58 protein-coding genes, 2 tRNA genes and 1 riboswitch (2 of these 61 running past the window's edge) are annotated in these 56,496 nt (G+C 55.2%); of the genes, 26 read left to right on the top strand and 34 right to left on the bottom strand.

Translation table 11 applies throughout. The annotated features are described in order from the left end of the window. Positions 1-520, top strand: partial view of an MBL fold metallo-hydrolase gene (locus ACXAIA_RS07315; RefSeq protein WP_475348763.1) — the 3' portion only. 305 nt of this gene lie to the left of the window's left edge; only the last 520 of its 825 coding nucleotides appear in the window; its start codon lies off the left edge, out of view; its stop codon occupies positions 518-520. 90 nt (positions 521-610) lie between these two features. Here ACXAIA_RS07315 and ACXAIA_RS07310 read toward each other — a convergent pair whose 3' ends face one another. The 3 genes from ACXAIA_RS07310 to ACXAIA_RS07300 form a co-directional block, all read right to left on the bottom strand. Then, positions 611-1,303, bottom strand: a complete 693-nt coding sequence (locus tag ACXAIA_RS07310) for an OmpA/MotB family protein (protein WP_475348762.1) — start codon at positions 1,301-1,303, stop codon at positions 611-613. 10 nt (positions 1,304-1,313) lie between these two features. Then, complete coding sequence (locus ACXAIA_RS07305) at positions 1,314-2,108, bottom strand: motility protein A (protein WP_475348761.1); 795 nt, start codon at positions 2,106-2,108, stop codon at positions 1,314-1,316. A 295-nt stretch (positions 2,109-2,403) separates the two neighbouring features. Beyond that, positions 2,404-4,116 carry a methyl-accepting chemotaxis protein gene (locus ACXAIA_RS07300; RefSeq protein ID WP_475348760.1) on the bottom strand — a complete coding sequence of 571 codons (1,713 nt, stop codon included), beginning with the start codon at positions 4,114-4,116 and terminating at the stop codon, positions 2,404-2,406. Positions 4,117-4,361: 245 nt separating this feature from the next. Between ACXAIA_RS07300 and ACXAIA_RS07295 the strand changes: the two genes are divergently transcribed. From ACXAIA_RS07295 to ACXAIA_RS07275, 5 genes are all read left to right on the top strand, one after another. Beyond that, positions 4,362-4,628, top strand: a complete 267-nt coding sequence (locus ACXAIA_RS07295; protein ID WP_475347230.1) for a hypothetical protein — start codon at positions 4,362-4,364, stop codon at positions 4,626-4,628. Between the two features lie 330 nt (positions 4,629-4,958). Further along, entirely contained in the window at positions 4,959-5,192 is a 234-nt protein-coding gene (locus tag ACXAIA_RS07290) for a hypothetical protein (RefSeq protein WP_475348759.1), read from the top strand. A 158-nt stretch (positions 5,193-5,350) separates the two neighbouring features. Continuing rightward, entirely contained in the window at positions 5,351-5,878 is a 528-nt protein-coding gene (locus ACXAIA_RS07285; protein WP_062955328.1) for an adenine phosphoribosyltransferase, read from the top strand. A 131-nt stretch (positions 5,879-6,009) separates the two neighbouring features. Then, the gene (locus ACXAIA_RS07280; RefSeq protein WP_475348758.1) at positions 6,010-6,456 is read left to right on the top strand and encodes a hypothetical protein; all 447 of its coding nucleotides are present in this window, start codon (positions 6,010-6,012) and stop codon (positions 6,454-6,456) included. 139 nt (positions 6,457-6,595) lie between these two features. Then, positions 6,596-7,138 carry a Panacea domain-containing protein gene (locus ACXAIA_RS07275; protein WP_475348757.1) on the top strand — a complete coding sequence of 181 codons (543 nt, stop codon included), beginning with the start codon at positions 6,596-6,598 and terminating at the stop codon, positions 7,136-7,138. A gap of 37 nt (positions 7,139-7,175) precedes the next feature. On the opposite strand, the gene ACXAIA_RS07270 is transcribed toward ACXAIA_RS07275, so the two are convergent. Beyond that, positions 7,176-8,255 carry a ChaN family lipoprotein gene (locus ACXAIA_RS07270; RefSeq protein ID WP_475348756.1) on the bottom strand — a complete coding sequence of 360 codons (1,080 nt, stop codon included), beginning with the start codon at positions 8,253-8,255 and terminating at the stop codon, positions 7,176-7,178. 41 nt (positions 8,256-8,296) lie between these two features. Next, the gene (locus ACXAIA_RS07265) at positions 8,297-9,451 is read right to left on the bottom strand and encodes a trans-sulfuration enzyme family protein (RefSeq protein ID WP_475348755.1); all 1,155 of its coding nucleotides are present in this window, start codon (positions 9,449-9,451) and stop codon (positions 8,297-8,299) included. Between the two features lie 102 nt (positions 9,452-9,553). On the opposite strand from ACXAIA_RS07265, the gene ACXAIA_RS07260 reads away from it, so the two are divergent. Then, positions 9,554-10,867, top strand: a complete 1,314-nt coding sequence (locus tag ACXAIA_RS07260; protein ID WP_475348754.1) for an NAD(P)/FAD-dependent oxidoreductase — start codon at positions 9,554-9,556, stop codon at positions 10,865-10,867. Positions 10,868-11,138: 271 nt separating this feature from the next. Here ACXAIA_RS07260 and ACXAIA_RS07255 read toward each other — a convergent pair whose 3' ends face one another. From ACXAIA_RS07255 to ACXAIA_RS07225, 7 genes are all read right to left on the bottom strand, one after another. Then, entirely contained in the window at positions 11,139-11,990 is an 852-nt protein-coding gene (locus tag ACXAIA_RS07255; RefSeq protein ID WP_475348753.1) for an EamA family transporter, read from the bottom strand. Between the two features lie 91 nt (positions 11,991-12,081). After that, complete coding sequence (locus ACXAIA_RS07250; RefSeq protein ID WP_475348752.1) at positions 12,082-13,134, bottom strand: MBL fold metallo-hydrolase; 1,053 nt, start codon at positions 13,132-13,134, stop codon at positions 12,082-12,084. 197 nt (positions 13,135-13,331) lie between these two features. Next, positions 13,332-14,285: an ABC transporter substrate-binding protein gene (locus ACXAIA_RS07245; RefSeq protein ID WP_475348751.1), complete on the bottom strand. Its 954-nt coding sequence runs from the start codon at positions 14,283-14,285 to the stop codon at positions 13,332-13,334. Positions 14,286-14,375: 90 nt separating this feature from the next. Continuing rightward, on the bottom strand, positions 14,376-15,188 hold the full coding sequence (locus tag ACXAIA_RS07240; RefSeq protein WP_475348750.1) for an ABC transporter permease: 813 nt from the start codon (positions 15,186-15,188) through the stop codon (positions 14,376-14,378). Next, positions 15,185-15,967 (bottom strand): ABC transporter ATP-binding protein, encoded by a 783-nt coding sequence (locus ACXAIA_RS07235; RefSeq protein WP_475348749.1) that lies wholly within the window; start codon positions 15,965-15,967, stop codon positions 15,185-15,187. Before ACXAIA_RS07235 ends, ACXAIA_RS07240 begins: the two co-directional genes overlap by 4 nt. Next, positions 15,958-16,069, bottom strand: a riboswitch (TPP riboswitch). It overlaps the preceding gene by 10 nt. Before the next feature lie 83 nt (positions 16,070-16,152). Then, on the bottom strand, positions 16,153-19,119 hold the full coding sequence (locus ACXAIA_RS07230) for a PAS domain S-box protein (RefSeq protein WP_475348748.1): 2,967 nt from the start codon (positions 19,117-19,119) through the stop codon (positions 16,153-16,155). A gap of 47 nt (positions 19,120-19,166) precedes the next feature. After that, positions 19,167-20,336: a GGDEF/EAL domain-containing response regulator gene (locus ACXAIA_RS07225; RefSeq protein ID WP_475348747.1), complete on the bottom strand. Its 1,170-nt coding sequence runs from the start codon at positions 20,334-20,336 to the stop codon at positions 19,167-19,169. Between the two features lie 133 nt (positions 20,337-20,469). Here ACXAIA_RS07225 and ACXAIA_RS07220 point away from each other — a divergent pair, with 133 nt between their 5' ends. The 5 genes from ACXAIA_RS07220 to ACXAIA_RS07200 all read left to right on the top strand — a co-directional run bounded on the left by ACXAIA_RS07220 (position 20,470) and on the right by ACXAIA_RS07200 (position 23,078). After that, on the top strand, positions 20,470-21,726 hold the full coding sequence (locus ACXAIA_RS07220) for an acetoin utilization protein AcuC (RefSeq protein WP_475348746.1): 1,257 nt from the start codon (positions 20,470-20,472) through the stop codon (positions 21,724-21,726). Beyond that, a complete protein-coding gene (locus ACXAIA_RS07215) occupies positions 21,723-22,169 on the top strand; it encodes a DUF192 domain-containing protein (RefSeq protein ID WP_475348745.1) in 447 nt (148 codons plus the stop codon). Before ACXAIA_RS07220 ends, ACXAIA_RS07215 begins: the two co-directional genes overlap by 4 nt. Positions 22,170-22,342: 173 nt before the next feature. After that, positions 22,343-22,419 (top strand) — tRNA-Pro (locus ACXAIA_RS07210). A 144-nt stretch (positions 22,420-22,563) separates the two neighbouring features. Next, positions 22,564-22,857: an ETC complex I subunit gene (locus ACXAIA_RS07205; protein ID WP_475347246.1), complete on the top strand. Its 294-nt coding sequence runs from the start codon at positions 22,564-22,566 to the stop codon at positions 22,855-22,857. 144 nt (positions 22,858-23,001) lie between these two features. Beyond that, a tRNA-Arg gene (locus ACXAIA_RS07200) sits at positions 23,002-23,078 on the top strand. A gap of 84 nt (positions 23,079-23,162) precedes the next feature. On the opposite strand, the gene ACXAIA_RS07195 is transcribed toward ACXAIA_RS07200, so the two are convergent. The 7 genes from ACXAIA_RS07195 to hisI form a co-directional block, all read right to left on the bottom strand. Further along, complete coding sequence (locus ACXAIA_RS07195) at positions 23,163-23,798, bottom strand: hypothetical protein (protein ID WP_475348744.1); 636 nt, start codon at positions 23,796-23,798, stop codon at positions 23,163-23,165. Positions 23,799-24,005: 207 nt separating this feature from the next. Beyond that, positions 24,006-24,329, bottom strand: a complete 324-nt coding sequence (locus ACXAIA_RS07190; RefSeq protein ID WP_475348743.1) for a HigA family addiction module antitoxin — start codon at positions 24,327-24,329, stop codon at positions 24,006-24,008. Beyond that, entirely contained in the window at positions 24,329-24,607 is a 279-nt protein-coding gene (locus tag ACXAIA_RS07185; RefSeq protein WP_475348742.1) for a type II toxin-antitoxin system RelE/ParE family toxin, read from the bottom strand. The genes ACXAIA_RS07190 and ACXAIA_RS07185 overlap by 1 nt, the downstream gene beginning before the upstream one ends. A gap of 99 nt (positions 24,608-24,706) precedes the next feature. Then, positions 24,707-25,360 carry a YitT family protein gene (locus ACXAIA_RS07180; RefSeq protein WP_475348741.1) on the bottom strand — a complete coding sequence of 218 codons (654 nt, stop codon included), beginning with the start codon at positions 25,358-25,360 and terminating at the stop codon, positions 24,707-24,709. 196 nt (positions 25,361-25,556) lie between these two features. Then, the gene (locus ACXAIA_RS07175) at positions 25,557-26,387 is read right to left on the bottom strand and encodes an aldo/keto reductase (RefSeq protein WP_475348740.1); all 831 of its coding nucleotides are present in this window, start codon (positions 26,385-26,387) and stop codon (positions 25,557-25,559) included. Positions 26,388-26,724: 337 nt separating this feature from the next. Further along, complete coding sequence (locus ACXAIA_RS07170) at positions 26,725-27,879, bottom strand: CobW family GTP-binding protein (RefSeq protein WP_475348739.1); 1,155 nt, start codon at positions 27,877-27,879, stop codon at positions 26,725-26,727. 43 nt (positions 27,880-27,922) lie between these two features. Beyond that, positions 27,923-28,321: a phosphoribosyl-AMP cyclohydrolase gene (gene hisI, locus ACXAIA_RS07165; RefSeq protein WP_475348738.1), complete on the bottom strand. Its 399-nt coding sequence runs from the start codon at positions 28,319-28,321 to the stop codon at positions 27,923-27,925. A 151-nt stretch (positions 28,322-28,472) separates the two neighbouring features. Here hisI and ACXAIA_RS07160 point away from each other — a divergent pair, with 151 nt between their 5' ends. The 4 genes from ACXAIA_RS07160 to ACXAIA_RS07145 all read left to right on the top strand — a co-directional run bounded on the left by ACXAIA_RS07160 (position 28,473) and on the right by ACXAIA_RS07145 (position 31,158). Next, the gene (locus tag ACXAIA_RS07160; RefSeq protein WP_008890884.1) at positions 28,473-28,949 is read left to right on the top strand and encodes a Fur family transcriptional regulator; all 477 of its coding nucleotides are present in this window, start codon (positions 28,473-28,475) and stop codon (positions 28,947-28,949) included. Beyond that, a complete protein-coding gene (znuC, locus tag ACXAIA_RS07155) occupies positions 28,930-29,754 on the top strand; it encodes a zinc ABC transporter ATP-binding protein ZnuC (RefSeq protein ID WP_475348737.1) in 825 nt (274 codons plus the stop codon). Before ACXAIA_RS07160 ends, znuC begins: the two co-directional genes overlap by 20 nt. Further along, positions 29,754-30,563, top strand: coding sequence for a metal ABC transporter permease (locus ACXAIA_RS07150; RefSeq protein WP_475348736.1), 810 nt, complete (start codon positions 29,754-29,756; stop codon positions 30,561-30,563). Before znuC ends, ACXAIA_RS07150 begins: the two co-directional genes overlap by 1 nt. A gap of 124 nt (positions 30,564-30,687) precedes the next feature. Then, complete coding sequence (locus ACXAIA_RS07145; protein ID WP_475348735.1) at positions 30,688-31,158, top strand: DUF3429 domain-containing protein; 471 nt, start codon at positions 30,688-30,690, stop codon at positions 31,156-31,158. Positions 31,159-31,236: 78 nt separating this feature from the next. On the opposite strand, the gene metC is transcribed toward ACXAIA_RS07145, so the two are convergent. Further along, positions 31,237-32,421 carry a cystathionine beta-lyase gene (gene metC / locus ACXAIA_RS07140; protein ID WP_475348734.1) on the bottom strand — a complete coding sequence of 395 codons (1,185 nt, stop codon included), beginning with the start codon at positions 32,419-32,421 and terminating at the stop codon, positions 31,237-31,239. A gap of 168 nt (positions 32,422-32,589) precedes the next feature. On the opposite strand from metC, the gene ACXAIA_RS07135 reads away from it, so the two are divergent. Beyond that, entirely contained in the window at positions 32,590-33,546 is a 957-nt protein-coding gene (locus tag ACXAIA_RS07135) for a threonine ammonia-lyase (RefSeq protein ID WP_475348733.1), read from the top strand. A 158-nt stretch (positions 33,547-33,704) separates the two neighbouring features. On the opposite strand, the gene rpmF is transcribed toward ACXAIA_RS07135, so the two are convergent. From rpmF to ACXAIA_RS07110, 5 genes are all read right to left on the bottom strand, one after another. Further along, positions 33,705-33,884, bottom strand: coding sequence for a 50S ribosomal protein L32 (gene rpmF / locus ACXAIA_RS07130; RefSeq protein WP_062951864.1), 180 nt, complete (start codon positions 33,882-33,884; stop codon positions 33,705-33,707). 41 nt (positions 33,885-33,925) lie between these two features. Next, on the bottom strand, positions 33,926-34,612 hold the full coding sequence (locus ACXAIA_RS07125; protein ID WP_475348732.1) for a GNAT family N-acetyltransferase: 687 nt from the start codon (positions 34,610-34,612) through the stop codon (positions 33,926-33,928). After that, positions 34,609-35,127, bottom strand: coding sequence for a GNAT family N-acetyltransferase (locus tag ACXAIA_RS07120; RefSeq protein ID WP_475348731.1), 519 nt, complete (start codon positions 35,125-35,127; stop codon positions 34,609-34,611). Before ACXAIA_RS07120 ends, ACXAIA_RS07125 begins: the two co-directional genes overlap by 4 nt. Before the next feature lie 41 nt (positions 35,128-35,168). Beyond that, positions 35,169-36,026: a 3-mercaptopyruvate sulfurtransferase gene (gene sseA / locus ACXAIA_RS07115; protein ID WP_475348730.1), complete on the bottom strand. Its 858-nt coding sequence runs from the start codon at positions 36,024-36,026 to the stop codon at positions 35,169-35,171. 423 nt (positions 36,027-36,449) lie between these two features. After that, on the bottom strand, positions 36,450-37,160 hold the full coding sequence (locus ACXAIA_RS07110) for an alanyl-tRNA editing protein (protein ID WP_475348729.1): 711 nt from the start codon (positions 37,158-37,160) through the stop codon (positions 36,450-36,452). Positions 37,161-37,418: 258 nt separating this feature from the next. Between ACXAIA_RS07110 and ACXAIA_RS07105 the strand changes: the two genes are divergently transcribed. The 3 genes from ACXAIA_RS07105 (at position 37,419) to ACXAIA_RS07095 (ending at position 39,270) form a co-directional block, all read left to right on the top strand. After that, positions 37,419-38,078 carry a hypothetical protein gene (locus ACXAIA_RS07105; RefSeq protein WP_475348728.1) on the top strand — a complete coding sequence of 220 codons (660 nt, stop codon included), beginning with the start codon at positions 37,419-37,421 and terminating at the stop codon, positions 38,076-38,078. An 87-nt stretch (positions 38,079-38,165) separates the two neighbouring features. Further along, entirely contained in the window at positions 38,166-38,693 is a 528-nt protein-coding gene (locus tag ACXAIA_RS07100) for a hypothetical protein (RefSeq protein WP_475348727.1), read from the top strand. 298 nt (positions 38,694-38,991) lie between these two features. Further along, positions 38,992-39,270: a tyrosyl-tRNA synthetase gene (locus ACXAIA_RS07095; RefSeq protein WP_475347267.1), complete on the top strand. Its 279-nt coding sequence runs from the start codon at positions 38,992-38,994 to the stop codon at positions 39,268-39,270. Positions 39,271-39,318: 48 nt separating this feature from the next. Here the strand turns inward: ACXAIA_RS07095 and ACXAIA_RS07090 are convergent, their stop codons facing one another. Together ACXAIA_RS07090 and ACXAIA_RS07085 are read right to left on the bottom strand one after the other, a co-directional pair. Further along, positions 39,319-40,485, bottom strand: a complete 1,167-nt coding sequence (locus tag ACXAIA_RS07090; RefSeq protein ID WP_475348726.1) for a PA0069 family radical SAM protein — start codon at positions 40,483-40,485, stop codon at positions 39,319-39,321. Positions 40,486-40,556: 71 nt separating this feature from the next. Next, positions 40,557-42,197, bottom strand: a complete 1,641-nt coding sequence (locus ACXAIA_RS07085; protein WP_475348725.1) for an inverse autotransporter beta domain-containing protein — start codon at positions 42,195-42,197, stop codon at positions 40,557-40,559. Positions 42,198-42,552: 355 nt separating this feature from the next. Here ACXAIA_RS07085 and ACXAIA_RS07080 point away from each other — a divergent pair, with 355 nt between their 5' ends. Beyond that, positions 42,553-43,185, top strand: a complete 633-nt coding sequence (locus ACXAIA_RS07080; RefSeq protein ID WP_475348724.1) for a LysE family translocator — start codon at positions 42,553-42,555, stop codon at positions 43,183-43,185. 54 nt (positions 43,186-43,239) lie between these two features. Here ACXAIA_RS07080 and ACXAIA_RS07075 read toward each other — a convergent pair whose 3' ends face one another. The 4 genes from ACXAIA_RS07075 to ACXAIA_RS07060 all read right to left on the bottom strand — a co-directional run bounded on the left by ACXAIA_RS07075 (position 43,240) and on the right by ACXAIA_RS07060 (position 47,195). Further along, positions 43,240-43,398: a hypothetical protein gene (locus tag ACXAIA_RS07075; protein ID WP_167718695.1), complete on the bottom strand. Its 159-nt coding sequence runs from the start codon at positions 43,396-43,398 to the stop codon at positions 43,240-43,242. Position 43,399: 1 nt separating this feature from the next. Continuing rightward, positions 43,400-44,974 carry an L-lactate permease gene (locus ACXAIA_RS07070; protein ID WP_475348723.1) on the bottom strand — a complete coding sequence of 525 codons (1,575 nt, stop codon included), beginning with the start codon at positions 44,972-44,974 and terminating at the stop codon, positions 43,400-43,402. 182 nt (positions 44,975-45,156) lie between these two features. After that, complete coding sequence (locus ACXAIA_RS07065; protein ID WP_475348722.1) at positions 45,157-46,176, bottom strand: LLM class flavin-dependent oxidoreductase; 1,020 nt, start codon at positions 46,174-46,176, stop codon at positions 45,157-45,159. A 128-nt stretch (positions 46,177-46,304) separates the two neighbouring features. Then, entirely contained in the window at positions 46,305-47,195 is an 891-nt protein-coding gene (locus tag ACXAIA_RS07060) for a LysR family transcriptional regulator (RefSeq protein ID WP_475348721.1), read from the bottom strand. A gap of 111 nt (positions 47,196-47,306) precedes the next feature. On the opposite strand from ACXAIA_RS07060, the gene ACXAIA_RS07055 reads away from it, so the two are divergent. Further along, complete coding sequence (locus tag ACXAIA_RS07055; protein ID WP_475348720.1) at positions 47,307-48,686, top strand: MFS transporter; 1,380 nt, start codon at positions 47,307-47,309, stop codon at positions 48,684-48,686. A gap of 64 nt (positions 48,687-48,750) precedes the next feature. On the opposite strand, the gene ACXAIA_RS07050 is transcribed toward ACXAIA_RS07055, so the two are convergent. Then, positions 48,751-49,749 carry a cysteine synthase A gene (locus ACXAIA_RS07050; RefSeq protein WP_475348719.1) on the bottom strand — a complete coding sequence of 333 codons (999 nt, stop codon included), beginning with the start codon at positions 49,747-49,749 and terminating at the stop codon, positions 48,751-48,753. 138 nt (positions 49,750-49,887) lie between these two features. Beyond that, positions 49,888-50,499 carry an NUDIX domain-containing protein gene (locus ACXAIA_RS07045; protein WP_475348718.1) on the bottom strand — a complete coding sequence of 204 codons (612 nt, stop codon included), beginning with the start codon at positions 50,497-50,499 and terminating at the stop codon, positions 49,888-49,890. Between the two features lie 291 nt (positions 50,500-50,790). On the opposite strand from ACXAIA_RS07045, the gene ACXAIA_RS07040 reads away from it, so the two are divergent. The 3 genes from ACXAIA_RS07040 (at position 50,791) to ACXAIA_RS07030 (ending at position 54,669) form a co-directional block, all read left to right on the top strand. Next, positions 50,791-52,428, top strand: coding sequence for a sensor domain-containing diguanylate cyclase (locus ACXAIA_RS07040; protein ID WP_475348717.1), 1,638 nt, complete (start codon positions 50,791-50,793; stop codon positions 52,426-52,428). A gap of 82 nt (positions 52,429-52,510) precedes the next feature. Next, entirely contained in the window at positions 52,511-53,020 is a 510-nt protein-coding gene (locus ACXAIA_RS07035) for an N-acetyltransferase family protein (RefSeq protein ID WP_475348716.1), read from the top strand. A 188-nt stretch (positions 53,021-53,208) separates the two neighbouring features. Beyond that, entirely contained in the window at positions 53,209-54,669 is a 1,461-nt protein-coding gene (locus tag ACXAIA_RS07030) for an aminoacyl-histidine dipeptidase (protein WP_475348715.1), read from the top strand. Between the two features lie 48 nt (positions 54,670-54,717). Here ACXAIA_RS07030 and ACXAIA_RS07025 read toward each other — a convergent pair whose 3' ends face one another. Beyond that, the gene (locus ACXAIA_RS07025) at positions 54,718-56,088 is read right to left on the bottom strand and encodes a DnaJ domain-containing protein (RefSeq protein ID WP_475348714.1); all 1,371 of its coding nucleotides are present in this window, start codon (positions 56,086-56,088) and stop codon (positions 54,718-54,720) included. Between the two features lie 227 nt (positions 56,089-56,315). Here ACXAIA_RS07025 and ACXAIA_RS07020 point away from each other — a divergent pair, with 227 nt between their 5' ends. After that, positions 56,316-56,496, top strand: the start of a protein-coding gene (locus ACXAIA_RS07020) for a methyltransferase domain-containing protein (protein ID WP_475348713.1). It continues 833 nt past the right edge of the window; 181 of the gene's 1,014 nt are visible here — the first part of the coding sequence; it begins with the start codon at positions 56,316-56,318; its stop codon lies off the right edge, out of view.

Below are 56,496 nucleotides of genomic sequence, written 5' to 3'. Positions count from 1 at the left end.
CGGTGTGGAACGTGTGTTTTCCGCCCAGATGGCCGACCCGACCTTCCCCGTGCCGCTTTCGGCCATGCAATCGACGCTGACATTCGAGGATTTCAATGTTGGTGATGAACTCCATCCGGCCGACGGTATCGTGATCAAGACAGCCCCGTTGCGCCACCCCAACGGGGCGACGGCATTTCGGGTCGAGTTCGAAGGAAATGCCGTGTGTTACGTGAGTGACACTGAACATGATCCGGAAAAACCCGATCAGACCATTCTCGATTTCATCGAGAATGCCGATCTGGTGATCTATGACAGCACCTACACCGACGAGGAATTCCCGCAAAAGGTTGGGTGGGGGCATTCAACCTGGCAGGAGGGCATTCGACTGTGCCGCGCTGCCAATGCCAAGCAACTGGCCCTGTTCCATCACGATCCGGACCATGATGACACGGCAATGACCGTCATTGAGCAAAAGGCACGCGCCACCTGGTCAGGCGCCTTTGCCGCCCGGGATGAGATGGTATTGCATATCGAGTGATCAGAGCGACATCTGCACATCAAAAAGGGGCCTTTGGGCCCCTTTGTCATTTTCAGATCATGTTAAACAGATTACGCGTTTACGGCCCCATTAAAAGACCCGGGAATATTTCGGGAAAACGCGGATTTCGATGCGACGGTTGGCTTCGCGGTTTTCAGGAATAGGGTCCCCGAAATCATCGCGGTTGGGCAATTTCGGCTTGGTTTCGCCATACGAAATGGCGCGCATGCGCTTGCTGTCAGGATCGACACCCAACGCGCCGAAGAACCGCACAACCGCAATCGCCCGTCCGGCCGCCAAATCCCAGTTCGTTGGGAAACGCGATGAATTGATCGGGCTGTCATCGGTATGGCCTGCGACTTCCACCTGAAAACCAAGATAGCGCGGTTCCTTAAGCAGATCGCCAACATCCTTGAGAAACAGGACGGCATCGTTGGTCAGATTTGCTGATCCGGGCTGGAAGAAGGCGCCGCTGCCCATTTCCATCAGGATGCCTTCATCATCGGTCGACACATTGACCGCACTGTCCATCGCCATGTTGAACACAACGTCGCGCAGATCGGTTTCCAGCACCTGTGTCGGGCGGACAACTTCACGCTTGCCGATTTGTTCGGCGATACCGGCCTGCACCTTTTCAAACATCGGGATTTCAACTTTGGAAAAGCTGACCAGCATGACGAAAAAGGCCATCAGAAGGGTGATGGCATCGGCATAGGTGGCGAGCCAGTCCTCGTTCAGCGGTTCATCTTCGGTGCGCTGCAAGCGTCTTTTGCGGCGGGCCATGGCGGTTTCCTTATTTCGACGACTTGTCGATATTGAAATGAATGGCCGGATCGAGGAACGAATTCATCCTGTCCTGAATGGCGCGCGGGCCTTTGCGGTCGGCCAGCATGATCAAACCTTCGGCAATCAGGTAGTTGCGAAACCGCATGATTTCTTCGCGCTGCTGAATTTTGCTGGCAGCTGGCAGGAAGAAGAAGCGCGCCGCAACAATCCCGTAAAGCGTGGTGATCAGGGCAATGGCAAGGCCAGCACCAAGCGATGTCGGGTCATCGGCCATTTTATCAAGCATGATGACAAGCCCGACCAGTGTGCCGATCATACCAAAGGCCGGGGCGGCGGCCGCCATGCTTTTGAGGATGGCAACCGGCACCAGATTGCGATTGAACGCATTGTCGATGGCGTTATGGAGCATTTCGGCGGTTTCTTCACCGTCATAGCCGGTAATGATGACTTCCATTGCCCAGCCGAGAAAGGGTTCGTCTTTTCCGACCCGCTCTGCTTCTTGTTCGAGGGCGTTGATGCCCTTTTTTTGCAGCAGATAACCCCATTTCACGACACGCCCGACTTCACCGGTCAGTTGCCCGCGGCCCATTTGCGGGGCGCGAAAAATCTTGAAGATCAGTTTGAGTGCAAGCAACACATAGCGCGCCTCATAGGCAATAAAGGTTGCCGCCAACGTGCCGCCAACCACCATCAGCGCACTCGAAAGGCTTAGGAATACCAGATAGTTATCGGTCGAAATAAAGATCGACCCGATAAACAGGCCAAGGCCGACCATAATGCCTAAAATCGTCGTAAACGACATTGTCCCCACAATCCCCCGGGCCGTCGCGATCGCGCTACGTGCAGCAAAATCACCAGATATTAGAAAAGCGCGTATTATTTTTTACGTAAGAATAGGCACGTAAAACGTTGCTTGGAAGTTAATTTTATCAATTAGGGGTGGATTTTACGTTTGGTTGTTCGGGGTGTCGCGAAGCGCCCAGGGCTTCTGTTTTCAGATGTTTTATCTTTGTCTGAGGGCGGGCAAATACAAGACCGGCGGCAAAACCACTGTCTTGCCGCCGGATGACCGATTGTCTTGGGTAATGTTCTTTTGGTTAGCTGCTGCGAATGTCGGCAAGGAACTGATCGACCTGCGCGCGCAAGTCGTTTGAAAGCGTTCCGAGCTCTTCGGCAACATCAAGCACAAGGTGGGCCGCCTGATCGGTATCACCGACCGTGTTGCTGACCCGTTCAATGTTGCTGCTGACTTCCTGTGTGCCGATGGCGGCCTGTTCAACGTTCTGTGCAATTTCGCCGGTGGCATCGGACTGTTCGCCGACGGCTGCCGAGATGGTGTTGACCATTTCGGTGATGCGGCTGATCACGTCCGAAATATCCCCAATCGAGGTTACGGTCTTGCCGGTTTCTTCCTGAATGGCGGTGATTTGTTCGGCGATTTCGTTGGTGGCACGCGCTGTCTGGTTGGCAAGGTTTTTGACCTCTGCCGCGACAACGGCAAAGCCTTTGCCAGCTTCGCCCGCACGGGCCGCCTCGATGGTGGCGTTAAGCGCTAGAAGGTTGGTCTGACCGGCAATATCGCTGATCAGTTCGACAATCTCGCCAATGCGGTTGGCAACCTCGGACAGGCCCTGAACCGTGTCAGAAGACTGGGCGGCTTCACGGGATGCTTCGGCGGCAATCTGGGTGGATTTCTGCGCCTGTGCGCCAATCTGGGAAATGGATTCAGACAAGTGATCTGCCGCGTCTGCCACAGTCCGGACATTGACGGTGGCTTCCTCGGACGCGGCGGCAACGGTGGTTGCGCTTTTGCTAGCACGGTCCGCAGAATCAACAAGGCCACGTGCCGTGGTCTGCATGCGGTCGGCAGATGTAGACACCGCACCGACGATCTGGGCGATCACACCTTCGAAGCTGCCAATGTGGCGCTCGAGACTTTGCATGCGTTCTTCTCGGCGTTTGGATTCAATTTCCTGTTCGGCTTCCATCTGTTTTTTGGCAATCGCATTGGTGCGGAAGACATCAACAGATTTGGCCATCTCGCCAATTTCATCCTGGCGCGACAGGGCGTTGATTTCAAAGTTGGTGTTACCATCCGCAAGCGCGTTCATGTCATTGCCAAGATCAGACAGCGGGCCGGTGACGATCCGTGACAGCAGCACACGCATGCCAATAATGGTGGCAATGGCAATCGCCAGGCCGCCCAGAACAATGCCGATCAGAATGCGGTTGGTTTTTGCCTGTTCCGGGGCGACCGAAAGGCTGGACGACAGAACCGCGATCACGTCACCGGTATCGGCTTCCATCGCGCCATGGCAGCTAAAGCAGACTTCGCGATCCGCCCCCTTGGTTTCCCCCAGAACAATCGGCATGGACAGACGATAGGTACCGTTATCGGTATAGCGCCCGATCATCTGACCGGTTTCGATCGCCTCAGCATCAATTTCGTCGCGTGGGGTTTTAAGCGGTTTGTCGCCAAATTCTTCCATATAGGCCATGGTTGTCGGCCCCCATGCGGACCACAGCTCGCCCGGATAGTCACCATTGCGGCTGTCAAACCAGTTGTTGAACACCTGGATGCCGATGTCATCGATATCATCAGGGCGGGCTGCCATGACATTGACGATCAGCGCGTGCAACGATGTCAGTTCGTTTTCGCTAAGCTGATGGAGCTTTTCATCCATGGCCTTTTCTTCGACGACCGTCATCATCAAAAGCGCAATGATCACAGTGGCCGAGACGCCAAATGCGGACGCCCACATAAAGCGTTTGCGGATGCTCATGGCGTTGAAAGCAGACAGGATGCGCATGGTTATTCCCCGGTGGCGACGACTTCAAGAAACCCGATGAAACAGACTTTTACGATCCAATTCATGGGCTTTTGCACCATGCATGTTCGCGCAAAAAGTGCTTTGATATGCCTCAAGTTGTGCAAATTGAATTTGTATAGTTCGCAACGCGCGTGGAGGGGGTTTCATCGTGCCGGGGCTTGCCAGTTGTGCGTCAAACAGGCATAAGCAGGCCAGAAAACCCAAGCGATTTACAGGATTGTCTGATGACGCTGTCCTATAGCGACACCCGCAAGAAACTCGATCAGATCACCGCAGAAATGCTGGGGCTGATCCGCAAATATGATCTTGATGCTGCAAGCCCGTTTGACGTGATCGAAGTGGCGCGCGCCAAAATCACGGACCAGAACGACTATATCCGCTTTCTTGAGCTGTCTCTCGAAGGGCGGATTTACGGCGAGTATGGCGATGCGCTGCAAAAGCAGATCGACGAAGAAGCCAAACAGGCCGAGGCCGCGAAGAAACTGAACTAAGGTTTTTCAACGCGCTGTTTGCATATCGATTTGATTTTATGGCGGCCTGTCTTCATCGCGAAGGCGGGTCGTTTTCATATCTGCATCTTGGGTCTGGATTATGGGGCAAACTGGCAAAAATCTTCTAGTGGCGTGGTATCCGGGTTTTGCGGTTTTGCAAGAATAGGGCGCTTTGTCACAAATTCTTCCCGATCTTGTCACCGTGCTGCAGTTGAGAGGCCATGAAGTTCGGACTATATGGCTGCTGTGAACGACGCATCATCAAAAACGATGCGCAGCATTTCGGCGGTAAGACCCGCTGAAACCCCAACGAGCAACAGGATGGCTGACATGAAAAAGAGTTACGTCCAGACTCTGATGGAAGTCGAAAAAGTATTCGGTCAGATCAATGATCATGACTACCGCCTTTACCGGGCAGTCTGGGGTAACCGTCAGGCGGCCCAGACCGGACTGCCGCGCGGGACCCGTGCAGAAATCAGCAAGAAGCTGGCCAATGACTTTGTCGCGGCAAGCAGCCCGTCGACCCACACTCCGCATCGCACCGTTTCATCACACGCTGCCTGATCGCAGTGTGTGAACCAAGTGGCAGGGGACATAGCATCATGTACCTTGCCAATCCGCTCTGATTCAGGCATCAAGTGTCGCCGTATGTGATCTGGCCATGATATTCATGGCTTTTGACCTGCGCCGTAACATTTCCTGATATCTGGCCGGAGTATTCCATGTCGATCAAGTCGTTGATCCGTACCATTCCCGATTACCCGAAAAAGGGTATCATGTTTCGGGATATCACGACGCTGTTTGAAGACCCCTATGGTCTGAGCGAAGTGATCGACAGTTTCGCCGCCGAATTCCAGGACAAGAAGATCGACATGATCGCGGGTATCGAAGCCCGTGGCTTTGTCATCGGCCCGGCGGTTGCCGTTGCCCTTGGCGTGGGTTTTGTCACCATCCGTAAGCAGGGCAAGCTTCCGGCTGAAACAGTCGGTGTGGAATATGAGTTGGAATACGGCTCGGACGTGATCGAAATCCACAAGGATGCCGTCAAACCCGGCAGCCGCGTTCTGATCATGGATGATCTGATTGCAACCGGCGGTACGGCATTGGCTGCGATTGATCTGGTGGAGAAAATCGGGGCAGAGGTCGCTGGCTGCGCCTTTATCATCGATCTGCCCGACCTTGGCGGCGCACAAAAAATCCGTGATCGCGGTGTCGAAGAATTCCATCTTGTTGAATTCGAAGGCGACTAAGCACCCACGTCGTTCGTTGCGCCGCGCGGCAGGAATTGCGATTTTGCTGCCATATGCCTATATATTCATGTAGAATGCATAGGTTGCATTAGCTTTGTTCAACCGCACTTGACTCACCAAGGCAGAGGAAGATGGTCGCACCGGTCCAAAACGCACAGACAGTTTCACAAGCAGGCCACTATGGCCGGCTTGCGTCGGCTGGTGCGCGCGGTGTGTCGACGGTCAACCGTGACAGTCAGGTTGAAGCACCTTCTCAGCACTATACCTATGACCCGGATGACGACGGCATTCTGTTTAATGCCTTTGTCGATGGCAAAGACAAACGCCAGTCCGGGCAGGGTAATTCCGGCGAACAGAAAGACCAGCGCACCGAACAGCGCAACCTGTCCGCCGCACGCCGTGCCAGCGACAAGGAAGGCGCGGTCGAGATGGAAAGTGACGTTGATTTCGCAAGCCTGCTTGATCCGTCGATCCCGTTTGACCTGTCGGCCAATAGCGGCACCTCGTTTTATCAGGTGGTGAATGCCGTGACCCATGGTGTCGGCGTGCGCGGTACGCATCTGGATGCAACTGTCTAGCTTTGCCAGACGGCAGACGATTGCTTCTCTTTCCTTCCCTAAATTCGAAAAACCTGATTGGTGATGCTTGTTGGCGTCTGCCATAGACTTTATGATCCTTGGGAACGCGTAATTGTTTCCCAAGACCAGCGGGCCCAGCATGAAGAACAAGCCGGTTCTCAATACGGTATTTGACGCCGCATTCAGGTTCATTGACCTGGCACTCAATGACAACGAATACCTGCAGCCGCAAAAACTGCATCGTTTGTTGTATCTCGCACAGGCCTATTACGGGGCGAATTATCACGGCAACATGTTGATGCCCGCCATCTTTGTTGCCGAGGAATTCGGGCCGGTGGAACCGAACCTTTATGCCGTCATGGAAGAATCCCGGCCCGATGTGCGACTGAAATCGGTGGATCCGAAAACGGTACATTTCCTTGAAAGCATCTGGTCGCAATTTGGCCATCACACGGTCGAACATCTCAGCATGACCGTGCGCAACCATCCGCCCTACACCAAGGCCTATAAGGAAGGGATCGGGACGATCATCCCGTATGATGAGCTGGTTGAATTCTATGCCTCGGTCCGCAAGACTGCGACCACGCCCGAAGCCAAGGAAGTCGTGCGCCCACGCGTCATGCGCTCGCACAAGGGCAAGCCGGTCGCAACCACCGACTGGTTGCCGCGCAAGATCAAGTAATCAAAATTCTGTTGGTAAAGGCCCGTGATCGGCGGGCTTAGGGCTGGTTTTGCTGATCTTCCTTGCCCATGCCGCCAAGGTTCTGACAGGGATCGCCGCGCGCGATATCGTTGGTAAACCACATGAAATCGATATCGTCGGGGGCGCCAAACCGCATGGCGTAATCTTCGACCAGTGACGCGTCAGGGCCGGGATCATCAGCCTCGATCAGGCTGACGACAGCCATATCACGCATTTCAAGACCCGGCTCAAAACGTTTGATGTGCCAAGGGGCTGCAATGCTGTGGCGGACATGCATGGCACCGGCGATCAGGAACGCACCATCGATGCCGTCAATCTGGGCTGCATCCGTCATCGCACGGGCAAGCGATGCATCACGGGCAAACTGAACAGCAGAAAAACTGCCCAGCATGCTTTCAGGCAACATGTTGCAGTGGCCCTCGGCGATTTCGACATTAAACCGATCCAGCATTTCGGTCGGAATGTCGGGCAGGTCAAGCTTGGCTGCCAGATCATCGGGCAGGGCATCATTGCCCTCGCTGATCATGGGTTTCAGCAGATCATCTGGCAGATTGCCGGCCACCATCATCAGACCGTTGTCGCGTGCGGCCTGCGCGATCGGGGCGTAGTCATGCCAGGACGGCCAGCCTCGATCTTCCCACGCCAAGGCCGGGCCAAGTTCGGAAATCGGGAGTTCCTGCCAATTGTCATCAAGGGCGACCTGCTGATCGCGGGTAAACATTTCCCAAACAATCGCGCGTTCCTGGTCATCGGCCTTGCTCAGCGCATCGACAAGCTGGGCCTGATGATGATGGTGGATCGGGTTGTCATGCTTTTCGCCAATCAGAACATATTTGCGATCCGACAGGCGTTCGACCAGCACATCAAACATGATGTATTCGCCGGCTTTCACATCGAAAATCAAACCCGGTGCGGGGGGCAGGGCATTGACATCCGTGAGATTGCCCTTCGAACCGTTACTATCCTGCGCTGCTGCCGGGGTACTTGGTGTCACAGGCAAAAGAACGGCCGATGCCAGCACAACCGCAGAAACACCACGGGTCAGAGCACGTGCCAATGATCTGTTTGAATTGTGCGATGGAATCGGTGGTTGCATGGGCGATGGCGTTCCGGATCAAAGAAAAATGCAGTATATGCTCACTTGCTTATGTGCAAAGCTGTTTCCAGATCGTTAACAAGATCATCACAATCTTCGATCCCGACAGACAGGCGCAAAAGGTCCCCCGGAACGGGGCTGGTCGGGCCTTCGACAGAGGATCGATGTTCGATCAGGCTTTCAACCCCGCCAAGTGACGTCGCGCGTTTGAAAAGCTTGCACTGGTTGTGGAATTCAACCGCGCGCTTTTCACTGCCCTTGACCCGAAGCGACAGCATGCCGCCAAAGCCACCCTGCATCTGCTTTTTGGCGATGTCATGACCGACATGGCTTTCAAGACCTGGATACTGGACCTGTTCGATTTCCGGGTGGTTTTCGAAATGTTTGGCGATTGCCATGGCGTTCGCACTGGCGCGTTCGACACGAACCGAAAGGGTACGCATGCCGCGCAGTAGAAGCCAGGTTTCAAACACACCCAGAACCGCACCACCGGATGCATGCTGTTTGCAGACACGCTGCCAGAACTCGCTATTTGCTGCGGTGGTCAGCGATCCCGCCAGAACGTCACTGTGACCATTCAGGTACTTGGTGGCCGAATGCATAACGATATCGGCACCAAATTCAATCGGGCAGGTCAGAAGCGGGGTGGCAACGGTATTATCAACGGCGACAACCGCGCCTGCCGCCTTGGCCAGCTTGGCAACGGCGGCGATATCGGTAATCTGCCAATCTGGGTTGGCCGGGGTTTCAAGCCAGACCAGCTTGGTCTTGCCGGCAACAATGTGCTTGTCCCAGTCTGCGATATCGGCGTTATCGACAAAATCAAAGCTGATACCTGCACGTACACCACTATCAAGCATGAAGCTGCGCAGTGCCCAATACATCACCTTGGGGGCGACAACATGATCCCCCGGGTTGAGCGCATGCAATACCGCAACGGCGGCTGCCATGCCAGATGCAAACAGGCGGGTTTCAGAACCACCTTCAAGCTCGTTCAGAACCGCGCACGCCTGATCATATGTCGGGTTGTCGGCACGGGTATAGCAGCGCCCGTCATGGTAGCTGAGATCGGTGTTGCGTTCGAACGTGGTTGACGGATAAAGCGGTGGTGTAACGGATTTGGTCGCTTCATCGACCCAGCCAAGCGCCTGTGCGCTCACGGTGGCGGGGGACTGTTTTTTTGCATTATCAGACATGGTGGCACCTGATTTGGTTGAGATTTGTTGGCGCGCAACATAACGTGGTTCCCGCCACACACCAAACTGAATTGCCACCACATCCAATCTTTAGGTCCCCACATGACAGAATATCCAAAAATCACCCTGCCCAAGGAATGCGACGTTGTTGTTATCGGCGGCGGCATTCACGGGTCATCTTGTGCCTATTACCTGACGAAAGCCGGCATGAAAGTCGTGCTTCTGGAAAAGGACACGATTGCATCACATCAGTCCGGCCGGGCTTGGGGTTTTGTACGCCAGCAGGGGCGCGACCCGATTGAATTGCCGCTGATGATGGAAGGCAACAAGATCTGGCAAGGCCTTGAAAAGGAACTCGATGCCGATCTGGAATGGCGCCAGGGTGGCAATCTGTTCGTTGCCCGTGATGACAAGGAAATGTCGGAGTTTGAAGCCTGGATTGACGACACCAAACATTTTGGCATCGAAACCCAGGTCCTTGACCCCAAGGGTGTCACAAAAATGGTCCCGGGCATCACGACGCCGGGCGTTGGCGGGATCTTTACACCGTCCGATGGGCAGGCCGAACCGAAAAAGGCAGCACCAGCGATTGCCAAACGCGCAAGTGAAATGGGGGCCGTGATTGCCGAGGGCTGCGGCGCATTGTCGATCGAAACCGAAGGCGGTGCGATCAGTTCAGTCGTGTCCGAGCAGGGCGAAATCAAATGCAAATACGTCATTTGTGCTGCCGGGGCGGCGACACATAAATTCGTGGCAAAGTTCGGACGACGCATGCCGCAGCAAACCACACGTGGCACGGTCATTCGCACAACGCCAGTGCCCGACATTTCGGCTGCGGGGACTTTGGCTGCTGGTTTGGCGTTTCGTCAGCGCGCTGATGGCTCGATGAACATTGCCGATGAATTCATGACCGACATTGATGTGACCATGGGGCGCCTTAAGTTCGCGCGTGATTTCATGCCGGGCCTGTTTGATAACTGGGCGACCTTTAAGTTCCACATGAACAAGCGGTTCTTTGACGATCTGGTGGATCGCATGCCGGGATCGGATGCCGCAAAACAGCCAATGATCGGGCGACGCACGAATCAGGCGGAACCCTATGACGTGCGCGTTAAAAACGCGATGCGTAACCTGCAAAAGATCCTGCCGCAAATCAAGAAGGTCGGTATCGCCGATACATGGGCGGGGGATATCGATGTCACCCCGGATGCGGTGCCGGTAATCGATCAGTTCGACAACCCGGAACACTTCTTTGTCGCATCGGGCTTCTCGGGCCACGGCTTTGCCATGGGGCCTGTGGTTGGCAAGGTGCTGGCCGACTGGATCACCACCGGACAGCCATCGATCTCGATCAAGGGCATGGAGCTTGGCCGGTTCGAAGACGGTACCCGCCGTGTGCCGCGCACGCGGGTTTGATCCGGCGGTTTGCGAGAACGTATTTGTTCGCCTTAGCAAGTCCGCAGGTTTCATACTTGCGGACTTGACTTTACCGTGCGCTCACGCGACAAATTGGAATGTTATAACGTAACTTTTGTGTTGTGACGGCTTCATGAGGGTTGCAGTTATGGCATCGGGCCGGCTGATCTGTCGCCCAAACAGATGAACCGGACGGACCGGCAATGCCATCTGGTGTTGCCGGTCTTCTAATATGCTGTGACGGGTGTGGATGTTTTGGTCGTGCAGGGGGTTACAGGCTGCGGGCCAGCCGCAGGATAATCGCCCCGCCCAGTGTCATCATGGTCGAGGACAGCTTCACAAGATTAAGCTTTTCCCCCATGAAGAACACGCCGATCAAAAGGGCAAAGACAATACCGGTTTCGCGAAGCGCAACCACAAGCGGGATTGGCGCCTGCGTAAAGGCCCACATCACGGTGGCATAGGCGGCAAAGGACGCGGTTCCGCCCATCACAAAGACCTTTTTGCCCGATCTTGCAATATCGGCCAACATGCGTGGGCGCATGACGGTCACGATTACGGCAAAGATCACAACGTTTCCAATCGTCTGATAGCTGTAATAGCCAAGTGCCGTTCCGGCCAGTCGTGCACCGGTGCCATCCACCAGTGAATAGCTGCTGATAAAGCACCCGGTGATAATGGCGGCAAGGGCAGCATTGCGGTTGCGCAGGCCATCAGCCTGACGGGTGATGCACATGCTGATGATGCCAACCCCGATCACGACAATCGCCAGCCACTCGCTGACATGCAGGGTAACCCCCATGATCATCACCGAAACCCCGGCGACGATCAGTGGCGAAGACCCACGTGCAATTGGATAAACCTGGCTCAGATCACCAAGCCGGTAAGCCAAAATCAGAAACAGCTGATAACCAATATGAAGCCCGATGGATCCGATCAGATAGGGCCAGCTTTCCGGGGCCGGAAGGTCGACAAACGGCAGCAGAAGCAAAACAATCGGTGTATGGCCCAGCACGATTGCCGTCATGTTCATCAGTTTGTCCGAGCCACCCTTGACCAATGCATTCCACACGGCATGCATCAGAGCAGCACCCATTACGGCAAGAAAGACAGTCAAACTCATGGCGGGGCAATCAATGTTACGGTTTTGTGACGCAATCATTGATGCTTAGCACGCAGTTTGAAAAACCACCAAACCGAACTTGAGTGGGCTGCTATGTCGCAGACGCCGTAGGCTCGACCTTTTCGCGGGTTGTCGATGCGGGTTTGGGTTTACCCGCAAAGAACCGGGTTGCACCAATCGGCGGGGCGATGAAATCATCCTCCGCAATTCCGGCATCCTTGCGTGCGGTGGCCAGTCGAGTGGGTGGTTCATCAACCGGTTCGGCGGTCAGGACAAAGGTCCCCCAATGAATGGCAAGCGCCTGTTTGACTCCCATTTTCTGCATGATCTGAATGGCTTCTTCGGGATTGCAGTGGGCATTGCGCATGAAGTCGCGCGGGTCATAGGCCCCGATAGGGATCAGGCCAAAATCAATCCCACCATGTATGGCACCCATTTCGGTAAACAGCGCCTCGTTCCAGCCGGTATCCCCGACAAAATAGAACCGGTAGCCGTCAGCGAACTCAAGGACATACCCACCCCACAGCATTTCCTTGCGGTCCTTCGTGGTGCGGCTTGACCAATGGTTGGACGGGACATGGGTGATTACGAGGTCCCCGTGATGATGGCTTTCATCCCAGTCGAGCTCGACATAACGATCAGTATTGATGCCCGCCTTTTCCAGAAGCGCACCGTTCTTAAGCGGCAGGGCATAAAGCGGCGTGTTGCCAAGCTGCGTCAGGCTATCAAGATCGAAATGGTCATAGTGATTATGCGACAGCAACACCAGATCAAGCTTGGGCAGCTGATCAATGGCAAGGCCCGGCTGGGTATAGCGTTTCGGACCAAGGCGCTTGAACGGCGATGCGCGCTCGGAAAACACCGGATCGGTCAGGATATTCAGCCCGCCATATTGCACCAGCACCGTGGCATGACCAACCCATGTGACCTGCAGGCGGGTCGGGTCGGGATTGTGTATGGCCGCATGATCGGGGGCTTCGGTCGGGATCTTGCCGATTTGATGTTTGGCCTTGGGCCAGTTGTCATCGCCAAAATAGCGCCGCCGCAAAAAGTGCCAGAAGGACCGTTTGACCGTATCGGGCAGGGGATGGCGGTTTTCAAAACCGGTATCGGTGTGATGGTCGGGTTTGGTTTGTTGCTGCACTTTTATGTCCTGCTCCGATGGTGGCGTAACCGCCCTGATGGGTTTTACGACCCATTATAAGGTAACGGTCAATCTCACCGGCGCAAGGGAAAGGCCGGAATGCGGGGCACACGTTCCGGCCTTTCGGGGTGCTTTCGCGGGTGCTGGGACGCAAACCGCGAAAGCAGGGGGGACTTGTTGGTTATGCGATCAATTGATCATTCGATGACGGCGACATAGCTTTCAAGCGCCGGGGTTTCTTCGATCAGGCCCTGTTTGACCATGTAATCGGCAAAGCGGGCATAGCGGGCCTTATCAAGGGCGGCCGGGCGCAGGGCAAAGCGCGGCAGGGTATCGGCCCAGGCCTCGATGTTGAGTTCGTCATCAAGGTTCGGATAGGCGGAAATAAAGGCCTGCCAGCTGTCATCTGGATGGTTGATCAGGTACTGCACACCTTCTTCAAGGGCGGCGAGCATGCGGGCATAGCGTGGATCATCGGTCTGATCATTACGGACTGTGAGGATCAGCTCGTCATAGGGCGGAACGCCTTCTTCCTCGACAAAGAATGCCTTGCCCGGCTTGCCTTCGATCTCCATCTGGTTGAGCTCGAAATTGCGATAGCCGCCAATGATCGCATCGACCTGACCGGAATAAAGCGAAGGTGAAAGCGAGAAGTTCACATTGATCAACTCGACATCGTCAATCGAGACGCCGTGATTGGCCAGCATGGTGCCAAGAAGTGCATCTTCAAACCCGGCCAGGGAATAACCGATTTTCTTGCCCTTAAGGTCGGCGATCTCCTTGATCGGGCCGTCTTCAAGCACAATCAGGCTGTTAAGCGGGGTGGCCACAAGTGTGCCGATCCGGGTTAGCGGCAGACCTTCGGCGGCCTGAACATGAAGCTGTGGCTGATAGTTCACCGCTACGTCACCCTGACCAGCGGCGACAAGGCGCGGCGGGGCGGACGGATCGGACGGTTCGATCAGCTCGACATCGAGATCATGGTTGGCAAAGAACCCCTTTTCCTTGGCAACGATCAGCGGCGCGTGATCGGGGTTTACAAACCAATCAAGAAGAATGGTCAGCTTGTCCGCAGCAAAAGCGGTGCTCGATGTTCCCAGAACAGCAGCTCCAAGACTGGCTGCGGTAAGTATGGATTTAAGGCGTGGCATGGAAGAACCTCCGTATTTATGCGCCTTTATGCGCTGGGCGTTAATTGTATGAGGATTGTTTTCACCGCCCATCAGGCAGCGATATTCGGTTTATTGTGCCGGTTTCAAACTGTCGGGCTGCCATGGCAGGGCGGCGCGCAGCACGCGATCGACAATGAAATATTGCGTGATTGAAAACGCACACAGGATCAGAAGACAGGCGAAAACCATATCGATCTGAACCCGGGCATTGGCATGCAACATCAGATAACCCAGACCGTGACTGGACCCGACCCATTCGCCAATCACCGCCCCAATCGGGGCGACGGCGGTGGCCACCCGAAAGCCCGATGCAAAGGCGGGCAGGGCGGCGGGCAGGCGAATATGGGTCAAGAGCCGCCAGCGGCTGGCCCCCATGGTGCGCGCCAGATCAAGCCAGCCGGTTTCAGTCCGTGACAAGCCATCAAAGAAGGCCACCGTAACCGGGAAGAAAATGATCAGGGCGGCCATGGCGATCTTGGATGCCAGACCAAAGCCAAGCCACAGCACCAGAAGCGGGGCCAGGGCAAAGAACGGAATGGCTTGCGAAACAAGCAGGATCGGCATCAACCAGAAACGCACCGGCGAAAACAGCGCCATCGGAATGGCGGCCAAGGTGCCAAGGGCGGCACCGGCAAACAGACCAATGACGGTTTCGGCAATGGTGTATTGCGCGTGATCGAACAAGACATCATGGCGTGCGATCAATGTCGCCCAGACGTCAGAGGGCGTTGGCAGCATGTATTTCGGCGCCCCCGTGACAATGACCAGCATCTGCCAGGTGGCAATCAAGGCGACAATGATGATCAGCGGCCTTGCAAGTTTGAGCCAGCGCCGTTCTGACAGCGGTTTTGATTTGGTGTGAGGATTGATTGGGTTGGTCATGCCGCGCCCTCCGACTGATCGGCGCCCAGTTGCTCCAGAAGTTCGGCCTGCTGGGCCAGAATTTCTGGGTCGGCGATGTTGCGCGGGCTTTGGCCCTTGGGCGTGATGGCATCCTGTAGCCGCGCCGGGCTGCCAGACAGCACATGAACCCGGTAGCCCAATCGCAGGGCCTCCAGCGGATCGTGGGTTACCAACAAAACCGTTTTGCCGCGCAGCACCCGTGCCGCCAGTTCCTGCAGACGCAAACGGTTGAGCGGATCAAGGGCGGAAAACGGTTCGTCCATCAGAACCACCGGGCGGTCTTCCATCAGCGTTCTGGCAAGGGCGGCACGCTGTTTCATGCCGCCAGAAAGTTCTGCGGGGCGCAGATGGGCGGCATCAGCCAACCCGACCTCATTTAACAAATGTGAGGCTTTGTCATGTTTTGGTTTTTCACCGCGCAGGACAGCACCCAGCACCACGTTTTCATGCACGGTACGCCAGGGCAAAAGCAGGTCCTGCTGCGCCATATAGGCGACACGCCCAGTAAGGGGGAGATTGTCGGAACAGGTGATGGTACCGCGAACATCGCCTTCGACGAGGCCCGCGAAATACCGCAAAAGCGTGCTTTTGCCGACACCACTTGGTCCCAGCAGGCAGGTAAAGCTGCCCGCCTGTAACGTCAGGTCAAGGTCATGGAAAATGTCCGCGCCATTAAAAGCAACGCTGGCGCCATCAAGGGCGATATCAAATTTCGTGGGATTTTGCGCCGTCTGGGGCGCGTGTTCTGTGCTGCGCATACGATCCTTCCTACGCCGGTCTTAACCGGTTCAGGTTCAAAGGGTCGTTCGGCAACACCGAACCTCTCAGCCGATTTACGATCGGCCCCCCCGGAGATCACGGGACTATGCGCAGACAATTTGCTGCCGTCAAGGTTTGTGACATCAAATCGCAACAGACTGGCAAAACGAAATATGAGGAAGCCTCAGGTTTCTTCATGGACCTGATCAAGCGTCTTGCGCACAGCATTGGCCAACTCACGGTTCGTGTAAGGCTTGCTGATCAGGGGATAGACCGGTTTATCCTCGGCGCGTTCATGCAAGACCCCGGCGGTAAAGCCCGAACAGGTCAGCACAGCCAGATGCGGGCGGAGTTCACGCGCCTTGTCGCCCAGTTCCAGTCCGTTCATGCCGCCTGGCATGACGATATCGGTAAAGACCATATCGATGTCATCGCGTTCTTCAATGATGGCGAGGCCTTCCTTGCCGCTGTGGGCGATGATGGTCTGGTAACCATACTCGCCAAGTGCTGAGGCGGCGATTTCGGCCAGCTGTTGTTCATCATCAACAATCAGGACCGTTTCGGTGCCACGTTCCGGATCGGCTTCGGTGTCGAAGTTGGTGTAGGGGATCTTCGGGCCAACGTCATCGGCAAGCGGCAGGTAAATCCGGAATGTGGTGCCAATGCCGACCTCGGAATAAAGCGAGATATAGCCCCCGGATCGTTTGACAAAGCCATACACCATGGCAAGGCCAAGGCCGGTGCCCTTGCCGCGTTCCTTGGTGGTGAAGAAGGGCTGGAAGATCTGTTCGGCGACCTCGGCTGACATGCCCTTGCCATCGTCACTGACGATCAGTTCGACGTAATCGCCTTCCGGGACTTTTTGCACGGCGGGGACCGTGACGGCATCAATATGCGAAACCCGGGTTTCGATGGTCACTTGCCCGCCATCGGGCATGGCGTCGCGGGCATTGACGGCAAGATTGATGATCGCGTCCTCGAAATCGCCGACATTGAGCCGCACCGGCGGAAGGTCATCGGACAGTTTCAGATCAAACGAGATTTTTGATGTAATGGATTTGCCAATCAGGTCGCGCAGTTCGACAAGAATATCGTTAATCACCAGCGCTTCGTTTTCCTCTGGCGCCTGGCGCGAGAAGTTCAGCAAGCGCCGTGTCAGAGTGGCTCCGCGTTCTGCCGCCGTCATGGCCTTGCCGACGAACTTCGTGATGGGGGAGTCTTCTTCAAGTTTGCGTCGGGCGAGGTCGAGGTTGCCGACAATGATACCCAGAAGATTGTTGAAGTCATGGGCGACCCCGCCGGTCAATTGCCCGATGGCTTCCATTTTCTGGGAGCGGCGCAGTTGATGCTCCAGCGCGTGTTCTTGGGTCAGGTCGGTGATCGAGGCAATGAAATGGCGCCGGCCCTGCACATTCATTTCAGCAATGCCAAGGTTCATCGGGAAGATCGTGCCATTCTTGTTCTTGCCTTTGACCTCGCGACCCTTGCCAATGATCTGGGCGTCCCCGGTATTGAGATAATTTTTGAAATAGGTGTGATGGCGCGAACTGTCGGGATTGGGCATCAGGATCGAGACGTTCTGACCAATGACTTCCTCAGCACTATAGCCAAAGATGTTTTCGGCTTCGGGATTGAAGCCCTCGATCACGCCGGTTTCATCGGCAAAGACAATCCCGACCGTGACACTTTCGAACGCCACCCGGAACCGCTCGCGCGTTTCAATCAGGGCGGTGATGTCACGCCCGGTCCCGCGATAGCCAAGGAAGGTGCCAACCTCGTCATAGACAGGAACGCCCGAGATCGAAATCGTCAGCACCGTATGATCATTGAGTTGGACCTGATACTGGAAATCGCGAAATTGCTGACGCGCTTCGAGCATCTCATAGTGTTTGCGCCATTTCGGGGTGTCGGTCGGCTCGGCGGCATATTCGTCACGCCGTTTGCCCTGCACATTATCGATGTCGAAGTTCGGAACATCCGCCGCACGGATGCTGGTGTCCTTGACGCGATGATCGGCATCGGTTTCCCAAACCCAGTCTGACGCGGTCTGGGTGAAGTCCCGGAACCTGCGCTCGCTGACGCGCAATTCGCGTTCTTTGCTCTTAAGCTCGGTAATGTCGGTTCTAACGCCAACGATGCCGCCATCTTCGGTGCGCTGTTCGGAGATCAGAAGCCAGCGATCGCCGACCTGCTGTTCAACCCGGCTTGTCGGTTGGCGATGTTGTTCAAGCCGATCCGCTAGCCAGATTTCCTCGACACCAACGGCATCGGGGAACGCACCGCGTGACAGGCCGACCCGCAGGATATGCTCAAACCTGGCGCCTGGTTTAATGGCATCGGCATGGGTTTTATAGATGTCACGATAGACATCATTACAGATGACCAAACGGTCTTCGGCATCAAACAGGGCAAAACCTTCGCTGGAAGATTTCAGGGCATGTTCAAGAACCCTTTGGGCGCGTTCGGCCTCTTTGCGGGCTTGAACGGCCTGATCTTGCGCGCGCAGGGTGCCGTTGATCACATGCATGATCTGGGAATAGGTATAGGTGGTGGCCACGGCAATGGCCGCGATCCCCAAGGTCATCAACATGATCGCGGTGTTTATGAACGGTGCGATCATCTCGTCACGGGGGGCTTCGACAATGACGGCTACACCCATTTTGGGAACAGGGGCATAGGCAATAAGCAACTCATTGCCATGTTCATCTATGACCCACGTCAAACCGGATTGCCCGGCCAAACCAGCAAGCATCGGTCTGGCATAATCTGCGTCCAGGGAAATCTTGCGACTGTGATCGCGCTCTTTGATCCTGGTTTCCTGATGAACAAGAATATCAATTCCATCGTCGACACGTCGAACGAACAGAAGTTCTTCTGTGCCTTGAAGTGCTGAAAGTGAGTTGAACGCGTCCCGCACCTGCGACAGGGTTGCTGCAAATGCAGCTTCATTGTGATTTTCCGGTGCTTTGCGGTTGTCATAGGCTGCAACGGCGTTGATCATCTCGGCATTGGTTTCCGCAAGGCTCAGCATCGACGCACTGCGCCCTTTGATCATGTCCTTGTAGAGAACCTGCAGGCTTCCGATGCCAATGACCAGCGCGACCAGGATCATCGGTGTCAGGATTTTGACAAGGAGCAGGGGCTTTTTCATCAGCGTGCCATCATTTGAATGAGTTAGGACCCTCGGACCCAGCGACCCTAGGAAAGGAAACGTTCTTCGATTTCGGCCGGGGAGATGGGCCGGGCCATGTGAAAGCCCTGACCGATTTCACAGCCCGTGCTTTTGAGCCAGTCATAGGTTTGCTGATCCTCGATCCCCTCGGCGACGACACGCATATTCAGACCATGGGCCAGGGATAGCGACATTTGCGCAACCGCCTGACATTCGCGGTCTGTCATGGCCTGACGGATAAAGGACTGATCGATTTTCAATTCGTTGAACGGTACGCGCACCAGTTGCTGCATGGATGAATAGCCGGTGCCGAAATCATCAATCGACAGGCCAAAGTTCTTCATGCGAAGCCGGGTCAGGATATCCATATAAGAGCCGACATTTTCCATGATCGCCGTTTCGGTCAGTTCAATGATGATCTTTTCCGGGGCGATATCACGGGCCTTGATCATGTCATCAAGCTTTTCGGGCATATCAAGATCGACGACCGTGGTCGGGGAGACGTTGATCGACATGGTGATGTCATGGTCGCGCCATCTCGCCATCTGCGACATGGCTTCTTCAAGCACATATTCGGTCAATTCGTTTATCAGGCCCGATTGCTCCGCTAGGGGAATGAACAAGCCCGGATGGATCAGGCCACGCGTCGGGTGTTGCCAGCGCAACAGCGCCTCGACCCCTGCGATGGCCCCGGTATCGAGATCAAATTGCGGCTGGTAGACCAAAAAGAACTCGTGCTTGGCAATGCCACGCCGCAATCCCTGTTCCGTTGGCAGGGCAGAGGGCGGATCTTGCGGGCGATGTGCATGCGGGATGAATTTGCCAAGAATGTCTTCAAGTTGATCAATGGTGAACGGCTTTTCAAGAACACCCAGCACTTCCATATTGCGCGCGGATGCCAGTTCGGATGCCGAATGCAGGATGGATTTGTCCTTACCACTCATCAGAACCAGCGATGCGTGTGAGCGATTTTCATGCAGGAAGCGAATGATCTCGATGCCATCAAGTTTGGGCATGAACAGATCAAGGATGATGATGTCAAACGCGGTGGAGTAGGCGCGGACAAAATCGTCGGCATCCGAGACGGCGACCGCATTGTGGCCAATGGCAGTGACCGCATCCGCGACGAACTCGCTCATATCTGTTTCGTCATCAATGACCAGAATATTGAACTGATCGGTTTTGGAGATGTGCAAGGCAAGTCTCTCTATACGTCAAAAAGACCATAAAAATTGGCTTATAAGAATCGATATAGGGAGCCTAGCTGTCTGTATAAGGGGTGCCATCCTCATTTGAGGGCATATTTTTGCAACTTCTGCGCGATGCGATTTGAAATTATCTGCGTTTGCCGCGTTCCTTGTGGGAAATCAGATCAAATCCGGCCTTGCACAGAGCCGCGAAACCCGGCACTTCTCGGGATATGCTTGCATCATTATCCGGTTTGAAATGATGACCCTGCCTGATCACAGAACCCGGACAATCGCGCCGCGCATGATTGCGGCCGAGATTTATCGCGGGTCAAGTTATGGCCCGAAACACCCGCTGGCGATCCCGCGTGTATCCTTGGTGGTCGATATGGTCCATGCGCTGGGCTGGGTGGATGAAACAACCTATCTGACCGGGCCGGTGGCGACGCCCGATCAATTGGCACGTTTCCATGACCAGGACTATATCGCCGCCGTCATGCAGGCCGAACGCGATCAATCCTTGCCCGATGACATGATGGAGCGGTTCGGGTTGGGCAAGAACGGCAATCCGATTTATCCGGAAATTTTCCGGCGTCCGGCAACTGCGGCCGGATCATCGATGATGGCGGCCAACCTGATCCGCGATGGCGGCATCATGCATCATCCGGCAGGCGGTACGCACCATGGTTTGCGCGACCGGGCATCGGGCTTTTGTTACTTCAACGACCCGGTTTTGGGGATTTATGCCTTGCTCGATTCCGGGCTGGATCGGGTTTTATATGTCGATATTGACGCCCATCACGGGGACGGCGTGCAATATGCCTTTGCCGAGGATGAGCGGGTTCTGACCGTGTCAGTGCATCAGGAAGACCTGTGGCCCAAGACTGGTGCAATCAATGATATTGCCGGGGGTATGGCGCGCAACTTGCCGATGCCGGGCGGCATGCATGATGACGAGATGCGCTACGTCCTGTTTGAATATTTGATTCCTCTTGGATTAAGTTTTGCGCCGCAAGCTATTGTTTTGCAATGTGGATGTGATACTCTTGCCGAAGATCCACTGTCCAGACAGCTTTTGGGCAACCAGTCGATCTGGGAAGTCGTGGGGACGATGACCCGATTGGCGCCCCGAAGTCTTGTTTTGGGAGGCGGAGGATATAGTCCATATGGCGTTGCACGCTGTTGGTCCGGGGTGTGGGCAACCATTAACGGGATCGAAATACCTGATGTGTTACCCATCACAGCGGAAAATATCCTGCGTGTCATAAAATGGTCGCATAGTCGTGGCAGACAGCCAGCAAGTGAATTGTTTACCACACTTGCGGATGCATGGCGGGGTGGCGCCATCCGGGACGAGGTTCGGGAGCGCGTCAGAAGACTAAGAGGATATGGGGTATGAAGTCGTTCTTTCAGATGACTTTGGTTGTGTGCTTTATCAGCGCGGCGGTTGTTGCCGGGCTGAATGCAAAGGCAACCGGATTTGAACGGTCGCGTCTTCTTGTTGATGGCGAAGTGTTCAATGTCGAAATGGCCGTGACACCCGAAGAAAGGTCACGCGGCCTGATGTTCCGCACCGAAATGGCCAAGGATGCCGGCATGCTGTTTGATTTCGGCAGCGCGCGCGACATTTCGATGTGGATGAAAAACACCTTCATCTCGCTTGATATGCTGTTCATTGACGCCAAGGGCACGATTGTCGGCATTGAAAAGCGCACGGTCCCGCAATCAGAAACCATCATTCCGTCGCCAAAGCCGGTGCGTTTTGTGCTTGAACTGAATGGCGGGTCTTCGGACCGGATGGGCTTTGAGGTCGGTGAAAAGGTCGAAGGCCTGCCGCGTTAAGCCGGGCAGGCGGCTTATCACCGATCGCCAAATGATCAATCAGCAATAGCAAGGCCGCAGGTGATATCTGCGGCCTTTGGTTTTTGCGAAACTTGTTGCGCCATTTTTTTCCATAAAAACGCGTAATGCAGTCTTGCCCGCCCAGCAAGATGGTGCTAAATCCACATCCGCGTCGGGGAGTAGCGCAGTCTGGTAGCGTACCTGCTTTGGGAGCAGGGGGTCGCGAGTTCGAATCTCGCCTTCCCGACCATTTTCCCCTTTTATCGTTTTCGGATGCCCAACGGGATTTCCAAGCCGCGATAAAAGGTGTAAAAGATGAAGAGATAGCAGGGGTTAGAGAGGCCCGCTTAACTGCCATCACCATCTTATCCCGAAGGTCAAGACGAGGGTCCCGATGAAGGTCCGTGTTTACAAACCTGCCAAGAACGCCATGCAGTCCGGTCAGGCTGCGACCAAGCACTGGGTCATGGAATTTGAACCGGGTGCGAAAAAGGTTGCCGATCAGCTGATGGGCTGGATCGGATCGACCGATACCCGTGGCCAGGTCCGCATGTATTTCGAAACCCTCGAAGAAGCGCAGGCCTTTGCTGCCAAGCACAAGCTGACCGCTGACATCGAAATGCCGAAACCGCGCAAACTTCAGCTCAAGGCATATGCCGATAACTTCGCGTTCAAACGCGTTGTCTGATCTGAAAGTTGCCACTGGCATCTGACCAAGTTCTCGGGGCGGATTTCCGCCCCGTTTCGTCTGACAGGGGACGTTAAACCCTGTGATCAATCGGGCAGGCGTCCAAGGCCATGCCCCGGGGGTAAGCAAACCACCCCACCCAGCGGTCCCTTAGCTCAACTGGATAGAGCAACAGACTTCTAATCTGTAGGTTGCAGGTTCGAGTCCTGCAGGGATCGCCATTTTCTTGCATAGCTATTTTCGTAGAGTGATGTGTGAACTTCGCTCAGTGAACTGGTCCGAACAGAGAAATGTAAATTTAAGCACTATGCCCGCATCAACTGTTCGCGATAGGCGTCAATTTCTGTCTTGAAGGCATCGATCAGTTTTTGTGACAGTTGATTGAAGAAGTAACAAATTCTTGTTGTTTCACGCCATACAGATTGCTCATCCGATATGAGTATTTGGCTCATGTTTATCAGGGCGTTGCGGGCATCGCTGCAGGCGCTTTTAAGTTTTGGAGGGGAGCTGGGGTCAGATTGTACTCGGTGATATAAGGTCTCGTGGTCGAGACATTTCCGAATATTATTCCATTGCGCGATCACATCGTTTAAATCGATTTCCGAGCCATTTTTGTGTTCGTCAGTTCGAGCTTCTATGAATGCTTGAATGTCGGCAATATTTTCCTGAATGCGTTCATAAATACCTAGTACGTCTTGCATTTTGACGTTGACCATGTCCTCGCGTTGAGCTTGTATCTGCCGTTGAGTGCCGTAAATGACGAATAGGCCCCCCATCAGGCCAAGTGCACCGGCAACTATACTTTCCCATTGGATAGATCGCCAGACGCGGCAAAAACCTGTTCCGCTGTTTAAGCATAGCGTATCTGCCCATATTGCAACCGTGATAACCAGAAGGGCTGCACCAAAAGACAAGCTCGCAAGTTTAGGTAAGTTTTTCATTGTATTGATCATGCATCTACGTGTGCGGCACGGTCAATACTCTGTATCCCTTACGGTTAGGAGTAAAAGGGGAACGAATAAAAGGAGACAGGTTTATTTTCCTCTCAACTTGCAGCCCGCTCTGGCGGATATGTTGTTTGAGGTTGCCAGAAAAAGGGGACAGATTTATTTTCCTCTAAAGAAAAAGGGGACAGATTTATTTTCCTCTCAACTTGCTGCTCGCTCTGGCGGATACACCGTTTGCGGCTGCCAGTTTGCTTCCGCTTGTTCGCCATCCCATGCGTCAACTGCTGCTTGCAGGTTGACCCAGAAGGCGGTCGTTGTTCCCAATACTTTGGCAATGCGGGCCGCCAGAGACGCATCAATCCGTACATGTCCGTTGATGATGCGGCTTAGATGTTTTTCGCTGATCTCGATATCGCGGGCGAAATCCTTTTGTAGGATTTTACGTGGCACAAGGTAGTGTTCACGCAAGATCACGCCGGGGGCGGTTGGCCTGCGATTGCGGCGAATAGGGCGGTTCGTATCCATCAGTGGTAATCCTCCAGGTCAAGGATCACGATATCCTTGCCATCCCAAGTGAAGGTAATGCGCCAGTTTCCAGATACACTCATGGCGTATTGTCCGGCCCGGTTGCCAATCAAGGGATGAAATTTCCGGACGCCGATGCAGTCCGCAATGTCGGAAATCGCTTCAAGATGATCAAGGATCAAAAGTGCATTCTTCTGAAAGCGCTTGTCGATATGCCGCGACTGGCCGTGTTCAAACAGTTCGCGCAATCCTTTGTGTTTAATATCCTTGATTGGCAAATCGGTTCCTTTGCAGGAAGCACTATAAGATTACCAAAATGGTAACCCAGAATGCCGGTCCTGTCCAGTTTGATTTACCGATATGGTAAAGAGACTTAATTACCGTGCCGAGAAATACCGACCCGGACGATGATTGAGCGCAATGATCAGGTTGAGGACGACGGCGCCGAGGATCGAGAGCAGGACCTTGTCAAAGGGCAGGGTCAGGAAGGCGCAGACGAGGATGACCATGTCGACCGCAAGCTGGAAGTAACCGGCACGGATGTTGAAGTTTTCCTGAAGATACAGGGCGAGGATATTGACCCCGCCAAGTCCTGCGCGATGGCGAAACAGCATGAGCAGGCCAATGCCCATAAGCGCACCACCGGCAATCGCGGCATAGATCGGGTTGAGGGTGTCGAACGCGACCAGCATCGGGGTCAGTTTCGAAAAGGCCGAGACCAGACCAACGGCGATGAAGGTCTTGATGGTAAACGCCTTGCCCATGCGTTTGAATGCCAACCAGTAAAAGGGCAGGTTGATCACAAAGAAGATCAAGCCAAAGGACAGCCCCGTGGCATGTTCGATCAGAAGGGCAGCGCCCGCGGTACTGCCGGTGACAAGGATGCTTTCGCTATAAAGCGTCACACCGAGGGACACCACCATGGTGCCAAGCAACAGGGCCAGAACATCCTCATACGGGCGATGGGCGATATCGTCCTTTTTCGGCGTGCTGGTGGTGGTTGCTGGTTCGGTTGTGTTTTCGGTGCTCATAAGCGAAATGCTGCCAGTTGGTTGATTAATCAGATCAAAAATACGCCCTTCGCAGGTGCGAAACAAGCTGTGCGCAAGAAGGGGGCGAAAATCGCGTGTTTTTAACGTGCCTGTATCCCCAAACGCAAAAGACCGACCCAAACGGGGCCGGTCTTGGTAATTTTATGCGTGTTTGCAAAGATATGCGGTGCCGGGGTCAAGCGGCCTGATCCCATTTCGGCGCAAAGGACGGATCAATCAGGCGACCATCCGGTTTGGCGAGGTCGTGGATCGCGGCCATATCGCTTTCAGACAATTCGAAATCAAAGATATCGAAATTGGCCGCCGCATTTTTCGGGGATCCCGATTTCGGGATCGCCATGACGCCGTCCTGCTGCAACAGCCAGCGCAGTGTGACCTGCACGGCCGACTTGCCGTATTTTTCACCGATGGCCTTAAGCGTCGCATCCTGCATGACATTGCCACGTGCAATCGGGCAATAGGCGGTGAGCAACATTTCATGGTTGCGCACGCTTTCGAGCACCTTGGTCTGATCGAGATAGGGGTGGTATTCGACCTGATTGACCGTGAGCGGAATGTTGGTCAGAGACACCGCCTGATCGATCAGGGCGGTCGGGAAGTTTGAAATCCCGATCAGGCGCGTCATGCCGAGGTTTTTGACCTCATTGAGCGCTGCCATGGTTTCTTCCAGCGGCACGTCATCGGTCGGCCAGTGCAAAAGCAACAGGTCGACATGTTCAAGATCCAGCTTTCGCAAGCTTTCCATGACGGATGTCTGGAGATCGCCGCTCTGGAATTTGTCGTACCAGATTTTGGTGGTGACGAAATAGTCGTCGCGCGCAAGGCCGGATGCCTTAAGGCCACGCCCAACACCTGCTTCGTTGTGATACATCTGGGCGGTGTCGAAATGGCGATAGCCGATTTTGGCGGCCTCGGCGATCATGGTTGCCGCGTCGTCATTGTTGAGCTCATAGGTCCCAAAGCCAAGGGCGGGAATTTCAACACCCTGCCAGTTCCGGTAAATCATGCTGGTTTACCCCCTGTGTAGTTTGATTGTTGTGATTGTGCGGCGTCCCGATGTCATGTGCAAATGACGATCCGGTGTCAGTTCGCCCGATTAGCGCCAGATTTAGTGCGCATGTCGCAAAGCGCAACCTGTACATCAGGATGGTAAAAGCCGAACAATCGGGGGATCGGGCGCGAAAACCCGGCCTGCCGGGCCGAAATCAGGCAAAGAAAAAGGGCGACCATGGGTAATGGGTCGCCCGAAGTTCAGGACTTAGAGTGAGGCTGTATCAAGCCAAGGACGACATTGCCCCAATCACCGGGTTCAATCCTTGATGTGGCTCAAACGCAGTAGATTATTATTTGGCGGGGCTGTCGTCGCTGGTTTCGCTGACCGCAGCATTGAGATGATAAAGCGACTCACGGATCACCTCGGGCCCAAGATCCTTGGTGATGAAAACGATTTTGGATCTATGATCATCACTCGGCCAGGCGGGCAGGGATGCCGGCGGGTGAAACACATGCTGCACGGCGTGAATGGCCACCGGCGCATCTTCGCCAACGAGATTAAGGATGCCCTTTACCCGCAAAAGGCTCTCGCCGCGCATCTGGGTAAAGATTTCGGCCCAGGTGACAAATGCATCCCAATGGATCGGCTCATCAAAGGTAATGCAAAAGGACCGGATGTGATCATCATGACGGTTTACGTCGTGGCTGTGGTCGTGATGGTGATGGTGATGCCCGTGATCATGGTCATGGCAATGATCGTGTTGATGGCTATGATCGTGTTCATGCCCGTCATGATGATGATCGTCGCCATGCTGTTCATAGGCTTCATCGCGCAGCCATTTCTGCACATCCATGCTTTTGGTCGTCGGATCATAGAGCCCGGCATTAAAAAGCTTGTCGACCGCAATGTCGCCATTGACCACCGGATAGATCGGGGCGGCCGGATTAAGCGCGCGCAAGCGGCTTTCAAGCGCGGTCCGCATGGCGTCATCGGCCAGATCGGCCTTGGTCATCAGGATGCGGTCGGCAACCGCGGCCTGTTTGACGCTTTCGGGGTGGTTATCAAGCTGCCCCGTGCCATGAACCGCATCGACCGTGGTGACCACACTATCCAGGCGGAACTTGGTGGTCAGAAGCGGGTCGGTCATCAGCGTGTGCAGGATGGGGGCCGGGTCGGCCAAGCCGGTGGTTTCGATGATCACCCGATCAAATGCCGGGATTTCGCCGCGCGTGCGTTTGACAAACAGATCGCGCAGACCCGAAATCAGATCACCACGCACCGAGCAGCAAATGCAGCCCGAGTTCAGCAACACCACATCTTCGGAAACTTCGCGCACCAGAATATGGTCAAGCCCGATTTCGCCGAACTCGTTGATCAAGACCGCGGTTTTGTCCATGCCATCCTGGGTCAGCAGGGCATTGAGCAGAGTGGTCTTGCCGCTGCCCAGAAAGCCGGTAATGACGGTGGTGGCGATGCGGTCAAACTGTTCGGTGGAAAGGGCCATAATCAATCAGGTCTTGTTTCTGGTGGGGCGGGGAAACTGGGGCTTATTTCTTGCCGTAAAGCTCTTCGGTCGAGACTTCCGGTTCGGAAATCACGACTTCTTCGCCGTCACGTGCGGCGAAATAGAAACAGTTGCGTCGTCCTGTGTGGCAGGCGACACCGATCTGATCGACTTCGACCAGAACTGTATCCTGATCGCAGTCATAGCGAAAATCGACGAGTTTCTGTACCTGACCGCTGCTTTCGCCCTTGCGCCAGAGTTTCCCGCGTGAGCGCGAGAAATAGCACACCTGCCCGGTTTCAAGTGTTTCGAGCACCGCATCGCGATTCATCCATGCCATCATCAGGATTTCACCCGTGTCATGTTGCTGGGCGATTGCCGGAATCAGGCCGTTTTCGTTGAATTTCAGTTTGTCGGCAATCAATGCATTTGAGCCCGTCATGGGAAAGCTCCGGTCGATGGTGGTTGACTTTTGACGCTCGGCGCGTCAGAAAATGATATATTATAACATTTCATCAGATGCCACGGCTTTTTGAAATCGATGCAGCCTAAACTGCCGAAATCAGATGGCCGTCATTACGAGATATACAGCCATGAGCGATCTTTTCCCGAAAAAGGGCCACGATCACGACAGATGTGTGCATAGCGCACTTGCGCAGGCAGAGAAAGTCTGTGACAGCGAAAATGCCCGCTTTACAGATATGCGCCGCAAGGTCTTTACCCTGATCTGGCAATCGCACAAGGCGGTTACGGCCTATGAGCTATTGGATGCGCTGACGGCTGAGGGGCAGCGGGTGCAGCCGCCGACCGTCTACCGCGCGCTGGAATTCCTGACCGAGCTTGGACTGGTGCACCGCATTGAGTCGCTCAATGCCTATTTCGGCTGTGACCGGCCCGATTGCGAACATCTGGGGCAGTATTTCATCTGTACCGATTGCGGCCGCGTGGCCGAGGCCGTGAACGAGGATATGAGCAACGCGGTACGCAAGGCAGCGCGCAGTGTCGGCTTTACCATTCAGGCGACCACGGTCGAGATCAAGGGGCTGTGCCATGACTGCGCCACTCATTGAAGGCCGTGATCTTGTCCTTTCCTTTGGCAATGAGCGCGTGCTTGATCAGGTATCGCTTGCCATCCGTCCGGGCGAGATCATTACCCTGATCGGGCCAAATGGTGCCGGGAAATCGACATTGGTCAAAACGCTTCTGGGCTTGCAGAAGGCCGATAGTGGTGAGGTCGTGCGCAAACGCGGGCTTACGATTGGCTATGTGCCGCAAAAGCTTGCCATCGATCAGGTTTTGCCGATGACCGTGAAGCGGTTTCTTACCCTGACGCGATCGGCCAGCCGCGCGGATTGCGAAGCTGTTCTGGATCAGGTCGGGGCAGGGCACGTTATTGATTCGCAGATGAGTGAGCTTTCCGGTGGCGAAAATCAGCGCGTGATGTTGGCGCGTGCGCTTTTGCTGCGCCCGGATTTGCTGGTGCTGGATGAACCGACACAGGGCGTGGATGTTTCGGGGCAGGCGGAGCTTTATCGCCTGATTGATGACATCCGGCATGATCTTGATTGTGCGGTATTGATGATTTCGCATGATCTGCATCTGGTCATGGCCAAGACAGACCAAGTGGTCTGTTTCAATCGCCATGTCTGTTGTTCCGGTCTTCCAGAGACCGTGCGCCAGCATCCGGAATACCGATCCCTGTTCGGTTCGCGCGAGGCCGATGCAATTGGCATCTATCATCACCAGCATGATCACGAACACGATTTGTCGGGGCATGTTGTTGGCGGATGCGGCCATGATCATGCGCATGAACACAGCCACGATCACGCCCATGCCCCCGACACAACCGCAAGACAAGCGGCAGGAACGAATTAATGTTGGATGATTTCCTTTTCCGTGCCGTTTTGGGCGGTGTTTTGCTTGCGATCGTGTGTGGACCGTTTGGCGCCTTTATTGTCTGGCGCCGCATGGCATTCTTTGGCGACATGCTGGCCCATACGGCCCTTTTGGGGGTGACGCTTGGTCTTCTGATCGGGTTGGACATCCGGATTGGTATGATTGTCACCTGTCTTGTTGCGGCGCTGCTTCTTGCCTTTGGGCAGCGCCAGTCAAAGATTGGTAATGACACAGTGCTTGGCATGCTGGCCCATTCAACACTTGCACTGGGTGTTGTCGCACTGACCTTCGTCGAAGGGGTCGCCATTGACCTGACGGCTTATCTGTTTGGCGATATTCTGGCGGTCAACACCACGGACATCTTGCTTCTGGCTGTTGGCGGCACGTTCTCACTTGGTGTCCTGACCTGGATGTGGCGCCCGTTGCTCGCACTGACGGTCAGTCCGGAAATTGCCGCGGCTGAAAGCATCCCGGTCGAGCGGCTGCGTTTGATCTTCATGCTTTTGATGGCGCTTGTGATCGGCATGGCCATCAAGATTGTCGGTGTGCTTCTGATTACCGCGCTTTTGATTATCCCGGCGGCCAGTGCGCGCTTTTTTGCCCGCACGCCGGAGCAAATGGCGATCGGGGCTGCTTTCTTTGGGGTGGCATCTGTGCTGGCAGGGATCAGCATGTCCTGGCACATCGATACGCCCGCCGGGCCAAGCATTGTCATTTCCACAGCAGCGATCTTTATCCTGTCGGCGGGTGTTGCGCCGTTGGTGCGAAAACTTGTCTCCCAAAGGTAATGGCTGAACACAGCCGCTTCGCTTTGTGATCAGGTCCCCTGACATTTCCGTAAAGCAGGAAACTGTTTTCGGAAAGGTTTGTGCTGTGGTTGGAAAAACAGATCCTCAGGTGAGTCCTGATGAGGTGGCTACCGGAAAGCGTGGGTTTTTCGCCGGTGTCCCGGTTGCGGCCCTGTGGCTTGGTTTGGGTGGCGCTATCCCGTTTGTGGGATTGTCGGGCGCGAGCCTGTTTGTTTCTGGCGCCCATCAGTCGCTTGCCCATTTCATTCTGTTGGCCTATGGGGCGGTGATCCTGTCTTTTCTAGGTGGAATACGCTGGGGTCGTGCACTTGCGCCGGACTTCGAGGCCGGGCGGGGGCTTGGCGATGGATACTGGCAGTCCCTTGGCATCAGCGTCACCCCGTCACTCGTCGGGTGGCTCTCACTCCTGGTCCCGATCACTGTCGGCTTGCCCGTCTTGGCAGCAAGCTTTGCGGTAATGCTGTTGCTTGACCTGCGCGCGGTCAAAAACGGCTATTTCCCCGCATGGTACGCCAACCTCCGCGTGGCTTTGACCGTGCTTGTGGTGGTGTCGCTGCTTTTGGCGTGGCTGTGAGAAGTATATAGACACCGCATGAAATAAGGGCGCCGCATATTCGGCGCCCTTATTATTCCAAGCTGATTTATCGAGGCCTCAGGCCGTTTTCAGGCGCTCAAACCCGGCTTCCAAATCGGAAATCAGGTCATCTGCGTCTTCAAGGCCGATATGCAGGCGGATCAATTGGCCGTCTTCGTCCCATTTGGTGGCGGTGCGGATTTTGGTCGGGTCGGATGGCAGGATCAGGCTTTCAAAGCCGCCCCAGCTAAAGCCCATGCCAAACAGCTCCATATGATCGACCATATTGGCGAGCTGGGCTTTGTCGACCGGTTCCATGACAAAGGAAAACAGACCGCACGCACCCGAGAAGTCGCGTTTCCAGATGGCATGGCCCGGATCGTCGGGCAAACCCGGATGCAGGACGCGTTTGACTTCCGGGCGGGTTTGCAGCCATTGCGCGACCTTAAGCCCGCTTTCGTGGTGCTGTTTAAGCCGCACGGCAAGGGTGCGCAGGCCACGCTGGGCGAGGTAGCAATCATCTGGCCCAACCGCATCGCCTGAAATCAGGACCTGCTTTTTGATGGTGAGAAGGTCTTCCTCATTCGCCGTCGTGATGGTGCCCAGCATCACATCGGAATGACCGACGATGTATTTGGTGCCGGCCTGAACCGAGACATCAACACCGAGTTCAAACGGGCGGCACAGGATTGGCGATGCCCAGGTGTTATCAAGCAGGACCTTGACGTCGTGCGCGTGGGCGGCCTTGGCAATGGCCGGGATGTCCTGCATTTCAAAGGTCAGCGAGCCCGGGCTTTCACACCAGACAAGGGCAGTGTTGTCACGAATAAGGCCGGCAATGTCGCCGCCAATCGCCGGATCATAGTATTCCGTCTCGACCCCGAATTTCTTGAGGAAGGTATTGCACAGGTTGCGAGTCGGGAAATAGGTGCTGTCGGTGATCAGAATATGATCGCCCGGCTTTACAAAAGCCAAGATCGCATTGGTGATGGCCGAGACGCCCGATGAAACGCAAAGTGTGCCAAAACCGCCTTCAAGTTCGGCAACGGCTTCTTCAAGCAGAAAGCGCGTCGGCGTGCCGTGGCGGCCATAGGTGACCTTGCCAGGTGCTGATGCACCGGCTTTTTCAAGCTCTGCCAGGCTGTCAAACAGGATGGTCGAGGCATGCAGAACCGGTGGGTTGACCACGCCGTGATACTGGCTGGAACGGCGGCCAGCATGGACCAGTTTGGTTTCGGTATGTTTGGGGCTTTGCGATGACATGTCTGGCGGTACTCCTTGGGCGCGACGTCTTGTGCTTCAAAGACAAACCACCTTGGCGGCAGGCATTCAAGGCTTTTTGCGACAAAGCCATTGTTAAACCCGGTTATCAGGTTATTTCTTACGGGCGATAACCGCGAACAAAGACCAAGAAAACATCAAGGGGGCCTTGTGATCGATCTTCAGGATTTTCGTAACGCACGTCGTGCTATTTCCGATCATGTCCGGCAGACGCCGGTTTTTACGGCCAGCAATTTTGGTGACAGATCGGCGTTTGTCGCCCGTGACCGCATCCCCGAAATGTTCCTTAAGCTTGAAAACATGCAGGTCAGTGGATCGTTCAAGGCACGTGGGGCAATGAACGCGGCACTGGCGCTTGAGCCTGAGCAACGAGCATCTGGGCTTTGTACCGCCTCAGGCGGTAATCATGGCATGGGTGTGATCCATGCGGCCCGCACCCTTGCTGTGCCGGTGAAAATCTTCCTGCCGACCAACACACCAAAGCCCAAGGTCAAAAAGCTGCGCGATCAGGGTGTTGATGTGGCGCTGATCGGGGCTGTCTGGGATGACGCCAATCGGGCGGCGATGGAGCACGCACGGGAAAGCGGCATGGCCTATATCCATCCGTTTGCCGACCCCAAGGTGATCGCGGGGCAGGGCACCATTGCGCTGGAGCTTTTCGAGCAGCAACCCGACCTTGATACGCTGGTTGTCGCGATCGGCGGCGGCGGGTTGGTGGCCGGTGTTGCGACAGCAGCTCGTCTGTTGCGCCCTTCAATCCGGGTCATCGGTGTGGAGCCGAACGGGGCGCCAACCCTGTTTGAAAGCCTTAAGGCCAGTGAAGTGGTCACCTTGCCCAGTGTGAATTCGGCGGCCACCAGTCTGGCACCGCGTCAGTCATCAGCACTCAATGTTGACCTGATTGCCAAGAATGTTGATCGCATTGCGCTTGTCAGTGACGAGGAAATGCAAAAGGCGGCCAAATGGCTTTGGAAAGAGTTCGGTCTGTCGGTCGAGCTGTCGGCAGCAGCCGGCATTGCTGCGGTCATGAATGACCGTTTGGGTGATGAGGCCCCGGGGCGGGTCGGTGTGATCGTGTGCGGGACCGGCACGGATGGATTTGAATAAGCCCAGCACCAGGCGGGGGTAAATAACAGGGATAAATAAAAAGGGATGAAACCAAACGGTTTCATCCCTTTTTAAACCAGACGCCAGTTCAATCGGACTGGCGCGGAAATATATAGCGTCGCAAACCGCCAAAGAGCAAAAAGCTCTCCGGTGCGGAATTACATCTTCGGCTCGACCACCTGACGACCACGGTACATACCGGTGTTCAGGTCAATGTGGTGCGGGCGATGCAGTTCGCCGGTCTCTTTGTCTTCGCGGTACGAGCCCTTGGCGAGCTTGTCATGCGAGCGACGCATGCCCTGACGGGACTTGGTCACTTTTTTCTTTGGCACTGCCATGGGTCATCATCCTCTGGCTTGGGTAAACTCAGGCGCGCTTGTTACCGTGCGCGGTCGGGAAAGTCAACGATCAAAGTGTCGGAATCTGCATTATTTGCATTTTCACTGTCACTTTTACGTTCGGGCGCATCGCTTGCAGGATGACCATCATGATCAACATGATGATCGATATGCGGGATCAGCCCGGTATCACGCGGATCGTCAACAATATCGGTTCGCTGGTCGTATATCGCAAAACCTGCCTTTTGATAAGCCCCAAGTGCACTTGGATGATCAAGTGTGCAGGTATTGACCGTCAGGCGGGCGGGCTTGAAGCTCCAGGCGGTATCAATCGCCCAATCCAGCAGATATTTGCCATAGCCCTTGCCGATGAATTCCGGCATCAGGCCCATGTAATGCAGATCAATGACGTTATCGGTTTCAAGATCCGACAGATCAAGCTCGGCAAAGCCGGCCGGGACACCGGCAACATAGAGCACATAGACATGTGTTTCAGGCTTGGCCAGGATCGGTGCCAGTTCATCGTCACTCATCAGGCGGCGTTGCCACCACAGCCACGGTTCGCCGACCGTATTATAAAGGTAGCGATAAAACGACAGGGTCGGTTCTTCGGCGCGGATGATCGCGACCTTGCCCGGCGGGACGATGGCCGGCGCACGATCAGGCGGACTTTGCATTTCAAGGAAGCTGACGACAACTTCCAGCTTGCGCGGATTGGATGGGGTCATTGGACTAAACTCTTGCGCATTATTTTGTTTTGGGGCGAATCAGGGTGATCCTGATCGGTGACGCTTCCAATAAAGTCATAGCCGAGTTTGGCGTAAAAATCACCCGCTGCGGCATTTTCAATGGTAACCCGGATCTCACTCAGCCCTGAAAGGCGCAGGATATCCTCGGCCAATGCCACCAGTTCACTGCCAATGCCGGACCCTTGGGCGTGTTCGGCAATCGCCAGATAATGAATCCAGCCAAAAACAGTGTCGTGGCCGGTCATCATGGTCGCAAAGATTTGCTGATCACCAGGCATGCGGGCGACGATCAGGCTGCCATTATCGGCCGAAATGCAGTTTTCGATATCCTGTCTGGCATCACGAATGGCGGGGATCAGGCCGGTTGCGATCCAAAGCCGGGTGATTGCGGCGATGTCTTCAGGCGAGGGTGCCTTAAGCTGCTCAAGGTTGATGCCGGCGCCATCGGCGGTTTGGCTGGCCAGTTCCTGACCAAAGGTAGATGGGGCGGGCATCGGGTTTTTCATATCAAGTAACTTGCGCGATCAGACCGGCCTTAGGCCGGGCCGGTTTCAACAGGGCTGTCTTCGGTGGTGGCCCATTCCGCCCAGGAGCCGTCATAGACCGCGACCTGCTTATAGCCCGAAATATAAGCCCCCATGGCAAGAACACACGCGGTTACGCCAGACCCGCAGCTTGCGACCACCGGTTTGTTAAGGTCCACACCGGCCTCATCAAATGCCGCCTTGATCTCGGCGGCGGACTTGAAGGTGCCATCAGCGTTCAGAAGTTCGGTAAAGGGCAGGTTATAGGAGCCCGGAACGTGGCCTGATTTGCCCCAGGGATCATCGACGTCACCGCGGAAACGTTCGCCTGCGCGGGCATCGACCAGCTGTTCACGCCTGGTTTTGACGTTCGAGAAAACCTGATCAAATTCACGGAGCAGGAAGCTGTTGGCGCGTGCGGTGAAGTGGCGTTCGCGCGGCGGGGTCGGGGCATCGGTAACCGGGCGTCCCTCGGCAAGCCATTTCGGCAGGCCACCATCAAGTACAACCACATCGTGATGACCAAAATGGCGCAGCATCCACCATGCGCGACACGCCGCAAGGGCGGAACCCTGTTGGCCGTAAACCACCACACGCACACCATCACCAAGGCCGAGCTTGCGGACCTTGGCGGAAAACTTGATTGCATCAGGCATCATGTGCGGCAGTGGCGCGCTATCGTCGGCGGCGATATCATCGATATCAAAGAAAACCGCGCCCGGAATATGTTCTGCGTCATAGAAGTCACGGGCATTCTTGTTTTCGGCTGGCATGTACCAGCTGGCATCAACGACGCGCACGTCCGGTGCATCAAGGTGATCCGCAAGCCACTCTGTGGAAACAAGGGCATCGGAAAGTGGGTTGGTCATGGACAAGCTCCGATTGGCAATGGTGGGTATTTCTAGGGTCACGACCCATTAATTTGATGTCAATGGCAGACGTTATATTTGTGAAATCCAAGGAAAATGCCGCAGGCCGGGGTGACCCCCGTTCAAGGGGTTTGACGCGGGAGTTTGCAAATATAACGTCTGTCCTTCGGATTCATCTGATTTGCACGGTCTACTTTGTCGTAAAACCTTGAAAGATGAATATCTGTCTACAGTTTTACTTCGCGTATCCGCACAAATCAGATGAACCATTGATACCAAATTAATGGGTCGGGACCCTAGTTGGTCCGGGATCATTTTAAATTGGTCCTGAGTTTCAGTCTAAATTTGTAACGGTCCTGCGCTTTACTGGCAACCGGCTGGCAATGCGCATGCTGGGCATCCGCATTGCACAGGCATCAGGCGCTAGTCAGCAAACACGACATTGATCCGGCGGTTCTGACGGCCTTTCTTTTCGATCTTGGATACCGCGACCTTGCCGATTTCGCCGGTTTTGCGGACATGCGTGCCGCCGCACGGTTGGAAATCAATGCCTTCGATGGTCACGGTCCGGATCGAATGGCCGTCCATCGGCGGCTGTACGGACATGGTGCGCACCAGTTCCGGATTGGCTTTAAGCTCTGCGACCGTGATTTCTCCGTCATAGACATCGGCATTGCGCGCGATCAGCTCGTTAAGCTTTTCAGTGATTTCATCCTTGTCCAGCGTCGCATCCGGCAGGTTGAAATCAAGGCGTGCCTTGTGCGCGGCAATGTTGCCGCCAGTGACATCGCCCTCGATCACGGCGCAAAGAAGGTGCAGACAGGTGTGAAACCGCATCAGCTTGTGACGGTTGTCCCAATCAAGCTCGGCCGTGACGGCGTCACCGACTGCTGGCAGGGGATGGTCATCGGCAATGATATGCAGGATGCGTCCGGTTTCGCGGTCCTTGACCGTGGTTGCGACCGGCAAGGTCGTGCCATCGGCAAGTGTCAGTGTGCCGATATCACCCGACTGTCCGCCGGCGGTGGCATAAAACACCGTCTGATCAAGCTCGATGCCGCGATCTGAAATGTTGGTGACGGTGGCGGTGCAATTCTGTGCATAGGCGTCTTCACGAAACAAAAGACGTGTCATGTTTCTTTCTTCCTTCCCGTGTGGTGGCGTTCTTGATTTCTCCGACCATTGCGCGAATGCCTTGATGGGGGCTGGCGTGCGTGCAGGGGCCGGTTTGTTCCGCTCATGGTGCGGCGGGTGCCAAGCCGTTGTCGAGGCCAAAGTTGCTGGTCTCCTTCAAACTGGAATGTATGAAATTATACATAAATATTAGATTTATGTTGAAATATATACGAAGTGTATGGTATTGGTGCCGTGAAATTCAGGAGTACAGCAGCCGTGCCAGCCGTCATTCATGTCAAACTTTCCGGTGAAGGGGACTTCGGGCCGGTGGATCTCGAATGTGCGATCCCGCCGGCGCGTTTACCTGTGGTGATGGCCGCCCTGTTCGGGCAGGCGCCCGCAGGGGCAAGTATGATCGCGGGCGCAAAACAGGGTGCTGCGCAGGGCCTTTCTGGTGGCGTGCGTGGTGCGGAGCATGCTGATGTCGCCGTGCGGGCACATGATGGAGGCGGTCGGTCGGGAAATGACGGTGTTACTGATAATGCAGGCGGTGAGCCTGTGATAGGAGCGGGGCAGTCTGTGCCGGGTAATGCCGGTGGCGCAGTACTTTCGGACGTCGTCGATCCTGGCATGTTTATTACCGGATTTGTTGGCAGCTTCGGCGATCTGGTGGCGCGTTTGCAGCCGCGGGGGTTCGCCGAGACGATTTTGCTGGCCGCGATCTGGCTGCAATATCGCGATGGCAGAAGTTTTGTCACGCGCGGCGATGTGCGCCGGTTGCTGCGTCGCCAGAATCATCTGCGGATGCCGCGTAATTTCAGTCGCGATTTCCATGCTGCGGTGGCGCGGGGCTATCTGGAAGAGGTCGAAAACGAAGACGGATATACCGTTGCAAGCGATGGCTTCCAGTGGTTTCGCGAAGAGTGTAGAAAATAATACAAATAGTCGAAAAAGATATTGACGAAATGTATGGTTGTTGTATCTTTTTTTGCAGGGACAAACAAAGCGGGTGGGACCAGTATCATGAGCGAGTGGGAAGTCAGAAGCAGCTGTCGGGTGTGGCGCGGACGGTATGTCATCCGGGGGGATGTGGACCGTATCGCCAATGACATCGTCGAACTTCAACAGAACCGTTTCCCGGGGCTTGAGACCGACAAGGTTTCGCTTCGGGTTGTGACCATGGCCGTGATGTCGGTTCTGGCCGATGAATGCTGCGAAGATGGTGTTACCGCAGCTGAGCTTTCCTTCCTTCTGACCACCTGCCTTGGCATGCCGATTTCACCGACCCGGATTGAGCGCGAAATGGAAGGTCTTTCGGGGCTTGTCTGGACCGGGCAATGGGGTGGTGAAACCCTTTATGTCATGGAAAAACGTGGTCTGCGCTTCTTTGAAAGTGCACGCGCCAGAGCGCTTTCGGAAGGTGGCAATGTGACGGCCAAGGACCGCGAAGGGGTGGCTGCCAGCGAGGCACAGGAAGCGATTGATGCCTTGATTGATCCGGCCATCATCAGCGAACCGGCAGCCCATGCACGCTATCGCGTGGTCAGCTAAGCCATTTCGCTGATCCGCTCAGACATTGATCTTTGATCGCACCCGCCAGTTTTCTGGCGGGTGTTTTGCTTTGGTAGGGCGGGTGTAACAAGCGGCTTGACCAAACCAAAAAAGCGCCATATGCATAAAAGCATGGAAAACATTGTTACACATCAGAACGCCTATTTTACGTCGTGCACATAGCGCGGCGCCTGTTGATGTTTGTAAAATAAACCAAGACCGGCTGCCCCAGGGCGGCCTTTGTTTTTTCCATGAACCGGTTTGCCCGAGGTGGCTTCACCAACAAGGAAACCGGAAAATGACCCATATCTCTATTGCCGATCGCATGCCGACACTTGATTTTACGCCCGATGCCCTGAAAGACGGGATTGGTGTGGTGCCGCTTATTCTGATGGCGGGATTTGCTGATACCAGTATGGCCGCAAGCGAACTTGTCGCAAGCGGTGCTGTCAGGATCGAAGGCAGGCCGATCACCGATCCAGATCACCATATCCTGAGCTACGCCTTTGATGATGGCGAAGTGCTGCGCCTTACGGTTGGTGGTCAGAGCACGATGCTGATCCGGCGTGCGGATTGATCACCATGACATATCAGTCGAGGGTATCGGGCGATGTCGCGGGTTTTATCAGAACAGCGACATTTGCCCGTTCGCGCTGGGGCGTTTGAAGCCGCTGGAATCAAGGTTGAGCGATCTGTTGATCAGGCCATGCTTTTTGCGCGCAATCTCAAAACGTTTGGCGATCAGATCGGCAATCGGACCGGTGCCGCGCATGCGGATGCCAAATTCCGATTGATAGGTTTGACCATCGCGCATCTGACGGATCAATGACATCACCTTGGATTTGCGATCCGGGTAATGAGCTTCAAGCCATTCTTCGAACAGATCGGCTATTTCCAGCGGCAGACGCAGGACGATATGGGCAATCGATTGCGCCCCAGCTTGCTTGCAGGCGGCGACGATCTTTTCGATTTCCATGTCATTGAGACCCGGAATGATCGGCGCACACAGGACGGTGACAGGGATGTCGGCATCCGCGAGCTTCCGGATCGCCTCAAGCCGTCGATGCGGGGCGGAGGCCCGTGGTTCAAGAAGGTTTGATAACCGATGATCAAGGCTTGTGACCGAAACGGCAACGGATGCCCGGTTTTTGGCCGCCATCGGCGCAATCAGGTCGATGTCGCGGGTGACCAGTGCGCTTTTGGTGATCAGCGAAAAGGGATGCTGACAGTCTGACAGGACTTCGATGATGGACCGCGTCAGTTTTTTGTCGCGGTCGACCGGCTGATAGGGATCGGTGCTGGTGCCAATCACGATCGGGGCGGGCTGATAGGCCTTTGACGACAGCTGTTTGCGCAAAAGCCGGGCCGCTTCTGGCTTCCAGAACAGCCGGGTTTCAAAATCAAGACCCGGCGACAGGCCGAGATAGGCGTGTGTCGGGCGCGCAAAGCAATAGACACAGCCATGCTCACACCCGCGATAGGGGTTGATGGATCGATCAAACGGGACATCGGGGCTTTGATTGCGGGTGATGACAGAACGCGCACCATCAATGCCGAGCGTCGTTTTGGTACGTGGTGCATCCAAATCGTCCATCAGGTTTGATATCCAGCCATCATCAACGGCTTGATGAATATGCCTTTCAAACCGACCATCAACATTGGACACGGCACCGCGCCCCTTTTGACCGCGGGCGGGCAAGATGTTCGGGTCGCACCCCGCGTTTGACCATCCATCATCAAAAATGGCGGCAGGGGTTGGATTATTGGGTGTCTGTGCAATGTTGTTCTTCATGCGGACACAATAAAGAACAAAAGAAGAACATTCAAGTCATAGGCGATGGCATAAATTTGCCAAGTATCAGCTCAGGGGCAATTGGTGCCGCTTGTCGTGATTGTTCCTGTAACGGTGCCAAGGCTGCCACCGATGTAACACGTGGTGATGTTGGACGTATTACCTGAACCAGACAGGTTGGATATATTTACGCTTCCAGCGAGCAAAATATAACGTTTGGTGGCGGCCGTCCCTGTTGTGGAAATCTTGTTGTCGTTGACGCTGATGTTTGAGTTGGTGCCACGGATCGCCAGGAAATGAGAAGTGCTGCCATTGGCAATTATGGATATGTCATTATTTTCAATTGTAATATTTTGACCGTCTTCGATATCGAAAGTGGATGCAGTTGAGCTGCTGACGGTCGTTGTCAGTTTGTTGTCGCGAATTGTGACATTCTTCTTGTTGGCGATTCTCACGATGGTTGAGCTTGATGACCGGGTAAGGTTTGCCGTCACGCCAATCAGGCTGCTGTTATCGGCCATGTCAAAGAAGCGGCCGGCGCCACTGCCACCGCCGCTGTTACCCGGGCCCGAGATTGATGAATCAGGAATGGTGACCGTAACCGAACGCCCTGTCGGTGTTTTGATGTCGAGTGCCCCGCCGCCGACAATTGTTTGCCCATTCTGAACAGTGGTGATGGAACTGACATTTGTGTAGTTCCCGCTCAGCACGACGGTGGAATTGGCGCCTGCATTGGCGATGGCGGTGGCAAAATCGCCCGCCGACGTTGAATTGCTGTTTAACAGCGTGATCGTTTCGCCGTCCGCTGTTTGGGTGATTGCGCTTGCTTCAGAGAACTGTCCGGCCTGACTGACCACGTCAATGTCGCGGATGATCGGATCGGTCATGCGTCGTTCCATCGCTGTCAGGCGTGGTTTCGGGGCATCGCCAAAACCTTGTAAGGGGATACGAAGGCGGAAGCTGGCAAACCCTTGTGTGCCACGTGGACTATCATGCTGGATTTCAGCCCCTAGCGAGAAGCGCGATCCTTCCCAAAAAAAAGGAACTTCATCAAAGGTCAGGTCCAGTCGCCCACGCGGACCCTGTACCGTATCAACACCGTCTTCCGTAAAGCGATAACCACCGGCATAGGCACGGAGTTGCTGTCCGGCATCAGCCTCAAATAACGGAATGCGCCAACCAATCTCCCCGTCAAAGCCGCGTAATGCGCGTTCTTCACCTTGATTGTACATCAAGGTGGTGCCGCTCACATCAACAGTACTCAGACTGTCTTCCATGTATTGTGTCGTGCCAATCGGGACATAGGCATTGGCGCGAAAATCCCAATCAAGTGACAGGGCTTCTGCGCCGAAGGTCAATTGGTTGAATTTGTTGCCATAGGGGCTGTGGCGTCGGTCAAAATACCCATAGCCGCCAATGTTCAATTCCGACTCAAGCATCTGACGGATGCCAAGACCGAAGTTCCCTTCGTGGCTGTTATTGTCATCCATCCGGGCGCGAAGGCTGGTGAAGGTCAATGTGTCCTCATCCTGCCAAAGCGGAATGAAAAGATCGGTTTCGCCAAGGTTGCGATCCGTTCCGCCTTTGCCTTCAAGTTCAATATGGGAACCCCATTTCGGTCCCGTATGCGCTGTTTCGGCGTTACCAAGCGTGGAGACAAGTAGGAAGGGGGCGCAAAGGGCGATAGAGCGGATGGATCGGGTAACGTGCATGTTTAACCTAGTCAGCAGTGCTCACATTGCGCCTGCGGGGGCAGGCACATTGCCAAGACATCAGAAGATTTTGCTCGTGGGGAGTTTCGTGCCCCGTCGTCGCATGGCTTTTGCCATATTGACTTTTATTGCAACGACCGTAGTGCCGCCTGATCTTGGCGGCCACTTCTATTCTTTATCATTTTCCAAGAATTTATCATTTTCCTGATCCCGGCGGACTAACCGGACCGGGCAGGGAAAATGTATGGCCACAATGATTTTCTTGTTGGTTGATCAAGGCGGGATATAGTCAAGGCAAGGTGCGAAACGTCATCAGGCAATGCGTACCGTTTGATCATTTGCAAAGGATCGCCCCATGGATTGGTCACAAGTTTTGAGTTTTGCATTGGTTGCGTCACTGCTTGTCATGTCGCCGGGACCCAATGGCGTGCTGGTTGCCAAGACCGTCCCGACATCCGGGCGCATGGCGGGGATCGCCAATGTTGCCGGATTTGTCAGTGCGTTTTACCTGCACGGGACGTTGTCGATCCTTGGTATTTCCGTGATCCTTGTGCAGTCCGCACAGGCCTTCATGATTGTGAAGTTCCTTGGTGCGGCCTATCTCTGCTGGGTCGGGTTCAAGGCGTTGCGCGATGCATGGCGTGGGGTGAAAACCGTTGGTGACGTTTCACCGGCAAAGCGCAAGCGCACATTGATCAAGGCTTATGGCGAAGGGTTTTTGACCAATGCCCTGAACCCGAAGGTTTCGATCTTTTATCTCGCAGCGTTTCCGCAATTCATTCCCGTGGGTGAGGGGGCGGTGACATCCGCCTTCATGCTGGTCTGTCTGCATGCGGCGATCAATGCGGCGTGGTTTGCGGCCATGATCATGTTGCTGGCGCGTCTCACGCGTTTTGCCGGCAGTGGCCGTTTTCAGCGTGCTCTCAAGGCAACCACGGGTGCGGTCTTCATTGCCTTTGGCGTCAAACTGGCAGCGCTCCGCCCGTAAGGTTTCTGGCCCGGTTTTTAAAAGTGCCCGTCGCCAGTTTGGTCGGCGGGTATTTTATTTGCGCACGACAATCAGCGCCATGATCGCGCAGAACAGGGCGAACAGGATATCGCTAGCCGCGATGTTGTCTGTCACCAGTGCCTCAAAGGCGGCGATTGGCAGGATGATCGAGGTCAGGACGAGAAAGACCGGATTGAACAGTTTCTGTTTCATGTTATGCGCCCCCGTTCATCGTCGTGATCAAAAGAATGCCCAGCGCCATGAAGCCACATAGTGCGGTCAATATGACACCGGTTTTAAGGACGACCGACAAGACCGGTCCTTCCTTGCCAGACAGACCCACCGTTGAACACCCCACCAGGATTTTTGACGGGGCCAGCATGCTGCCAAGCGAAGCCCCCGTTGCCTGTGCGGCCAGAACAAGGGCGGTGGACAGACCGGAAAGTTCGGCGGTGTGGCGTTGGAACATGCCAAAGACGACGTTGGAATTGTTCGTGCTGCCGGTCATGAAGGCACCCAGTGCGCCAATGGCCGGTGAAATCACCGGATAGGCGACGGCAAAGGCACCGGAAAAGATCGCAGCACCGCCTTCGGCCAGGGCATAAGTCATGCCTGCATGATCCATGATGATGGCAAGGCCGATCACCGGCACCATGCCAATGCTGGTCGGCAGGCCGCTTTTCAGCGTGCGTTGCCAGATGCGTTTGCCAATCCCGTCATCGTAGTGGCGGCGGAGCTTAAAGAAGGTGAAGCTGATGGCGGCGGTATAAAGCAACAGCGCGCCCGGATGGCCAAAGATGGCAATTGCCTTGGCACTTTCGGCCTCGATCACCCAACCGGTTGCGGTTGCTGTTTCCGGGAAATCAAGTGTGAAGCGGATCTTGCCCAGAAACATTTCAACAGCCGGGATAAAGGTCGCCAGCGTCACCAGAACGATAAAGACCAGATAAGGTGTCAGTGCCTCGACCAAGGGCATGTGGTGATGGTCATCAACAATCTGCTCGGCCACATCATCGGGATGGGGTTTCCAGAACCGCGTCACGATGATCGAGGTCACAAGTCCGGCAATCCCGGCAGTCAGGCCGCCAAGCGTCCAGACGCCGTAATTGGCCATGAAATACTGCACGACACCCATAACGCCGGAAATCAGGATCAGCGGCACGATCCGCCGGCGAATGGTACGGAACCCACCATCCAGCCAAAGCACCGCCGCGCCACACATAAAGCCCGACAGGCCAAGGAGAATTGCGGAATAGTGCGTCAGTTCCGTGCCTGGAATACCTGTGACACCAATCAGTGCCTCGAACGAGGTTGCCATATTGCCAAACAGAACCGACCAGCTATGCCCAATCATCGGGGCGGCAACGGCCAGCACGGGTGAAAAGCCCATGCCCAGCAGAAGCGGGGCGACAACGGCAATCGGAACGCCAAAGCCTGCAACGCCCTGAAGGAAGCTGGCAAAGACATAGCCCAATATCAGAAGTTGTAGCGGGCGATCATCGGTCAGCGATCGAATGGCACGCCCGATGGTCTTGATCGCGCCGGCTTCTTCGGCCGCGAAATAAAGGATCAGGGCCGCCCAAACGATATACAGAATATAAAGGGCCAGCATCACGCCCTTGGCCTGGGCGATGATCAGCATGTCGGTCGGTGCGCCAAAGAAAAAGACAGCAAGGATAACCGTGACAAACCAGGCAGCGGCACCGGCACGCGCAGCACCCCAGTTGGCCTTGATCATCAAAAACAGAATGGTCGCAATTGGCAGGGCTGCCAGCAGGAAGTCGGTCATGAAGGGCGCACCATAACCATTTGAAACACGGGGTTATCGTTGAAGGACTCAACGGGTGGCGCATATTGTCCGAGCAATGATGCAAGCGCAAGTGGTGTGATTTGATATTTCGTATGATGAAATGCAAATGCCGGATTCACGAAGAACCCGGCACTTGCGAAAAAATCGGCTGTCTGTGGGGATCAGGCGCAGTCTTTATTGTCAGACTTTTCGTTCAATTCCCCGAACAGATCGGCAGCAATTTCAAAGGATTTCAAACGTGCGGCCTGATCATAGATGTTGGCGGTCACCATGATTTCGTCGGCATTGGTCATATAGGAAAACTCACGCAGCTTCTTGCGAACCGTGTCACGCCCCCCGATGGCGGCATAGCGCATGGCATGCTCGACCCCGGCCTTTTCAACGCGGTTCCAGACCTCGTTCATATCCTTGACCGGTTTGGGCAGCTGGCCCGGCGTGCCGCGCCGCAGGTTCAGGAACTGCTGCTGCATCGAGGTCGCCAGATATTCGCCTTCCTCGTCGGTATCTGCTGCAAAGAAGCCCATGGCGGCAATCGCATAGGGTTTATCAAGCTGTTCGCTTGGCTCAAACCGGTTGCGATAAAGGGTGAGCGCATCCATCAGCATGTCAGGTGCAAAGTGCGAGGCAAAGGCAAAGGGCAGACCAAGGCGCGCTGCCAGATCAGCAGAAAACAGGCTGCTGCCAAGTAACCACATCGGGACCTGTGACCCATAACCCGGCACAGCACGGATCGGCGGGTTGCCTTCAAGCGGGGCCAGGAATGCCTGAACCTGCAAGACATCCTGAATAAAGCGTTCTTCGGAGCCATGCATATCACGGCGCAGGGCTGCGGCGGTGCGTTGATCCGTGCCCGGCGCACGACCAATGCCCAGATCAATACGGCCGGGATGAAGTGCCTCAAGAGTGCCGAACTGTTCGGCGATCACAAGCGGCGCATGGTTAGGTAGCATCACACCGCCCGAACCGACGCGGATGGTTTTTGTGCCAGCGGCCACATGCGCCATGACAACAGAGGTCGCGGCACTCGCGATGCCCGGCATATTATGATGTTCGGCCAACCAGTAGCGATGATAGCCAAGCTTTTCGGCATGTTGCGCAAGCGCCAGTGTATTGCGCAGCGCGTCAGAGGGATGTTCGCCCGCATTCACCGGGCAAAGATCAAGAAGGGAATATCGTAGCATAGCCAGACTTTCGGTTTGGCGCGGCCATCGCAGAAATGGGTTTTGCGGCGCGCCTGATTTCACAGTTGGCATTAATCTAGCGCGAAAATTTGACCATGCCAGCCCCGAAGGCAGATTGGTTGGCGGCGTCAGGTCTGATGGGCGCTCAGCGTGCGGCTGACGAAATTGCGCAAGGCGGTTGAGATATCGTTGCTGCGATAGGCAAGCGAGAGTTGTGCAATTGGGACCTCGCCCTCGATCTCGCGATAGGCAACACCCTTGGCTTGCAGCTGTGTCATCGGTTTGGGGACCAGTGAAAAGCCAAGTTCGGCGGCGACAAAATTGATCACCGATCCCAGCTGCGGGGCGATCTGGCCCATTTGTGGTTCGAACCCGGCATCGCGACAGGCGGTGACGACCTTGTCGTAATGGGTTGGGCCAACTGCGCGCGGGGTCATTATCAGGGCCTCGTCACGAAGTTCGGACAAGGCGACCTTTTCGCGTTGGGCAGCCGGATGGCCAGAGGGCAGAACAAGCACCATCGGTTCGCTTGAAATCACATGCAGGCGGATGCCTTCGCCAGCAATGGCATCCTGACGCAGAAAGACCGCATCAAGGCGTTCATCATTAAGCCCTGCGACCAGCTGGGCAGAATTGGCTTCTTCAAGCGTCATCTCAACGCCGGGATAACTGCGGCGGAAATCGCGAAATACGCGTGGGACAGATGGGCTAAAGGCGGCAGACGCCGTAAAACCGACCCGGATGGATCCAACTTCGCCGCGCCCGGCACGTTGGGCGGCGCGAATGGCGCGCTCTGCCAGATCGGGGAATTGGCCGACGACCTCAAGAAATGCCGTTCCGGCCTCGGTCAGTTCGGCGCCGTGCGGCACCCGGTGGAAAAGGGCGGTGCCAATTTCATGTTCCAGATCGCGGATTTGCTGACTAAGCGGGGGTTGCCCGATGCCGATACGCGCGGCCGCACGGGTAAAGTTCCCTTCGCGGGCGACGGCTAGGAAGTAGCGGATGTGGCGCAATTCCATATTTGTCATATCCAAAACATATCACAAAAGACACTTCCATATATTGGACGGATGGGAGCGAGAGTGCAATCATAAGCGTCACCCCACGAATTATTCAAAACGAGGTCGCAAATGCCTGTTTCTCGGGAAAATGGCCCGGAAGCACAGTCCGAAATATCTGAAGGTGCCGCTGATACGGTGATATCTGATGCGTCGCATGAAGCGCGGTCGCACAGCCCACTCGCGTCCACCAACGTTACCGAGACCGATGGTCCTGTCGGGATCATGCCGGGGTCGGGGGCGTTTCGCCGTATCAGCATTGCACTGTTTCTGGCAGGCTACGCGACCTTTTCACTGATTTACTGTGTACAGCCACTTTTGCCCGAACTGGCCGGACATTTCAGTGTCGGGCCAGCGGAAAGCTCGCTTGCGCTGTCGCTGACGACCGGGTTTCTCGCCTTTGCCATTTTGCTGGCCGGGGCGGTGTCCGAGGCCGTCGGGCGCAAGCAATTGATGCTGATTTCGATTTGTGTGGCATCGGTTCTGAACCTGATTGCGCCATTTTTGTCTGACTGGCATGCGTTTCTTGTGGTGCGCGCGCTCGAAGGTTTGATTTTGGGCGGGGTTCCTGCGGTTGCCATGGCCTATCTGGCCGAGGAAATTGACCCCAAGGGTCTTGGCATGGCGATGGGAATCTATATCAGCGGCACGGCGATCGGGGGTCTGAGCGGTCGTGTTGTGATTGGCTTCCTGACCGATCTGTTTGGTTGGCATGTTGCCCTTGGGGCGATGGGCGCCCTTGGTCTTGTTGCGGCCCTTGGATTTGCAATCCTGTTGCCAGCATCGAACAACTTCGTGCGCCGTCCGGGCTTTCAGGTGGGGTATCACGTGCGTGCCTGGGGCGGGCATCTGAAACATGCTGGCTTGCCATTCGTGTTCCTGATCGGCGCCTTTGCCATGGGCTGCTTTGTGACCGTGTTTAACTATGTCGGTTTCAGGCTTTCGGACGCGCCCTATGGGCTCAGTCAAAGTCAGATTGGCCTGATCTTTGTTGTTTATCTGTGTGGGTCGGTGACGTCATCCATTGCCGGTGCGTTGTCAGACAAGATAGGCCGTGGTCCGGTGCTGGTTGCGGGCTTGATGCTGGCCGCCCTTGGTGTTGGCTTGACGGTCGCAGATAGCCTTTCGGTGATTGTTGGCGGGATTGTTATCCTGACCAGCGGGTTCTTTGTCGCCCATTCGATTGCCAGCGGCTGGGTCGGGCGGCTTGCCGAAACGGCCAAGGGACACGCATCATCGCTTTACCTGCTGGCTTATTATCTGGGATCAAGCATCATGGGATCGGTTGGTGGCTGGTTCTGGGATCAAGGCGGCTGGAACGCGGTGGTGGGCTTTGCCGGATCGCTGTTGCTCTGTGCGCTTTGCTGCGGGCTTTACCTTTGGGGTCGGGCGGCGCAGGTTGCACGCCAATCAGAGTCCAAAGCCCGGTCCCGGATCGCCAGAACAGCCTGATCAAAACAAAACCCCCGCCACATTGGACGGGGGTTTTATCTTTTGGAATGGCTGTAGGCCGGGCTTAGAGCCAATCAGGCGTCGGAAGGCCTTTTTCCTTAAGGAATGCCGGGTTCCAGAGCTTGCTCTGATAGCGGGTGCCAAGGTCACAGAGAACAGTGACGATGGTTTTGCCCGGTCCCAGTTCACGGGCAAGACGCACGGCACCGGCGATGTTGATGCCGGTCGAACCGCCCATGCACAGGCCTTCTTCCTTGAGCAGATCAAAGACGATCGGCAGCATTTCCTCGTCCGAGATCTGGAAGGGGTGATCGATTTCAATGCCTTCTAGATTGGCGGTGATACGACCCTGACCGATCCCCTCGGAGATCGAGCTGCCTTCGGATTTCAGTTCACCGGTCTTGTAGTGGCTGTAAAGCGCTGCACCCATCGGATCGGCAAGGCCGATCTGGATGTTTTTGTTGCGCTCCTTAAGGCCCATGGCAACGCCGGCCAGCGTGCCGCCGGTGCCAACCGCACAGATAAAGCCATCAACCTTGCCATCCGTCTGTTCCCAGATTTCCGGGGCGGTGGTGTCAATATGGCCCTGACGGTTGGCGACGTTGTCAAACTGGTTGGCCCAGATCGCGCCATTGGGTTCGGACTGCGCAAGTTCTTCGGCCAGACGGCGCGAAACATGCACATAGTTATTTTCATCGCGATAGGGGACAGCAGGCACTTCGCGCAGATCGGCCCCCAGAAGACGCAGCAGGTCTTTCTTTTCCTGGCTCTGGGTTTCGGGGATGACGATCACGGTGCGATAGCCCAAAGCATTGCCAACAGTGGCAAGGCCAATGCCGGTATTGCCAGCCGTACCTTCGACGATAACGCCGCCCGGTTTCAGAAGACCGCGCGCCTCGGCATCGCGAATGATGGCAAGAGCAGCACGGTCCTTGACCGATCCGCCCGGGTTTGCGTATTCCGCCTTGCCAAGAATGGTGCAGCCCGTCAGCTCGGAAACCTTTTTAAGCTTCACGAGCGGGGTGCGGCCAATGGCTTCGATGGTGCCATTGCGAATGTCCATGACAGACTCCAAACATGGTGGTTTCAAATTAGATTGATTGTTGATTGGTCTTTTTGCACACAAAAGTCAAGGCAGTTTAAAATATACCACGTAAATATTGTGTGATTATGGTTCTTTTGTCCCAAGATCCCCACGCACTCAAACCCCGGAATTCTGCCGCAAACGGGCCCGGTTAAGCATCAACCACTGGACCGCGATCGTCGTCATTGCATTGCAGAGTTGCCCATTTTGCAACATGGCAAAACATTCCTCTGCCGGCACGGTAAAGACGCGAATGTCTTCGCCTTCCTCGGCCAGTCCGTGCAATCCGCCAACATTGCTGGCATCGACCTGGCCGCAATATAACGTAACGGTCTCGCTCGAACAGCCCGGTGTGACGTAGTAGTGCGAAATAAGGTCAAGGTCGCCCCGGATCTCGCATCCGGCTTCTTCGATGGTTTCGCGTCGGGCGACATCTTCTGCGCTTTCGCCGTCTTCGATGATCCCTGCCACGATCTCTGTCAGCCAGACCGGCATATCAGGATTGCTGGCATTTACCGATATGGTGCCGGGCCGGAACTGTTCAATCAGGACAACTTCATCACGGACCGGGTCATAGGGCAGGACCGCGACAGCATGGCCGCGTTCGAGGATTTCACGTTCGAGAATCGGACTTTGGGTACCGTCAAACTTGTCATGCTGCAGGCGATATACGTCAATCTTGCAATAGCCATCCCAGGTGCGTTTACGGTCGATTATTTTGAATTCCATAGGGCGCACAGCATTTCTCCCGGCCGATGTGCTTTTTGTGGATTTATTCTGTTGATTTGTCATTGTTCTTAATATGTTGGTATGCTTATGTATGTGCGACTGCATCTATTGTCGGTTGAGAGGATGAGAGTTTTGGGTGGCGGTCTCCTTCATTGGGGTAGGGGCGGCATCCCTTGGTTCCAATTATACCAGAAGTGGTGTAACCTTTTGGATATGGCATGCACGGAAACAAGTCGCAAATAACTGTGCTTTAATTCAGGGTTTAGGTGTCTTGGGGGATACAGGACGTTGATGCGGTTCGAGCCAACGGAAATCGCACGTCTGTATGGGCGGTCACGCGTAGGTGTTGTTGTACACAAGGATCTTGAAGCTGTGTATGTCAATGATGCCTATGCGAAAATGCTGGGCCGACGCGATGTCTCGGACTTCATGAGCAACCCGGACATGCACCAGTACATTCCGCCAAGCTTCCATCACGAGGCGGATACGCTTTCCGACAGTTTCCAGAAAAGCAGCGGCTTCCACGGCTGGAAGAAGGTTTATAACATCCGTACCGACGGCACCCCGGTCTGGATGGAAATCAGTGACGAGACCGTGGAATGGGAAGGCGGAAATGCCGTCCTGACCACCGCACAGATGATCGACAATGGCACGACCGCGATGCAGGTCGATCATATGTTGGGGCGGTCTTTTATCGGTGTGATGGTTCATCGCCACATGACCGCGCTTTATGTGAATGAAAGCTTTGCCCGCCTGATGGGGGCGGACAATGCCAGCACATTTATGGAAAACCCGCAAATTCTGCGCTTCATCCCCGAGGAAAATCGCCCGCGTGCCATCAAGCATGTGGCAGCGATCCTGAATGGTGAACGACGCGGTGACCGCCATCGCGTGCGTGACGTGCTTGATGATGGCAGCTTCGTGTGGCGCGATCTGACCGACGAGCGCATTTTGTGGCATGACGGCAAACCCGCCATTTTGACAACCGCGCATGATGTGCGCGACGAAGTCGAAATGCATCAGCAACTGGTGCGCGCCAAGGCAAGTCTTGAACAGGCGGTGACCGAAGTCATCCGGATGGTGCCATCGGCTGTTGCGATGCTTGATGACAAGCTTGATGTCATCCATTTCAATCATGAATTTTCCCGCCTGTTTGGCGATGAGAAATCAGATGGCAGCGAGCCGGAATTTGATATCGCGGCCCTGCGTGAATGCTGTGCTGAAATGATGCGCAACGGCCATGGCCATGCCAATATTGACGAGATGCAAACACCTTCCGGGCGCTTGGCCGATATTCGCATGAATATGATGGATGATGGCGGCATCATGGTGTCGGCCACAGACATTACCGATCACAAACGCAAGGAGCAGATGCTTGATACGCTGGCATCCACCGATGCGTTAACGCGTGCCCTTAACCGGCGGGGCTTTGAAAGTGCGGTCAGCAGGCTGCGCGAAATCCGCCATCTTAAGAACAAAAGCTGGGTCTTTGGCCTGATTGTTCTTGATCTTGATTACTTCAAGAAGGTCAACGACACCCATGGACATGCGGTGGGGGACCGGGTTCTTGAAAAGGTCGCAGACACCCTGCGTCAGGCCCTGCGTGATGATGACCTTGTTGTCCGTCTGGGCGGGGAAGAGTTCGCTGTCCTGTTGCCATCCGCGACCGCGGCCGTCACCAAGCGCATTGGTGAACGGCTGTCCAATATGATCCGCGATATCCAGGTGCCGATTGATAAGAACGGCAGTGACGGGGCCTGCGTGCATGTGACGGCAAGTTTCGGCGCGACGGTAGGTGGCGAGGGGCGCCAAAAATTCATCGAACTGTCAGAGGCCATGAAGATTGCCGATGACGCAATGTATGCCGCCAAAGATGCCGGGCGTGATCAACTGATCTTCCGTTTCCCCGGCCAGGAAGCCGATAGCTGATCGGCTGTTTCTAGGTTAATATCTCCATCACAGTTTCAAACCGCCGCCAATATGCTTTGGCGATGTGCTTAGCGAGGCGTTGATGAATATCCGTCCCATGACCCCGTCAGATGCTGATCGTGTTGTTGAGATTTATGGTCAGGCCATCAAATCCGGCCACGCCACCTTTCAGGAAGATCCCGGGACCTGGGAAAGCTGGGATCAGGGGCATTTGACGGAATGCCGCCTTGTTGCCTGTGATGACGAGGATACTGTTGTCGGCTGGGCCGGGTTATCGGGCGTTTCCAATCGGTGCGTCTATCGCGGTATTGCCGAAATATCGGTTTATGTCGATCCGGTGTGCCAAGGGCAGGGCGTTGGCAAGGCGCTTCTCGCTGCGCTGATCAAGGCCAGCGAAGAACACGGTATCTGGTCGCTTGAGGCCGGTATCTTTCCGGAAAATGAGGCCAGCCTAGCCCTTCATCACGCCTTGGGCTTTGAAACGGTTGGCCGAAAGCGTGGATTGGGGCGTATGAGCTATGGGCCGATGGCGGGCCTTTGGCGCGATGTGATGCTGTTGCAACGCCGCAGTCAGGTGGTTGGCGTAGATTAATGTAAAATCATGTTGCGCAGATCGCTGTATTGATCGCGTTAATTGCACCAGAACCGGTGTTTTTTCGAATTTGTATCTGGCTTGGGTAAAATCACCTTGGGCATGCTTTAAATTCGAGCGGCAATAGGGTAATCAACAGATCTGGGTAAGTGAGAACCCGTAGACGAAAATTTGCCAGGAGCGCCACCGTGAACGAGATCCGAAAAATTGCGCCCGTCGCAATCTGGGACAATTTCCAGAAGCTTTGCGATACCCCGCGTCCGTCCAACAAGGAAGAAGCTGTTCTGAAGCTTCTGGAAAAGATGGCCGATGACAAAGGAGCCGCGCATTTCCGTGACAGCGGTGGCAACCTTGTTATCTCCATCCCCGCAACGGCGGGCTTTGAAAACCGCAAGATGGTTATTTTGCAGGCCCATGTCGACATGGTGACCCAGGCCAATTCCGGATCGACCCACAATTTCGATACTGATGCGATCCGGATGCTGATGGATGGGGAATGGATTACGGCCGACAACACAACGCTTGGCGCCGATAACGGCATTGGCGCAGCCGCAATGATGGCTTTCATGACCGAAGAGGGTCTTGAGCACGGTCCACTGGAACTTCTGTTCACGGTTGACGAAGAACGTGGCCTGACCGGTGCCATGAATCTTGAGCCGGGCCGTCTGAAGGGCGAGATCCTGCTTAATCTTGATACCGAAGACGAGTACGAGCTGTGTGTCGGCTGTGCCGGTGGTGGCGATCTGGTCGCGACTTATGAATATAGCGAAGAAGCCGTTGGCGGCGATCTGATGGCGCGCGATATTGCGCTGACCGGTTTGAAAGGTGGCCATTCGGGCATCGACATTATTCTTGGTCTTGGCAATGCTAACAAGCTGATGGCGCGTTTCCTGCGCACCGCAGTCCGTGATTTTGATGCCCGCATCGTTACGATCAATGCCGGTACCGCACGCAACGCGATCCCGCGTGAGTCCTTTGCGACCATCGTTCTGCCGGAAGGCAAGATTTCCGATTTCGACGCTGCACTCAGCGCCTTTGCAAGTGACGTCAAAGACGAAATTGGGGCGATTGAGCCGAACTTCGCGATCCGCGCAACCGAGGCAGAGCTGCCTGCCAAGGCCATGAGTGCCAAAGATTCTGCTGCGTTCAACAATGCGTGCGTTGGTGCCCCGAACGGTGTTCAGGCGATGAGCACGTCGGTTGAAGGGGTTGTTGAAACCTCGATCAATCTTGCCATTGTCAAGCTTGCTGACGGCAAAGCCAACGTCACGCTGTCAGCCCGAAGCTCGATCAATTCCGCCCGCGATGCCATGCGCGAAGTCGCAACGGCCGTGTTTGAAAATATCGGTGCGAGTGTTGCCTGGGGTGATGCTTATCCGGGCTGGAAGCCCGATGCCAACAGCGAAGTCGTCAGCCTGATGAAGTCCGTTCACAAGGACATGTTTGGCAAGGAGCCGGAAATTCGCGTCATCCATGCTGGCCTTGAATGCGGTGTGCTGGGTTCGAAATACCCGCATTGGGACATGGTATCGTTCGGTCCGACCATCAAACGTGCCCATAGCCCGGATGAATGTGTGCATGTACCAAGCGTCGCGCGCTTCTGGGATTATCTTCTGGCTGCGCTTAAGGCGATCCCGGCCAAGGGCTAAGGTCGTTAAAAGACTTGATGAATTGGATGCGGCTGATCGGGAAACCGGTCAGTCGCATTTGTTTTCGGCACACCATGCATCGCGGGCATCCGCGCCATTGCCCGGTACCAAGGCATCCAGATTGACAAAGCCGGTTTCGCCAATGCTGGTTTCAATCTCGATCCAGAAACCCTGACTGTCACCCGCGACATAGACGGTTTCAAAACGGGTGAGGCGGCGAATGATGGTGTCATTAACACTTGGCCCATCGCGCAAGTTCAAAAGTTCGCGGTCGACATAATAAGGATCACGGTCTTCGGCCATCAGATCCTTGACCTGTCGCGTGATTTCGGTGCCCTGACGCGCGACCAGTTCCGGGATGTCACGGGTAACAAACCCTTGCCCCGGGCCAAAGGCGATCAGGGCGGCAAAGATCAGGACAAACAAAGGGCTTAGATGCAAAAGCGCATCCATCATGCTCGCCCGTTTCCATTCATCGCGTACCCGGCGTGCCGGTTGACCGTCATCAAGGCGGCGCTGGCTTGCGCGGACCTGTTCGGCAAGGGCTGATCGATTGGCACCGATAAAATCAAGCGCCTGCATCAAAACGGCGCGCGCAAGCGGCTTGTTGCCCGACCGTTCAAACGCGTTGGCCTGGGTGAACAACATCTTGGCATTACCTTCGGGCGGGAAGGTGCCACCCCGCATATTGCCCAGAATGGCCTTCCACGCGGGCAAGAAGCTTTTCCAACCCCAGAATCCGCGCAGCCAGGTTTTGAAACTGGCCTTAAGGGCCATACGTTTTGCACCCTTGGGGGCAAGGTTGGCGGTAATGGTTTCGATCGAACAGGAATTCAGAAAGCCACGAACAACGGTAAACTCGACCTGACGTGGCTGGGCCGACACCACGCCGGTAACAGCGCACTGGATGAAGCCCTGTGCGTTGGGTTCTGTTCGTTTGCTTTTATGCCGTCGGGCGCCGGGATAAATATTGCTTTTGCGTGCGTTTGTCTTGGCTTGTTGCTCGCGGTAGGCCTGATTGGCGCGCGCGACTTTTTCTTCTGTCGTTTCGCGTGCTTTTTCCTGTTTGCGGCCGGTGCCGGCAAATCCCTGTTTGTGCTGGTTGGCATTTTGCGCACCAGCCGCGTTCGGGCCATAGGTGCCGGAAGTGGATTGGCCGTTTTGCTGGGTGTTTGTATTGCCGCCGGGCTTTTTCGCCCCCGCGGCCCCCGCAGACGGCTTTGGTGGTTTGCGTTCGCCAATCAGGATTTCATAGGCTTCGGTGATGTCTTTGAACTTGTCTTCCGAGTCCGGATCGGTGTTGCGGTCGGGATGAAATTCAAAGGCCAGCTTGCGATAGGCCAGCTTGATTTCCTTCGCGCTCGCGCCGGGCGCAATATTCAGCATGCGATAATAGATGCCGAGGTGGTCAGTGTTCATGATGAATGAAAGTTCCTGTCAGACGTGCTTCCCGGCGCGGGAATTCAGCAAATTACAATTTTATCGATAGCATTTCGCGGTGCAATCATAGGGTTGAAATCTTAACACGTTGTCACTTTTGACTAATTGCCATATTTTCAAGAATCACTTGAGCCCCGAATGCGAACAAACAGGTAGTCGCCTTGAAACTGAAATTTTGGCAACGCAAGTCCAAAGCGGATGATGATATGTCCGACGCGGACGCAATGTCTGCAGGCGTGGCCGAAGGGGAGGCGCCAGAGTTCGAAATGCCACCGGGGCATCATCTTGGTCTCGGGACGCGATTGCGGGCCAAGTGGGAAGGCTATGACGACCCGGTTGAGTATTACTTGCTTCAGCTTGAAATCGATGCGTATGCCGATTGGTTGC

This window comes from Thalassospira sp. ABL2_045, assembly GCF_056161285.1.
Note: the sequence above shows the minus strand (reverse complement) of the source record. Positions and strands in the feature narration are given on the sequence as shown.

Coding starts and splice junctions, on each gene's coding strand:
- ACXAIA_RS07310 (WP_475348762.1), bottom strand. CDS start 1,303: ATGGCCCGCCGCAAAAGACGCTTGCAGCGCACCGAAGATGAACCGCTG.
- ACXAIA_RS07305 (WP_475348761.1), bottom strand. CDS start 2,108: ATGTCGTTTACGACGATTTTAGGCATTATGGTCGGCCTTGGCCTGTTT.
- ACXAIA_RS07300 (WP_475348760.1), bottom strand. CDS start 4,116: ATGCGCATCCTGTCTGCTTTCAACGCCATGAGCATCCGCAAACGCTTT.
- ACXAIA_RS07295 (WP_475347230.1), top strand. CDS start 4,362: ATGACGCTGTCCTATAGCGACACCCGCAAGAAACTCGATCAGATCACC.
- ACXAIA_RS07290 (WP_475348759.1), top strand. CDS start 4,959: ATGAAAAAGAGTTACGTCCAGACTCTGATGGAAGTCGAAAAAGTATTC.
- ACXAIA_RS07285 (WP_062955328.1), top strand. CDS start 5,351: ATGTCGATCAAGTCGTTGATCCGTACCATTCCCGATTACCCGAAAAAG.
- ACXAIA_RS07280 (WP_475348758.1), top strand. CDS start 6,010: ATGGTCGCACCGGTCCAAAACGCACAGACAGTTTCACAAGCAGGCCAC.
- ACXAIA_RS07275 (WP_475348757.1), top strand. CDS start 6,596: ATGAAGAACAAGCCGGTTCTCAATACGGTATTTGACGCCGCATTCAGG.
- ACXAIA_RS07270 (WP_475348756.1), bottom strand. CDS start 8,255: ATGCAACCACCGATTCCATCGCACAATTCAAACAGATCATTGGCACGT.
- ACXAIA_RS07265 (WP_475348755.1), bottom strand. CDS start 9,451: ATGTCTGATAATGCAAAAAAACAGTCCCCCGCCACCGTGAGCGCACAG.
- ACXAIA_RS07260 (WP_475348754.1), top strand. CDS start 9,554: ATGACAGAATATCCAAAAATCACCCTGCCCAAGGAATGCGACGTTGTT.
- ACXAIA_RS07255 (WP_475348753.1), bottom strand. CDS start 11,990: ATGAGTTTGACTGTCTTTCTTGCCGTAATGGGTGCTGCTCTGATGCAT.
- ACXAIA_RS07245 (WP_475348751.1), bottom strand. CDS start 14,285: ATGCCACGCCTTAAATCCATACTTACCGCAGCCAGTCTTGGAGCTGCT.
- ACXAIA_RS07240 (WP_475348750.1), bottom strand. CDS start 15,188: ATGACCAACCCAATCAATCCTCACACCAAATCAAAACCGCTGTCAGAA.
- ACXAIA_RS07235 (WP_475348749.1), bottom strand. CDS start 15,967: ATGCGCAGCACAGAACACGCGCCCCAGACGGCGCAAAATCCCACGAAA.
- ACXAIA_RS07230 (WP_475348748.1), bottom strand. CDS start 19,119: ATGAAAAAGCCCCTGCTCCTTGTCAAAATCCTGACACCGATGATCCTG.
- ACXAIA_RS07215 (WP_475348745.1), top strand. CDS start 21,723: ATGAAGTCGTTCTTTCAGATGACTTTGGTTGTGTGCTTTATCAGCGCG.
- ACXAIA_RS07205 (WP_475347246.1), top strand. CDS start 22,564: ATGAAGGTCCGTGTTTACAAACCTGCCAAGAACGCCATGCAGTCCGGT.
- ACXAIA_RS07195 (WP_475348744.1), bottom strand. CDS start 23,798: ATGAAAAACTTACCTAAACTTGCGAGCTTGTCTTTTGGTGCAGCCCTT.
- ACXAIA_RS07190 (WP_475348743.1), bottom strand. CDS start 24,329: ATGGATACGAACCGCCCTATTCGCCGCAATCGCAGGCCAACCGCCCCC.
- ACXAIA_RS07180 (WP_475348741.1), bottom strand. CDS start 25,360: ATGAGCACCGAAAACACAACCGAACCAGCAACCACCACCAGCACGCCG.
- ACXAIA_RS07175 (WP_475348740.1), bottom strand. CDS start 26,387: ATGATTTACCGGAACTGGCAGGGTGTTGAAATTCCCGCCCTTGGCTTT.
- ACXAIA_RS07170 (WP_475348739.1), bottom strand. CDS start 27,879: ATGGCCCTTTCCACCGAACAGTTTGACCGCATCGCCACCACCGTCATT.
- hisI (WP_475348738.1), bottom strand. CDS start 28,321: ATGACGGGCTCAAATGCATTGATTGCCGACAAACTGAAATTCAACGAA.
- ACXAIA_RS07160 (WP_008890884.1), top strand. CDS start 28,473: ATGAGCGATCTTTTCCCGAAAAAGGGCCACGATCACGACAGATGTGTG.
- znuC (WP_475348737.1), top strand. CDS start 28,930: ATGACTGCGCCACTCATTGAAGGCCGTGATCTTGTCCTTTCCTTTGGC.
- ACXAIA_RS07150 (WP_475348736.1), top strand. CDS start 29,754: ATGTTGGATGATTTCCTTTTCCGTGCCGTTTTGGGCGGTGTTTTGCTT.
- metC (WP_475348734.1), bottom strand. CDS start 32,421: ATGTCATCGCAAAGCCCCAAACATACCGAAACCAAACTGGTCCATGCT.
- rpmF (WP_062951864.1), bottom strand. CDS start 33,884: ATGGCAGTGCCAAAGAAAAAAGTGACCAAGTCCCGTCAGGGCATGCGT.
- ACXAIA_RS07125 (WP_475348732.1), bottom strand. CDS start 34,612: ATGACCCCATCCAATCCGCGCAAGCTGGAAGTTGTCGTCAGCTTCCTT.
- ACXAIA_RS07120 (WP_475348731.1), bottom strand. CDS start 35,127: ATGCCCGCCCCATCTACCTTTGGTCAGGAACTGGCCAGCCAAACCGCC.
- sseA (WP_475348730.1), bottom strand. CDS start 36,026: ATGACCAACCCACTTTCCGATGCCCTTGTTTCCACAGAGTGGCTTGCG.
- ACXAIA_RS07110 (WP_475348729.1), bottom strand. CDS start 37,160: ATGACACGTCTTTTGTTTCGTGAAGACGCCTATGCACAGAATTGCACC.
- ACXAIA_RS07100 (WP_475348727.1), top strand. CDS start 38,166: ATGAGCGAGTGGGAAGTCAGAAGCAGCTGTCGGGTGTGGCGCGGACGG.
- ACXAIA_RS07095 (WP_475347267.1), top strand. CDS start 38,992: ATGACCCATATCTCTATTGCCGATCGCATGCCGACACTTGATTTTACG.
- ACXAIA_RS07090 (WP_475348726.1), bottom strand. CDS start 40,485: ATGAAGAACAACATTGCACAGACACCCAATAATCCAACCCCTGCCGCC.
- ACXAIA_RS07085 (WP_475348725.1), bottom strand. CDS start 42,197: ATGCACGTTACCCGATCCATCCGCTCTATCGCCCTTTGCGCCCCCTTC.
- ACXAIA_RS07080 (WP_475348724.1), top strand. CDS start 42,553: ATGGATTGGTCACAAGTTTTGAGTTTTGCATTGGTTGCGTCACTGCTT.
- ACXAIA_RS07075 (WP_167718695.1), bottom strand. CDS start 43,398: ATGAAACAGAAACTGTTCAATCCGGTCTTTCTCGTCCTGACCTCGATC.
- ACXAIA_RS07070 (WP_475348723.1), bottom strand. CDS start 44,974: ATGACCGACTTCCTGCTGGCAGCCCTGCCAATTGCGACCATTCTGTTT.
- ACXAIA_RS07065 (WP_475348722.1), bottom strand. CDS start 46,176: ATGCTACGATATTCCCTTCTTGATCTTTGCCCGGTGAATGCGGGCGAA.
- ACXAIA_RS07060 (WP_475348721.1), bottom strand. CDS start 47,195: ATGGAATTGCGCCACATCCGCTACTTCCTAGCCGTCGCCCGCGAAGGG.
- ACXAIA_RS07055 (WP_475348720.1), top strand. CDS start 47,307: ATGCCTGTTTCTCGGGAAAATGGCCCGGAAGCACAGTCCGAAATATCT.
- ACXAIA_RS07050 (WP_475348719.1), bottom strand. CDS start 49,749: ATGGACATTCGCAATGGCACCATCGAAGCCATTGGCCGCACCCCGCTC.
- ACXAIA_RS07045 (WP_475348718.1), bottom strand. CDS start 50,499: ATGGAATTCAAAATAATCGACCGTAAACGCACCTGGGATGGCTATTGC.
- ACXAIA_RS07040 (WP_475348717.1), top strand. CDS start 50,791: ATGCGGTTCGAGCCAACGGAAATCGCACGTCTGTATGGGCGGTCACGC.
- ACXAIA_RS07035 (WP_475348716.1), top strand. CDS start 52,511: ATGAATATCCGTCCCATGACCCCGTCAGATGCTGATCGTGTTGTTGAG.
- ACXAIA_RS07025 (WP_475348714.1), bottom strand. CDS start 56,088: ATGAACACTGACCACCTCGGCATCTATTATCGCATGCTGAATATTGCG.